The sequence below is a fragment of the Arthrobacter sp. Y3222053 genome (genome assembly GCF_059092805.1).
Window position 1 is genome coordinate 112,229 of sequence record NZ_JBNHIA010000003.1, and the last position, 55,094, is coordinate 167,322.

Below are 55,094 nucleotides of genomic sequence, written 5' to 3' on the forward strand. Positions count from 1 at the left end.
ATCAGCAGGATCGCGGAGCCCAGGCCGCCGTACATGCTCCACACGGCGCCCCTGGTGGTGAACCGCTTCCAGTACAGCGAGTAGAGGATGGTCGGCAGGTTGGCGCTGGCGGCGACCGCGAAGGCCAGCGCCACCAGGAACGCCACGTTCTGCCCCTGGGCGCCGATGCCGCCCAGGATGGAGATGATGCCGATGACGACCACGGTGCGGCGGGCCACCTTCACTTCGCCGGCCGAGTCCAGCTCGCCCTTGCGGACCACGTTGGCGTAGATGTCGTGGGCGAACGACGCGGCGGCGGTGATGGTGAGGCCAGCGACCACCGCGAGGATGGTGGCGAAGGCCACCGCCGCGATGACGCCCAGCAGGATCGGGCCGCCCAGCGCGAAGGCCAGCAGCGGGGCCGCGGAGTTGACGCCGCCCGGGGCGGAGGTGATGGCTTCGCGTTCGATCAGGGCGCCGGCGCCGTAGCCGAGGACCAGGGTGAACAGGTAGAAGAAGCCAATGAGCCAAATCGCCCAGACCACGGAACGACGGGCCTCCTTGGCCGTGGGCACCGTATAGAAGCGCATCAGCACGTGCGGCAGGGCCGCGGTGCCGAGGACCAGAGCCATGCCGAGGGAGACGAAATCGAGCTTGCTCGCCTCGGTCTTGCCGTACTGCAGCCCCGGATCGAGGACCGCGGCGGTGCCGCTGGTCTCCACGGCCGCACCGAGCAGCGAGGAAAGGTTGAATCCGTGCAGCGCCAGGACCCAGATCGTCATGACGAAGGCTCCGGCGATCAGCAGGACGGCCTTGATGATCTGCACCCAGGTGGTGCCCTTCATGCCGCCGACCAGTACGTAGAGGATCATCAGGCCGCCGACGACGGTGATCACCAGCGACTGGCCGATCCGGGAATCAATGCCCAGCAGCAGCGAGACCAGCCCGCCGGCGCCGGCCATCTGGGCCAGCAGGTAGAAGAAGCAGACGGCCAGCGTGGTGATGGCCGCGGCGATCCGCACCGGGCGCTGCTTGAGCCGGAAGGAGAGCACGTCCGCCATGGTGAACTTGCCGGTGTTGCGCAGCATCTCCGCTACCAGCAGCAGGGCCACCAGCCAGGCGACCAGGAAGCCGATGGAGTAGAGGAAGCCGTCATAGCCGTTGATGGCGATGGCGCCCACGATGCCGAGGAACGACGCCGCGGAAAGGTAGTCGCCTGCGATGGCTGTGCCGTTCTGCGGGCCGGTGAAGGACCGCCCGGCGGCGTAGTAGTCCGCCGCGGTCTTGTTGTTCCGGCTGGCGCGCAGGACCACCACCAGGGTGACACCCACGAACAGGCCGAAGATCGCAATGTTGAGCCAGGCGGTGTCCTGGATGGCCTCGGCCGACACCGCTTCGGCGGCGCTGATGGAAACGGTGTTCATCGGGTCTCCTCCGGGCGGCTGACGCCCTGGGCCTCAAGCTCGGTGCGGATTTCACTGGCGATGGGGTCCAGGCGGCGGTTGGCGTAGCTGACGTACCACATGGTGATGCCGAAGGTGCTGACGAACTGCAGCAGCCCCAGGATCAGGCCGACGTTGATGTTGCCGAAGACCGGCGTGGACATGAAGCCGTGTGCGTAGTCGGCCAGCAGCACGTAGGCGAAGTACCAGATGAGGAACGCGGCAGCCATCGGAAAGATGAAGCTGCGCTGGCGTTTGCGCAGCTCCTGCAGCTGCGGCGAGCCCTGGACCTCCTGGAAGTCGACATGGCCGGTGGGGCCCTGCCGGGTTGGCGGCTGTTCTTCAGCCATTGCTTCCTCCTCTGTTGGGCACGTTGCGCGTCGGATGCCTGCGATGCCACCCGCGCACGAATGTGATCAACCTCACTGTCACAGGGTGGGCGGCCGTCCATCCAGCCGAGCCGCGGCTGCGTCGGCAAACGGCGGCTGCGCTGCGGTGAACGGCAGCGGCCGCCGCCCCCTGTCCCGCCTGCGGTTATGGTGGTGGGCATGCTCAGCCCCGCCGTCGACATCGCCGTCATCTGCTCGCTGGCCGTGCTGACGGTCGCCCTGGTGGCGGCCCTGGGCTACCGGCTGACGAGGGCGCAGCGCGAGCTCGGCTCCGACGCCGAGCGGGCAACCTACGCCACGCTGCACACCGCCGCGCTGGCCGCGCGGCACCTGCGCTCAGGGCTGACGGAACACGGCGCCGCGCGCGCCGCGCGGCACCTGCGCGGGCTGCTGGGTTCACCGGTCCTGGTACTGGCGGATGCCACCGGCGTCCTGGCCTGGGAGGGCGGCACCCCGGCCGGCACCGATCGGCAGCGGGCCGGCTTCGCCGCCGTCTCGGCGGGAGTCCTCGCGGGCGGGCGGGCCCGGGTGCTGCGCGCACCGGAGCTGCGCGCCCTGGGGCTGGCCGGCGACGGCGGGGAACTGCTGGTCTGCCCGGTGACCGCCAACGACCGGACGGTGGGCACCGTGGGAGTGTTTGCCCCGGCGATCAGCGCCGGACTGATCCGGGCCGCGGACGAGGTGGCCGGCTGGATCGCGGTGCAGCTCGAACTGGCTGAACTCGACTCCTCGAGGACGCAGCTTGTGGAGGCGCAGATGCGGGCCCTGCGCGCCCAGATCAGCCCGCACTTCATCTACAACTCCCTGAACGCCATCGCCTCCTACATCAACACCGACCCGCAGCGGGCCAGGGAGCTGGTGGTCGAGTTCGCCGATTTCACCCGGTACTCGTTCCGCCGGCACGGTGATTTCACCACCCTGGCCGAGGAGCTGCGCTCGATCGACCGCTACCTGCTGCTGGAGCGGGCCCGATTCGGGGACCGGCTCAAGGTGAGCCTGCAGGTGGCGCCCGAGGTGCTGGGAACGGTGATTCCCTTCCTGTCCCTGCAGCCGCTGGTGGAGAACTCCGTGCGGCACGGCCTGGAAGCCGTGGAGGGGCCCGGGCACATCACCATCTCCGCCACCGACGCCGGGACGCTGGCGGAGATCACCGTGGAGGACAACGGCGTCGGCATGGACCCGGACCGCCTGGCGGCCCTGCTCGCCGGGCACACGGACGACGGCGAGCACGTGGGGCTGCGCAACGTGGACCTGCGGCTGCGGCAGGTCTACGGCCCGGGGCACGGGCTCGTCATCGACACCGCCCCCGGGGCGGGCACCCTGATCACCATGCGGATCCCCAAGTCGCAGCCGGGCCGGCGCGGCTGAGCGTTGTAGTCTGGATCACATGCCTGGACCATCGAAGCCGATCAGCGTGCTCGTCGCAGACGACGAGCAGCCGGCCGTCGAAGAACTGGCGTTCCTGCTGGGCCGCGACGCCCGGGTGGGCGAGATCCACCGCGCCGGCAGCGGCGGCGCGGCAGTCCGGCTGCTCGAGGAAAAGCAGGTCGACGCGGTGTTCCTCGACATTCACATGCCGGCCCTCTCCGGGCTGGACATTGCCCGGGCCTTGTCCCGGCACCGGCAGCCGCCCGCGGTCGTCTTCGTCACCGCCGACGAGGAACACGCGCTGGCCGCCTTCGAGCTGGCTGCGCTGGATTACCTGCTCAAGCCGGTCCGCCCGGAACGGCTGGCGGAATCGGTGCGGCGGATCTGCGACGCCGCGGCCCCCGAGGTCGACGCCGAAACCGTCACCGTGGTCCAGGGGGCCACCACCAAGCTGATCCGCCGAGACACCATCTCCTACGTGCAGGCCCAAGGCGACTACGCCCGGCTGCACACCTCCGAGGGCTCCTATCTGGTGCGGGTTCCCCTCGCGGACCTGGAAAGCCAGTGGTCCGACGCCGGGTTCGTGCGGATCCACCGCTCCTATCTGGTGGCCCGCCCCCGGATCCGACAGATCCGGATCACCGCCGGCCGGGCCTCCGTGCAGCTGGACGGCGTCGAACTTCCGGTCAGCCGGCGGCACCTGCCCGGGGTACGCGCCGCGCTCGGCGCCGGCCGGTCCCGTCAGGTGCCATGAGCGGCTCCCCGGAGACCCCGCCGCGGGTTCGGGTCACCGCGCCGCGGCAGTCCCCCGCGGCCGGCGCGCCGTTCACGGTCTCCCGCGAGCTGGACGAGCAGTCCGAAGTGGGCGATGTCTTTCTCCGCGCCCTGATCCGGTCCCAGCTGCGGCTAGCCCTGGTGGTGGGCGGCGGATTCCTGCTGATCCTGCTGGGCGTGCCCGTGCTCCTTGCCTTCGTGCCTGTGATCGCTTCCACCGCGGTGTTCGGCATTCCCGCGCCGTGGATCCTGCTCGGCGTCAGCGTCTATCCGCTGGTGATCATCTGCGGGGCGCTGTACGTGCGCAGCGCGGCCCGTAATGAACGGCGCTTCCTTGACCTGGTCCACGGCCCGCAGGAGCCCAGGCGGTGACCGCCCTGCCCGGCATGGATCCCGCCGTGGGCTACGCGGCCGTGGCCGCCGTCGTGACCGCGACCCTGCTGATCGGAGCGTTCGGGCTGCGGATCTCCCGCACCACCGGGGACTTCTACGTCGCCTCCCGGACAGTACGGCCCTGGTGGAACGCCTCGGCCATCGGCGGCGAGTACCTGTCCGCCGCCAGCTTCCTGGGCGTCGCCGGCCTGATCCTGGTCTCCGGACTGGACGCGCTGTGGTTTCCCATCGGCTACACGGCCGGCTACCTGATGCTGCTGCTCTTCGTCGCCGCCCCGCTGCGGCGCTCCGGCGCATACACCATCTCCGACTTCGCCGAGGCCCGGCTGGAGTCCCGGACGGCGCGGCGGGTCACAAGCCTGCTCGTGGTCGCGGTGGGCTGGCTGTACATCGTGCCGCAGCTGCACGGGGCGGCACTGGCCATCGCGATCACCACCGGGCTGCCCGGGTGGACGGGCTCGGTGGCGGTGGCTGCGGTGGTGTGCGCCAGCGTCGCGACCGGCGGCATGCGCTCCATCACCTTCGTGCAGGCCTTCCAGTACTGGCTGAAGCTGACGGCGCTGGCCGTGCCGGTGCTGTTCATCCTCTTCCACAGCGGCGGGGCCGGGTGGCAGGGCGGCGGCGCGGCCCTGGCCGACGCCCTGGATCCCGAAGCGCACGCCTCGCTGTACCGCAATATCTCGCTCAGCCTCGCCCTGCTCTGCGGCACGCTTGGACTGCCGCATGTGCTGGTGCGCTTCTACACCAACCCCGACGGGCCCTCGGCCCGGCGGACCACCCTGATCGTGCTGGGCCTGCTGTCCCTCTTCTACGTCTTTCCCATTGCCTACGGGGTCCTGGCCCGGATCTACCTGCCCGACCTCGCCGACCAGGGCAGCGCCGACGCTGCGGTGCTCCTGCTGCCGGGCACGGTGTTCGACGGCGGCCTCGGAGACCTGCTGGCGGCCATGGTGACGGCCGGCGCCTTCGCTGCGTTCCTGTCCACCAGCAGCGGCCTCGTGGTGTCCCTCTCCGGAGTGATGAGCCAGGAGTTCTTCGGCGGCAGCGTGCGCGGCTTCCGGATCTCGGCGGTGGCGGCCGCCGTCGTTCCTCTGGGGATTGCCCTGCTGACCAGCTCCCAGGCCCTGGCCGGAAGCATCGGCATGGTGTTCGCGTTCACCGCTTCGACCCTGTGTCCCCTGCTGGTGCTGGGGATCTGGTGGCGCGGGCTGACAGCTCCGGGCGCCGTGGCGGGCATGCTGACCGGTGCCGCGCTGTGCGGGGGCGCCATGGCGGCGGGCGGAGTGGCCGGCGCCGCCGGAGCAGGCATCCCGGGCTGGGTGGCGCAGCCGGCCGCGTGGACCGTGCCGGCGTCGTTCCTGGTGACCATCCTGGTCTCGCGGGCCCGGCCCGGGCTGGTGCCGGTCGGCGTCGGGCGCTTCATGGCCCGGCTGCATGCCCCGGAAGGTACCGGCGACGGGGGCCGGGGCGGACCCGTGCGCAGCGGGCGCCCGGACCGGCAGCGTTAGTCGATGGCGGCCATCAGCTCGACGACGCGGTCCAGGAACGCGTCGACCTGCGTTTCCTCGTAGCCTTCGTCGCCGCGGGCCTCGCGGAACACCGCTCGGCGCACCACGTCCACGCTCAGCGGCTTGTCATGTTCGAAGTAGCCGAGCAGTTCGTTGCACAGCGCGTCGACGTCCTCAACGTTGTAGCTGGGCACCCGGCGCTTGCCGGGACGGCGGAACCGCTCCCCCGGTTCCCGGTGGAGGCGCCCGCGCAGCACGGCGGACGTGCGGCCGATCAGCATCAGCCAGGCGTCTTCGCCCTTCTCGCGGATCAGTTCGTCCCGCTCACGCTGGGCGAAGACATCCTCGAGCCGGTCCAGCGCCGCGTCGACGGCCTGCGCCTCGTAGCCGCCCTTGGCCGGGTCGAAGGCCATGGCGCGGACCTGACGGCTGGTGATGGGCTTGGTGCCTTTGCCCTGCGAATTGTAGAAGTCCCGGGCCTTGGTGAGGAACTCGTCCACCTGTCGGATGTTGTAGCCGTACTCCCGGCGGCCCACCCGCTGGAAGGGGGCACTGGCCTGGCGCACATCGTCCATGGTTGGGGTAGTCCTCCGTGTCTTGGTGCCCGCTCCGGCGCTGGGCCGGACCGGGGCAGCTGATCCACCTTGCATCTTACTTGGCCCTTCCGCACGTGCCTGCCAGGCGGCCCGGTGTGTGCCTGCTCATTGGGCAAGCAGCAGGGAGACCAGGAAGACCACCGGTGCGGCGAAGACGATCGAATCGAGCCGGTCCATGACACCGCCGTGGCCCGGCAGCAGGTTGGACATGTCCTTCACGCCCAGTTCGCGCTTGATCATCGACTCGGAGAAGTCACCGGCCGTTGCCGCGGCGACGGTGGCCACCGCCAGGACGATCCCGAACCACCAGGGAGCGTCAAGGGCGAACACCGCGGCCAGCACGCCGATCAGTGCGGCGCCGGCTGCTGATCCGGCAAAACCCTCCCACGACTTTTTCGGGCTGATCTTCGGGGCCATCGGGTGCTTGCCGAACAGGGCGCCGATCAGGTAGCCGAAGGTGTCATTGGCGACCACGAGCAGCAGCAGCACCGCCACCCGTATGCGTCCGTCGGGCTCGGCGAGCAGAACCATCGCGAAGCTGAGCAGGAACGGAACCCAGAGCAGCACGAAGATGCCTGCCAGGATGCTGGTCAGCGCCCCTTCGGCCGTGTCCAGGGTGCGCCAGAGCAGGATCGCCACCGAGGTGGCCGTCAGGGCGAACGCAAGGGCCTCGGTGCCGCCGAAGTAGGCGGCCAGCGGCAGGGCCAGGGTCCCGACCAGTACCGGCACCATGGGCACCTTGATGCCGCGCACCTCCAGGGCCCGGCTGACTTCCCAGACGCCGACGACGGCGAATCCGGCGGCGATGATGACGATGGCGACCGGGTAGTACAGCAGCCCGACCAGCAGCGATCCGAGCAGGACGACGCCGACGCCGATCGCGGCCGGCAGGTTACGCCCGGCGCGTGATGGTCGATCCGGGGTACGGGCGGAACCGCGCCGGGAACCGGCTGCGCTCATGGTGGTGGCCTTTGCTGCCGGGGCTTCCTGCGGAGCGGAGGAGGCGCCAGCCTGTGTGGGAGGCTGGTGGGAACTCATCAGACTTCGAGCAGCTCCGCTTCCTTGCGCTTGAGCAGCTCGTCGATGTTCTCGGTGTGGGCCTTCGTCAGGGCGTCGAGTTCCTTTTCCGCACGGGCGCCGTCGTCCTCGCCGATTTCGCCGTCCTTGACCAGCCGGTCCAGAGCGTCCTTGGCCTTGCGGCGGATGTTGCGGACGGACACCTTGGCGTCTTCGCCCTTGCCCCGGACGATCTTGACGTATTCGCGGCGGCGCTCCTCGGTCAGCTCGGGCATGACCACGCGGATGACCTTGCCGTCGTTGGAGGGGTTGGCGCCGACCTCCGAATCGCTGAGGGCCCGCTCAATGGCGCGCAGGGCCGACACGTCATAGGGCGTGATGAGCAGCGTGCGTGCGTCGGGGGTGGCGAACGAGGCCAGCTGCTGGAGCTGGGTCGGGGAACCGTAGTAGTCGACGAGGACCTTGGCGAAGAGAGCGGGAGTCGCCCGGCCGGTGCGGATCGCGGAGAAATCCTCCTTGGCGACCTCCACCGCCTTGTCCATCTTCTCGGTGGCCTCTTGCAGCGTCTCTTCGATCACGGTTTCTCCTTCAGGGAAATTCGACCACGCACCCGTGGCTGGCTCTGCTACTAATCCTAAGCCACCGCCCCGGGTTCCCTGCACGGAGCGCAGCGACGTGCGAGGGGTGGGCGGTGGCGCACCGCCCTTAGGTTCCCTGCACGGAGCGCAGCGAGGTGCGAGGGCTGGGCGGTGGCGCACCGCCCTTAGGTTCCCTGCACGGAGCGCAGCGAGGTGCGAGGGCAGGGCTTAACGGCGGGAGCCCCCGGGAATCTCCCGGGGGCTCCCGCCGTGTGGTCAGTTGGTGACCAGGGTGCCGATCTTTTCGCCGCGGATGGCGCGGGCGACGTTGCCTTCGCCTTCCATCCCGAAGACCACCATCTGCAGGTTGTTGTCCTTGCACATGGTCATGGCGGTCTGGTCCATGACCCGGATGTCCTGGCGGAGGGCATCGTCGTAGGTCAGGTTCTCGAGCTTGCGCGCGTTCGGATCCTTGTTGGGGTCGGCGGTGTACACGCCGTCGACGCCGCTCTTGGCCATGAGAACTTCGTCCGCGTGGACCTCCAGGGCCCGCTGCGCAGCGACCGTGTCCGTGGAGAAGTAGGGCAGGCCCGCCCCGGCGCCGAAGATGACCACGCGCCCCTTCTCGAGGTGCCGGATGGCCCGCCGCGGAATGTAGGCCTCGGCAACCTGTCCCATGGTGATGGCGCTCTGGACGCGGGTCTCCACGCCGGCCTGCTCCAGGAAGTCCTGCAGCGCCAGGCAGTTCATGACCGTGCCGAGCATCCCCATGTAGTCCGCGCGGGAGCGGTCCATGCCGCTGGTGGACAGTTCCGCGCCGCGGAAGAAGTTGCCGCCGCCGACGACGATGGCCACTTCCACCTCGCCGACCGTTGAGGCGATCTGCTTGGCGACGGCGCGGACGGTTTCGGGGTCCACACCCAGCTTGCCGCCGCCGAACACCTCGCCGGAGAGCTTGAGCAGGACACGGCGTCGCGGCGCTGCGGAATCGTTCTGGAGATGGGCCATTGATGCCTCCCGGAAGGTTGGGGATCTGCTGTTAAGACTAATTTGCCGGCAGTGCCAGGCAAGGTGCGGGCAGACAAAGGGGGTGGCCACCGTGTGGTGGCCACCCCCTTTCATTCATCTGCGCGCGTGCGTGGTGCCTTAGGCGCCGACGCGGAAGCGGGCGAAGGCGACGGGGCTGACCCCGGCCTCTTCGAAGACCTTGCCGACGGTCTTCTTCGCATCCTTGGCGAACGGCTGGTCCAGCAGCACGATCTCCTTGAAGAAGCCGGTCAGGCGGCCTTCAACGATCTTCGGCAGGGCAGCTTCGGGCTTGCCTTCGGCGCGGGCGGTCTCGTCGGCGATGCGGCGCTCGTTCTCGACGGTGTCGGTCGGCACCTCGTCCCGGGTGAGGTAGGTGGGTGCGTAGGCCGCGGTGTGGACCGCGACGTCGTGGGCGGCCTCGAAGGCTGCGTCGCCTTCGCCGTCGACGGCGAACAGCACGCCCACCTGGGCGGGCAGGTCCTTGGAGGTCTTGTGCAGGTAGGCGTCGACGGTCTTGCCCTCGACGCGTGCGACGCGGCGGACGACGACCTTCTCGCCCAGCACGGCGCCCTCTTCGACAACGATCTCGGACAGCGGCTTGCCGTCGACCTCGTAGGCGAGCAGCGCCTCGGCGTCGGCTGCGCCGGACTCGATGGCGGCAGCGAGCACGCGGTCAGCCAGTTCGATGAACTTGGCGGACTTGGCCACGAAGTCGGTCTCGCAGTTGAGCTCGATCATGACGCCGACGGTGCCGTCCAGGACCTTGGCGGCCACGAGGCCCTCCGCGGTGGACCGGCCTTCGCGCTTGGTGGCGCCCTTCAGGCCCTTGATGCGGATGAGCTCCATGGCCTTGTCGGCATCGCCGTTGGCCTCGTCCAGAGCCTTCTTCACGTCCATCATGCCGGCGCCGGTGCGCTCGCGCAGGGCCTTGATATCAGCAGCGGTGTAGTTCGCCATTTGGACTCCAGTCCTCCCGTTATAAGTTGTGGTGCGTTTCCGCGAGTGCGGCTGGCCGGTAGCCGGCCAGCCGCACTCTGCAGATCCCCCGTCCGCGGTAATCCACCGCTTTCGGGATGAGGTTTTACTTGTCCGCTGCCTCGGCGCCTTCAGCGGCGGGGGCCTCGGCGGCCGGTGCTTCAGCGGCGGGCGCCTCGGCGGCCGGTGCTTCAGCGGCCTGGCCCTCGAGCAGCTCGCGCTCCCACTCGGCCATCGGCTCGGCGGCGGCCTCGGTGTTGCCGGCAGCCTTGTTGTTGCGGGCGATGAGGCCTTCGGCAACGGCGTCGGCGATGACGCGGGTCAGCAGGTTGACGGAGCGGATGGCGTCGTCGTTGCCCGGGATCGGGTAGTTGACGTCGTCCGGGTCGCAGTTGCTGTCGAGGATCGCGACGACGGGGATGCCCAGCTTCTTGGCCTCGTCAACCGCCAGGTGCTCCTTCTGGGTGTCGACAACCCAGAGGACCGACGGGGTCTTGGACAGGTTGCGGATGCCGCCCAGGTTGCCCTGGAGCTTGGTGAGCTCACGCTTGAGGAGCAGCAGCTCCTTCTTGGTGTGGCCCGAAGCGGCGACGTCCTCGAAGTTGATCTCCTCGAGTTCCTTCATGCGCTGGATGCGCTTGGCAACGGTGGAGAAGTTGGTCAGCATGCCGCCCAGCCAGCGCTGGTTCACGTAGGGCTGGCCGACGCGGGTGGCCTGCTCGGCGATGGCTTCCTGTGCCTGCTTCTTGGTGCCGACGAACAGCACGGTGCCGCCGTGGGCGACGGTGGCCTTGACGAAGTCGTAGGCGCGGTCGATGTAGGACAGCGACTGCTGCAGGTCGATGATGTAGATGCCGTTGCGCTCGGTGAAGATGAAGCGCTTCATCTTCGGGTTCCAGCGGCGGGTCTGGTGTCCAAAGTGGACGCCGCTGTCGAGCAGCTGGCGCATGGTAACGACGGGCATGTCGTCACTCCTTCCGGCAGCGTTCGGCGCGCACGCGCGAATCCGCTGCCAATTGACGGTTATACAGCTGCACGCCCGGCGGGCGGAGCTCCTGGCATCCATCAGCTGGGGTTCAGCGTGGGCCCCCTGCCGGCAAGCCGGACCGCTGGAGGCACACCCGGTGATCGCCCTAAAGGACGGTCACGGATAATTGGGATGCGCGTAGTCAGTCCGCCCTGCTCGCCGCTACACCCCGAGGGGGCACGGGTCAGCGCACGGCAGACTGCTTGGATAAGTGTACTACAGCGCCGGAGCCGCAGCGCACGCGCCCTCGGCCCCTTCGAGCGCACGGGCGGCACCGGGAACGGGCTCCTCCACAGCGCCCTGCCCGGCCGTGCCTGTCCCCCGCCCGCCCCGGACACCTGCCCCGGGGTACCCTCCGGTGCAGGCTGGTCCGGTGATCTCTTCGCTGCCCACGGCTTCCGGCCCTCCGGCCGACCTCCGGAGGCCCTTCGGCCGGCAGGCTCCGGCGCTGCTCGCCGCCCTGCTGCTGGTCTTCATGCCGGGAGCTTCCGTTCGGCCCGGCGACCGCCTTCCGCCCGTCGCGACAGCGGGACAGGCTGTCCCGGCGTCGCTGTGGCAACCCCGGTGGCAGTGGCCGCTGCAACCGCCGCCCCCGGTCCTCAGGGGATTCGACCGGCCGGCGCAGCGCTGGCTGGCAGGCCATAGGGGCGTGGACCTGCCGGCCGCAGCCGGCACCGCCGTGGTGAGTCCCGCCGCCGGGACGGTGCACTTTGCCGGGTGGGTGGTGGACCGGCCGGTGCTGACGATCCGGATCGAGGAGGCGGGGGCGGTGCTGCTGAGCAGCTTCGAGCCCGTGGAGACCGATCTGGCGGCCGGCTCGGCGGTGGCAGCCGGCGAGCAGGTCGGCGCGGTGGCTGCCACGGCCGCCCTGCATTGCCCGCAGCCGTGCCTGCACTGGGGCGTGCGGGAGAACGGGGACTATGTGGACCCGCTGGCGTTCGTCACCGACCGCCGGCCTTCGGTGCTGCTCCCCCTGCCCGCCGGCGGGGCGGCCGCCGCGGCCGTGCAGGGGAAGCGGAGAACTGGGGCTCCCCACGACGGCGACGGCCGGCCGGATCGGTGACTGATCCGACCGGCCGTCGCTGGCGGAGTCGCCTGCCTAGACGAAGGCCGCCACCCCGGTGATTGCCCGGCCGGTGACCAGGGTGTTCACTTCGTAGGTTCCCTCGTAGGAGTAGATCGCCTCCGCGTCTGCGAACACTTTGGCCATTCCGTAGTCGGTGACGATGCCGTTGCCGCCGAGGATGCTGCGGCCCAGGGCCACGGATTCGCGCATGCGGGCGGTGGTGAAGGCCTTGGCCAGGGCTGACTGCTCGTCCTTCGCCCGGCCGAGGTCCTCCAGCTGGGCCAGGCGGACCATCATGCCCATCGAACTGACGGTGTTGCCGAGGATCTTCACCAGCTGTTCCTGGATGAGCTGGAACGAGGCCAGCGGCTTGCCGAACTGGGTCCGCTCCACTGCGTAGCGGCGGGCGATGTCGAAGGCCGCCATCTGCTGGCCCACCGCCTGCCAGGCCACCGCAAGCCGGGTCACCTTCAGGACCTTGTTGACGTCCTTGAAGGTGTTGGCCCCCTTGAGGTGGAAGTCGTCGCTGATTCGGACGTTCTCCAGCTTGATGTCGGCGTTCTGGACGGTCCGCAGCGCGATCTTGTTTTCGATCTTGGTCGCGGTGTAGCCCTCGGTGGCGGTGTCCACAAGGAAGCCCTTGACCTGGTTGGTGTCCACGTCGCGGGCGTAGATGACCACCCAGTCGGACCAGGTCGCGTTGCCGATCCAGCGCTTCTCGCCGTTGAGGATCCAGGAGTCCCCGTCCCGGCGGGCGGTGGTGCGCAGGCCGCCGGCGACGTCGGAACCGCCGAGCGGTTCGGTCAGGCCGAAGGCGCCGATCTTCTTCATGGCGTAAATGTCCGGCAGCCAGGCAGCCTTCTGCTCCTCGGAGGCCAGGGCCTCGATGGAACCGGTGAACAGCCCGTCATGGACACCCATGAAGGTGGCGAAGGAAGTGTCTGCGCGGGTGAACTCCGCATGGCACAGGCCCGCGAAAAGGTTCGAGTAGCCCTGCCGGTACACGGGGCTCACCACGTCCAGTTCAGCCAGCTCGGGGACCATATGGGCGGGGAACTCCGCGTCATTCCACCACTGGGCTGCGTACGGCTTGACATGGGCGCCCAGCCACGCGCGGATTTCGTGCAGCCGGTCCCGCTCCTTGTCGGTAAGCAGGTCCTCGAATGCGTAGAAGTCGCCGTCCGCGTATGGGAGGTTGTCGACGTCGGGAGTTGCCATGGAATGTGCCCTTCGCTGCGGGATCGCCGGTGATCGGGCGGGCGTGGTCGGCCCGCACGAACTATGTTACCCGTGAGTAACATCGAGGGCAACGGCCGGTGCGGGCCGAGGCCGGACTCCGGAGACGATGAAACCCCGGTCCTGGGACCGGGGTTTCACGGGTCAACCTCCGCCGCCGGGAAGCAACGGTGTCGGGGGTAGGGCTGGTGGGGCTTGAACCCACGACCGACGGATTATGAGTCCGCTGCTCTAACCGGCTGAGCTACAGCCCCCCGCTCCCCTGCAGCTGCAGGCGGAACAACTCCACATCCTAGCGGCCCCCAGCCGACGCCAGCCAATTGTCCGGCCGTCGGTGAAGGAGCTACGAGGCCGGCTGCGGCGCCTCTCGTCCGGCGTACAGCGCTTCGAAGGTGGCCAGCGTCTGTTCGATGCCGTGGCGGTCGACGAGTTCGCGGCTCCGGCGTCCCATGTCCAGGCGCTGCTCGGTGGGCAGGCGGAGAATGTCCGTGATCCGGCGTGCCAGCTCGTCGGAATCCCCCGGCTCGAAGAGGTAGCCGTTGCGTCCGCTGTCGACCAGGTGGGGCAGGGCCATGGCATTGGCGAGCAGCACCGGGGTGGAGGCGGACATGGCCTCCAGGGTCACCAGCGACTGCAGCTCTGCGGTGCCGGGCTGGCAGAACAGGTCGGCGCGCAGGTAGGCGAGCCGCAGCTCCTCGTCGGAGACCAGGCCACGGAACACCACCCTGTCCTGCAGGCCGAGCCGGCGGACCTGCTCCTCCAGGGCCGGGCGCACCTCGCCGCCGCCCACGATTTCCGCCCGGGCCGGCACATCCGGCGGCAGCTTGGCGATGGCATCGATCAGCACGTCCACGTGCTTTTCCTCCGCCAGCCGGCCGACGAAGAGCACGGTCGGCTGCTCATGCGGTTCGATCACCTCACCCGGCCGCGGCTCGTAAGCCGCGGCGTCGATCCCGTTGGACAGCGGCAGGACATCGTCCAACTTGGCGTAGTCCTTCATGGCCTTCGCCGCCAGCGGCGTCGGGGTGGTGACCACGGCGGCCCGGCCCATCACCTTGCCCATGTCCCGCCAGGAGTTGCGCGCAACAATCCGCTTGAACCACCGGGGGAACGGCAGGAAGGGGTCCAGGTTTTCGGGCATGAAGTGGTTGGTGGCCACGGTGCGGACTCCGCGCCGGACCGCCTCGTACAGCGTGTACTCACCCACCATGTAGTGGCACTGGATATGCACGACGTCGGGCTGCACCCGGTCCATGAGCAGGCTGATCTCCCGCTTGATTTCCCACGGCAGGCAGATCCGCCAGTACTCATGGGTGGGCACGCCGTGGGAGCGGAGGCGGTGCACGGGCCAGGGACCGTCCAGGTCGCTGTGGGAGGGCCCGGGTCCCGCGGCCGGGGCCAGGACGTGCACATCGTGTCCGCGTGCGTGCAGGCCCTTGGCGAGCCGGTAGCCGAACTGCGCGGCTCCGTTCAGGTGCGGCGGGTAGGTGTCACAGGCAATCAGGATTGTCAGGGGTTGTTCCACCGGTGCGTCGCTCACGGTCTCCTCTAGTGGTCTGTCTGCGGGCGGGCCGCTTCGGCTGCCCGTCGGTGCCGTTCCTCAGCCCTCCGCTGGATGACGTCCGGGTGGTACCGGGAGAGGGCAACGACCCCAACAATAGCAACGAAAGCTGCCAGGCCCATGGCCACGGCGGCCACTGGAGGCACGTCGGGCCGCAGTTCACCCAGGACTCCGATGCCGATGGCGATGCCGACCATGGGGTCGATGACCGTCAGTCCGGCGATGACCAGGTCGGGCGGGCCGGAGGAATAGGCGCTCTGCACGAACCAGGCCCCGAGGGCGCCGGCCACGGCAATGCCGACGATCGTGTACCAGGGGACGTTGAGGAGGAAGCGGCCGTTGGGGTTGAAGAGGTCGCCGATGATGATCTTGGTCAGCACGGCCACGAAGCCGAAGAGGACACCCGCGCCAAAGATGTGGACGATGGCGTTGAGCCGCTTGCCGAACAGCAGGTTCAGGGTTCCAAAGAAGGCCACGACGACCGCCAGGATCAGGACGATCACCACCTCCTGGCGCTGCTCGACGACCTGCTGGGTGCGGGTGACGAAGACGGCCAGGGAGACGAACAGGGCGCTGCCAAGGACGCAGGAGACGATTGCCGCCACGGTGATGCGGTTGAGCCGCAGCCCCTGGTCGCGGGCGTTAACGACGGTGGTAATGACCAGGGCGAGGGAGCCGATGGGCTGCACCACGGTCAGCGGCGCCAGCCCGAGCGCGGTGACGTTCAGCCCCATGCCGACGCCCAGCAGCAGGAGCCCGAAAAGCCAGCGGGGGTTGCGCAGCAGCCGGGTCAGCTGGCTGCCGTTCAACGCCAGTCCGCCGGTGTCGGCGCTGACGGCGCTGCCCTGCCGCTGTGCGCCGAAGGCAAGGAACACGGCACTCGCGAGGGCACAGAGAATGGCGATTCCGGTCACCGGTGCCCCCCGGAGTCCCCTGCCGCTGCGGACACTGTGGGCTCAGCCGGTGCCACGGGCCCGCTCCGTGCGGTACTTCCGCCAGGAAGCGGCCATGTAGGCGGCGAAGGCCGCGACGTGACCGATGCAGCCCAGCACCAGGATCACGTCCGCGAGGATGGTCAGCCACTGCTGGTCAAAACCCTGCACCCTGGTGAGGAGCAGCAGCGGAGCGCCGACCAGCAGCAGCGCGGTCCGGATCTTGCCCAGGTTGCTGACCTGGAGATTGGGGCTGCCGTGGAACAGGATCAGCGAGTTCGCCAGCAGGATCAGGTCGGGGATGACGATCGCGTACACGAGCCAGACGGGCGCCAGGCCGTCCGCCACGAAGGTAACGGCCACGATGATCATGGCCAGCCGGTCGGCAGCGGGATCCAGCCACTTGCCGACCGTCGAGACCTGGTTCAGGCGGCGTGCCAGGTAACCGTCCACCCAGTCGGTGCCGCCGACGAGGACGAGGGTGAGGAACGCCGGACCGTAACTGTCGGTTGCCACGAACCAGACGAACAGCGGGATCCCCAGAAAGCGCAGGACAGTGATCAGGTTCGGAACGGTCCAGAACGTGTTGACCTCTGTCAGGGTCTGCCCCGGCCGGGCTCCCGCCCCGATTATCCTGATCACTGTCCGCTTTCCGTTGGTGCTTTGTGGCTGGTGCTCCTAGCGCCGGGCCAGCCGGCTGATCATGATGGCCATCGCCAGCAGCGAGGCGGCCAGGACGGTCAGCGGCTGCCAGTGCTCGCGGATCATCAGCGTGATGTCGTCCGTCGGCGACTTCGTGCCCTGTCCCTGCCCGGATCGCCGCTGCTGGGCCGCGGCCCTGCGGGCTTCGAATTCCCGCACCTGGCGCCGAACGTCGGCCTTTTCACCGAGGGTGTCGCGGACGTCGGCCAGGTGCTCCCGGCGCTGCCGGGTCCGGGTCCGCAGCTCCTCCTCGCTCGGCTGGGGAGCGTCGTCGGGCTTTGCGGACTTGTCCTTCTTCGGCTTCTCCTGCTTCGGTTCCTTGGGCTTGTCCAGGGTGGCCGGGTCGAAGCGGCGGCCCTCCTTGAGCACCCCGAGGTCGTACCGCAGACCGCGGATGGCCTCCTCCGGCATCAGCGGCAGGGTCTTCTTGAACCGTGACACGCCGACGAGCCCGCCGATGGCCGCGATCACCAGGAACAGCGCAGCCACCAGCAGCGCCGCCAGCCACGGAGGCATGACCGTGCCGAGGCCGAGGATGGCCGCGGCGATCAGGGCGACCGCCAGCGCGGCCAGGAACAGCAGGGCGATGACGAGGAACGCGGCGGCGATGCCGGCGGCCTTGCCCTTCTGCTTCATTTCGGCGGTGGCAAGGCCGATTTCGTCGTTCAGCTGCCTCGGCGTCAAGCGCGCCATGACCTTGGCCAGCCCGACGATCGACGACTTGCCGGTGGCCCTGTTGGCCCGAGTGCTAGCGGAGCGATCCATGCGCCCTGCCTCCGTCCCCTGATTAGTGTTCACCGTAGCCATTACCCAAAATTACCATTGTCCTCATCATTACCACCCGGGCGCAGCCTTCCCGGCGGCCCTCGGGGCTCCTAGGCGGTTTCAAGACCGCGCCGGTCCTCCAGCTCGCGGCCCGACAGCTCCGGGAGCCTGGTCTTGACGAACCAGAAGGACATCAGGGCGAACAGGCTGAAGAGCGCGTACATGATCCAGACCCCGAAGTTCTCGGACACCCAGGGGAAGGACAGGGTGACGATGAAGTTGAAGATCCAGTTGACCATTGCGCCGAGGCCGAGGGCCAGGGAACGGATGTTGTTCGGGAACACCTCGCCGAGGGTGACCCACATGATCGGTCCCCAGGTGGCGGCGAAGAAAACCACGAACAGGTTGGCGCCGATCAGGGCGACGGGACCCCAGATGCCTGGAAGGGTGATCTCGCCGTTGAAGGTCTCCGCCTGCGCAAACGAGACGGTGGCCGCCAGCAGGCCCGCGAACATGCCGGCCGAACCGATCATCAGCAGCAGCCGCCGGCCGACCCGGTCCACGAAGGCGATGGCGACCAGGGTCATCAGGACGTTGACGACGGAGGTGATCACCGACGTCGTGAAGGAATCCTCCTCGCTGAAGCCCACCGACTGCCACAGCGTGGTGGAGTAGTAGAAAATCGCGTTGATGCCGACCAGCTGCTGGAAGGCGGCGATGGCCATGCCTACCCAGAGGATGGGCTGCAGGCCCAGGCTCGGGCCGCGCAGGTCCGCGAACGTGGCCTTCTTCGTGGTGAAGGACTTCCGGAGGTCGGCGATTTTGCGGTCGGTGTCCTGCACCCCGGAGACGTCCCGGAGCACCCTCGCCGCCGCTGCGTCTTCATCACGCCGGACCAGGTACTGGGGCGACTCGGGAATGGTCAGCCCCAGGATGCCGTAGATCACGGCGGGGACGATGCCGACCAGCAGCATCCAGCGCCAGGCCGGCAGCCCCCACCACAGCTCCCCGAGCGCTCCGCCGGCCGCATTCGCCAGCCAGGCATCCGAGAGCAGGGCGGCGAAGATGCCGAGCGTGATGGCCAGCTGCTGCACCGATCCCAGCGCTCCGCGCCACTTGGACGGCGCGATTTCAGCGATGTACCCGGGGGCGATGACGGAGGCGGTGCCGATGGCCAGGCCGCCGACCAGGCGCCACAGCATCAGGTCCCATTCCGAGAAGGCGTAGGCGGAGCCGATCGAGTTGACCGCGAAGAGGACGGCCGCGCCGACCATGACCTTTTTCCGGCCGATCCGATCCGCGAGCTGGCCGGCGAACCAGGCGCCCACGGCGCACCCGAGGAGGGTGATGGCGACGGTAAAACCGAGGACGCCGGGGCTGAGGCTGAATTCCTCCCCGATGGCGTCCACTGCGCCGTTGATGACGGCGGTGTCGAAGCCGAACAGCAGGCCGCCGACGGCTGCTGCGACGGTGACCGCAATGACTTTGGCGGGGTGGGCGACCTTTTGGGGTTCCCCGCGTGCCGGCTCTGGAGTGTGAGCGCCCATCGGCGGTTCCTCGTTTTCAGTTTGTGCTGATAGTGACGCTTAAGCCTACGGGTTACCCTAAGCAGCCTTAGCAGCGGGCGGAAGAACGCCGCCCTGTTTCACCGCCTGCGGTGCCCGGCCGGCACGGCTGCGGAGCAGGACGCCGCCGCCCTGCCCCGCTGCTCTGCGCGCCGCCCCTCGGGGCGCGCCCTCCCTCCGTCAGCCGTCCGCGGCTGCCGCCACCGCAGCGGCGACCGCGGGAGCCACCCGCGGGTCCAGGGGGCTGGGCACGATGTAATCGGCCCGCAGCTGCTCCCCCACCAGCTCAGCGATCGCTCCGGCCGCCGCGACCTTCATGGCGGCGGTGATCCGGCGGGCACCGCTGTCCAGGGCGCCCCGGAAGACCCCGGGAAAGGCCAGGACATTGTTGATTTGGTTGGGAAAATCGCTGCGCCCGGTGGCGACGACGGCGGCATGCCGCGCGGCGACGTCGGGATGCACCTCCGGGTCCGGGTTGGAGAGGGCGAAGATGACGGCGTCGTCGGCCATCGTGGCCAGCAGCTCTTCGGGCACGGTGCCGGAGGAGACGCCGATGAAGACGTCCGCTCCGGCTAGGGCCTCCGCCGGGCCGCCGGTGAGTCCGCGCGGGTTGGTGCGGGCAGCCAGGCCGGCCTTGACCCCGGTGACGCCGTCGCGGCCGGCGGAGACAATCCCCTTCGAATCCAGGACGGTTACATCGGTGATGCCCGCCTCGAGCAGGATGTTGGCGCACGCGACCCCGGCGGCTCCGGCGCCGGAAATGACCACGCGCTGCGCGCCGGCGTCGCGCCCGGTCAGTCTGAAGGCGTTCTGCAGCGCCGCCAGTACCACGATCGCGGTGCCGTGCTGGTCATCGTGCATCACGGGGCAGTCGAGGGCCTCGATCAGCCGCGTTTCGAGCTCGAAGCAGCGCGGGGCGGAGATGTCCTCGAGGTTGACGGCACCGTAGCTGGGGCGCAGCCGGATGAGTGTTTCGATGATCTCGTCCACGTCGGTGGTGTTGAGCACCAGGGGAATCGAATCCAGGCCGCCGAAGGTCTTGAACAGGGCGGCCTTGCCCTCCATGACCGGCAGGGACGCGGCGGGGCCGATATCGCCCAGGCCCAGGACGGCGGTGCCGTCGGAGACCACCACGACCAGCCGGGAGGCCCAGGTGTGGGTGGCGGCCTTTTCCGGCTCAGCGGCAATGGCGCGGGAGACCTGGGCGACGCCCGGGGTATAGGCGATCGACAGGGCACGGGTCGTATCAAGCGGCATCTTCGGCTCGACGCTCAGCTTGCCGCCCTCGTGCGCGGCGAAAATTTCCTGCTCGCCGATGGCAGCGGAGGAGATGGAAGCAGAGGGAATGGAAGTCATTGAATGCTCCTGCTGGATGGTCCAGGGAACCGCCGGCGGGCCGCGGGATTCGCGGGGCGCAGCAGCGGACGTCCGGGAAAAGACCGGACCGGGAAGGCAACAGGATAGGCGTGCCCGGCGGAGGTGCCGGTCGGGCCGCGGGGTTTGGTCGCGGCCGGCCTCGGAGCTCCGCCGCCGCCAGTCTAGGGAATCCGGGGCCCGCGAACAACCGCCCGGACCGGACGCCGTCACGGACAGCGCGCCGCCGGGGCATAAAAAAGACCTCCGTGGGCGTACCCACGGAGGTCCTGTTCGCTCCCCCGACTGGACTCGAACCAGTAACCCTTCGATTAACAGTCGAATGCTCTGCCAATTGAGCTACGGGGGAAAGCAGCGCGCTCTACTTTACCCTAGTTCGGGCCGGCAGGCGAATCGGCTCGATCCCGTTCCGGAGCAGCCTCCGCAGTGCCCGTGCGGCCGCCCGCGGAGCGCCGGAGGGAGTGCCACGAGAGCGCCGCGGACGGATAAAAAGAGGCCCTGATCAGGCATAACGCCTGATCAGGGCCTCTATCCGCTCCCCCGACTGGACTCGAACCAGTAACCCTTCGATTAACAGTCGAATGCTCTGCCAATTGAGCTACGGGGGAAAGCAACGGGCTCTACTCTACAGCAGGTTTCGGGCCGGAACGAAATCGAAACCCGCCGTGCAGGGGTTCCCACGGTGTCGGGTCGGTCACATGTCTCCGCGCAGGGCGCGGCGCTGCATCTCCAGCTCCATCAGTTCGCGGTTGAGCTGCTGGAACAGGGCCGGATCAGCGGCCGGGTCCAGCCGCTGCAGCTGCCCCAGCTTCTCGGCCTTCAGGTGGGTCACCTGCAGTTCGAAGAGGCGGTTGAGGATGTCCCGGCAGTACTGCCACAGCGCCTCGTCGTCGCGGGCCGGAATGGGCGTGACCGCCAGTTCGCTGACCAGGGCGCGCAGGGCGTCAGGCAGCTCCTGGCGCACCTGCTCCACCCACTGCGCCGGCGGCACTCCGGTGTCGCCGGCCGCGCGGACGGCGTTGTGCACGGCCAGGTAGGCCGGAACCGTGAACTTGGCGGCTTTGAACCGTTCCCACTGCCCGGCGTCGAGCAGTCCGGGATGCTGCAGCACCACCTCCAGCGCCTGCCGCTCCATCCTCGCCACCGGGTCCCGTGGATCGGGGCGGGAGAACGCCGGTTCCGGCATCGGCTCGGGAGCAGGCTCAGGCTGGCGGTGTCGGCCGCCGCGGCCCGACGCCGCTCCGCCGGATTCCGCCCCCTGGCCGCCCTCCCGTGCGCGGCGGACGGCGGCGTTGACGGCCCGCATCACGTCGTCGATGTCACTGCCCAGCCAGCCGGCCAGCTCCCGCGCGTAGGCCGGACGCATGGCGGGGTCGCGGATGTCCGCCACCAGCGGCGCGGAGGCGCGCAGAGCCTGCACCCGGCCCTCCACGGTGTTCAGGTCGAAGCGCTTGAGGGTGGAGCGGATGGCGAACTCGAAGAGCGGGCGGCGCGAGGAGATCAGTTCGGCGACGGCCGCGTCGCCGCGCTTGATCCGGATGTCGCATGGGTCCATGCCCTCGGCATCGACCGCCACGTAGGTCTGCGCCACGAACTTCTGGTCCTCGTCAAAGGCCTTGAGCGCGGCCTTCTGGCCCGCGGCGTCGCCGTCGAAGGTAAACACCACCTCTCCCCCGGTGCCGTCGTCGGAGAGCAGCCGGCGCACGATCTTGATGTGGTCCCCGCCGAAGGCGGTGCCGCAGGTGGCGACCGCCGTCTTGATCCCGGCCAGATGGCAGGCCATCACGTCGGTGTAGCCCTCGACGACGACCACCTGCCGCCCGCGGGCGATCTCCCGCTTGGCGAGGTCGATGCCGTAGAGCACCTGGGATTTCTTGTAGAGCGGGGTCTCCGGGGTGTTCAGGTACTTCGGACCCTGGTCGTCCTCGAACAGTTTTCGGGCGCCGAAGCCGATCACCGAGCCGGTGATGTCCCGGATGGGCCAGATCAGCCGGCCGCGGAACCGGTCATAGAACCGCGATTCGTCGGAGCCGGTGGAGAACATGCCGGTGAGCTTCAGCTCATCCCGGGTGAAGCCCTTGCCGGAGAGGTGCTTGAGCAGCGAGTCCCAGCCCTGCGGGGCGTAGCCGACACCGAAGTGTGCTGCGGCGGCGGGGCTGAACCCGCGTTCCTGGAGGAAGTTCTGCGCCGTGGCGGCGGCCGGGGTGCGCAGCTGCGCGGCGAAGAACTCGGCCGCCACCTTGTGCGCATCCAGCAACCGCTGCCGGCGGCCGGTCTCCTCGCGGCGCGGGCCCGTGCCGCCGTCCTCGTAGCGCAGCTCGAAGCCGATCCGGGAAGCCAGTTTCTCCACCGTCTCGGCGAACGAGGTGTGGTCCATCTTCTGGACAAAGGAGATGACGTCGCCGCTCTCCCCGCAGCCGAAGCAGTGGTACGTCCCCACCTGGGGCCGCACGTGGAACGAGGGCGAGCGTTCGTCGTGGAAGGGGCAGAGCCCCTTGAAGGAACCGATGCCGGCCGACTTCAGGGTCACGTAGCCGTCCACCACGGCCTTGATGTCGGTGCGGGCCCGGACCTCATCGATGTCTTCGCGTTTGATCAGTCCGGCCATGCCTACTACCTTATGCCCGCAGCGCGCAGTCCCGCTGCCGGCGCGACGGCGGTCACCACAGCGAGGGCACCGGGCCCACAAGACGCTCGTGCAGGGCCAGCGCCGAGGCGTCGGTCAGCGACGCCACCTGGTCGATGACCACGCGCAGCCGCTGGTCGTCGTCGCCCGCCGCCCGCCAGTCCGCGGCGAACATCGGATCCAGGTGCCGGTCGCCGGTCGCCGCCAGCTGCGCCACCAGGGCCGCGAGGACCTCCCGCTGGCGCTCGTACAGCGGCTGGCGCTGGCCGGTGGTGATCACGAAGGTCGTGGCCAGGCCCTTCATGACGGCGATCTCCAGCGCCGTCTCCTCCGGGACCACGATTTCAGCGGCGTAGCGGGTGAGCCGCTGCGGGCCGTACACGGCGCGTGTGGCGGTGAGCGCACTGTTGCAGAACCGGCCGATCAGCTGGCTGGTCATGTCCTTCAGCGCGGCCATCGCCCGGCGGCTGCCGTCGGATTCCCGCACCCAGACGGGCGTGGCCTCCAGCCGGGCCAGGGCGGCGTCTATGGCCGCGGCGTCGGTGCCGGGCAGGTACCACTGCTGCGTGTAGCCGACGACGCGGGCGCGCTGGTCGGGGTTGTCCAGCCACTTCAGCTGCACGTGCCCGGCCACGATCGCGTCTTCGACGTCGTGCACCGAGTAGGAAATGTCGTCTGAGAGGTCCATCACCTGGGCCTCGATGCACGAGCGGCCGTCGGGGGCCCCGTCGCGCAGCCAGCGGAAGACCGGCAGGTCGTCCTCGTAGGCACCGAACTTGGTGGTCCGGCGGCCGTTGACCAGGGGCGCGTCGGCCATCGACCACGGATACTTGCAGGCTGCGTCGAGGCTGGCGCGGGTGAGGTTCAGCCCGGCGGGAGTGCCGTCCGGGGCCACGATCTTGGGTTCGAGCCGGGTGAGCAGGCGCAGCGTCTGGGCGTTGCCTTCGAACCCGCCGATGGCGTGGGCGATGTCGTTCAGCGCCGTCTCGCCGTTGTGCCCGAAGGGCGGGTGCCCGAGGTCGTGCGAGAGGCAGGCGGCGTCGACGACGTCGGGGTCGCAGCCGAGCGCGTTGCCCAGCTCGCGGCCCACCTGCGCCACCTCCAGGCTGTGCGTCAGCCGGGTGCGGACGAAGTCGTCCGTGTCGGGGGCGACGACCTGCGTCTTGGCTCCGAGCCGGCGCAGGGCGGAGGAATGCAGCACCCGGGCGCGGTCACGCCCGAACTGCGTCCGGTTGGTGTTCTTGGCCGGTTCCTGGACCCAGCGTTCGAGGTCCACGTCCTGGTAGCCGTCGGTCTGCACAGCCTGCGGAAGTGTCATCTGCTCTTTAGCCGCCTGATACGTCGAGTTCGGCCGCCGAGATCATGGCCTTCTGGGCGCCGTTCAGCTCGCGTCCGTCCAGCCAGCCCTCGGGCAGCGCTGTCTTCTTGGGGGTTCCGGCCCGGCCGCGGGGGCCTTCGGCGTCCGCCCCGGGGTAGGGCGCCTGCGCGTCGAGCTGGTCGAGCAGCTCGCGCAGGACGGCCAGGGTGGGCACGGTTGCCAGCTTAGCCCGCAGGTCCCCGCCCACCACGTAGCCCTTGAAGTACCAGGCCATGTGCTTGCGGATGTCGCGCAGGGCCACGACCTCGTCGCCGAAGGTCTCCACCAGCAGCTCGGCGTGCCGGTAGACGCTTTCGGCGACCTCGCCCAGTCCGGGCCGGTGCCGGTCGGAGCGGCCCTCGAAGGCGGCCTGCAGGTCGCCGAACAGCCACGGCCGGCCCTGGCAGCCGCGGCCGATGACGACGCCGTCGACGCCGGTCTGCTCCACCATGCGTACGGCGTCCTCGGCGGACCAGATATCGCCGTTGCCCAGCACCGGGATGTCGGGCAGGGCCTCACGCAGCTCGGCGATGGCGTTCCAGTCGGCCTTGCCGGAGTAGAACTGCGAGGCGGTGCGGCCGTGGAGGGCGACGGCGGCCACGCCGGCGTCTCGGGCGATCTTTCCGGCCTCGCGGAAGGTCAGGTGCTCGTCGTCGATGCCCTTGCGCATCTTGATGGTCAGCGGCACGTTGCCCTTGGATGCCTCGCGGACCGCGGTCTGCACGATGGCGCTGAACAGGTCCAGCTTCCACGGCAGCGCGGAGCCGCCGCCCTTGCGGGTGACCTTGGGCACCGGGCAGCCGAAGTTCAGGTCGATGTGATCGGCCCGGTCCTCTTCGACCAGCAGCCGCACGGCTGCGCCGACCGTCACGGGGTCCACGCCGTAGAGCTGCACCGAGCGGATGGACTCGTCGTCGTCGTGCTCGATGATCCGCATGGATTCCGGGGAACGTTCCACCAGGGCGCGGGAGGTCACCATCTCGGTGACGTACAGCCCGCCGCCGTATTCGCGGCACAGCCGCCGGAAGGCCTTGTTGGTGATGCCGGCCATGGGTGCCAGGATCACCGGCGTGTCCACGGTGAGCGGGCCCAGCGTCAGCGGGGGCAGCTCAAGCTTGAGATCAGGGGTTGAAACGCTCACCCGTCCATTCTCGCAAGCCGGTGCAAATCCGCGCCACGCCTGTGGACGCGGCCGCCCGGGACGCGTCGATGCGGGCCGGGGGCGCGGCGCCGGGCCCGGCCCGGATCCCGCTGCCGGTTTGGGCGCGTGCTGCCGGAACGCAGTGGCAGCCGGTGCACAAAATGGCAGCCGGCGCGCAGGGTGGCAGCGACCTCGGAGGGCGGGGACACGACGCCGGCCGGTCCCTCCGGCATGGCGGCACCTGCATAGGAGGGCTATTCGGGCGGGGCGGGTGGCCGTCCGGCAGCGCGGCGGCCGGACGCGCGGCGCCCCCGGGCCGGGGCTGTGTCAGGGGCCGGCGCGGCGCCGGAAGTGTGCACCCGCGATGTCTGCGGTGCGGGTACCTCCGCGGTGAGGGAGACAGCGGGAGTGTCGGCGCCGGTGCCGGTGCCGGCGCCGCCGTCGTGCGTGTGGCCCGTCAGTGGCCCGTGCTCCCCCGGCTCGCCCGCCTCGGTGGCGACCGCGGGGCCGCCGCGCAGGCCGACGGCCTTGACCACAAGGACGGCAATGGCGGTGGTCACCGGAATCGCCAGGACCAGGCCAATGGAGCCGACCAGGGTGCGGATCACTTCCTCGGCCAGCTCCCCGCCGGTGAGGGTCTGCAGGAACGGCCGGTCATAGAGCGAGACCAGGATCAGCACAGGCAGCGCGGCTCCGGCGTAAGCAAAGGCGATGGTGTAGACGGTGGAGGCGATGTGGTCCCGGCCAAGCCGCATGGCCCCGCTGAAGAGCCGCCGCGCGCTGGCCCGCGGCGCCAGCTCGTACATCTCCCACACCGCCGAGGACTGGGTGATGGTGACGTCGTTGAGCACGCCCAGGCCGGAGATGATCAGTCCGCAGAGGATGATGCCCGAGATGGAGAGGCTGTCGGAGGCATTGATCAGCGTGTACGCGTTCTCGTTATCCACGCCCACCAGGTTCGACGCGTCGGTGGCCCAGGCTGCGAGCAGCGCCGTCGTGCCCAGCCCGAACAGCGTGCCGAGCAGGGCCGTGGAGGTCCGCGCGGAGAAGCCGTGGGCGAAGTACAGCACGCCGATCATGATCACCGAGGAGCCCACCAGGCCCAGCAGCAGCGGCGGCTTGCCCTCCACCAGTCCAGGCAGGATGAACCAGGCCATGACCGCGTAGGCGCCGCCCAGGCCCAGCAGGGCGCGGAACCCGCGCCAGCGTGCGACGGCGATCACCACCAGCGCGTAGACGGCGGCCAGCAGGGCGATCGGCATGGTGCGGACGAAGTCCACGAAGATGTAGGGCGGCGCGCCGCCGGTTTCGGTCAGGCCGGCGAGGTTCAGGTAGCGGATCTTGTCGCCCGCATCCAGGGCGCCGGTCTTGGCGACCTCGGGCGGCATCTCCACGGCCACCTGTTCCCCGCCCAGATCCGGCTGCACGTAGGCGACCTGGCATTCCTGCGCCGTGCCGCCGGCGTCGACCAGCGCCTGGGAGGACGGGCAGGCTTCACGCACCGCCCGCTGGACAGTGCCGGTGTCGAACGTGACTCCCGCCGCGGTGGCGTAGGGATCGCTGATGCTCACGTTGCTGCGGTCCCCGGAGGGCCAAAGCAGCAGCATCCCGACGGCGGCCAGCACGCCCAGCGGCACCAGGATCCAGGCCAGCAGCAGGTTGGCGCGGCGTCGGGCCGCGGCGGCCTGGGCGGTGGGCGGGGCGTGGTTGCCGTGCGAGTGTCCCATCAGGTCCCTTCAGGGAGGGGGTCCGTGCACATGCCTGCGCACGGACCCGTTTCCGTTGCTGCCGGCCGGTCGGCCGGGTTACTGCCTAGTCGCTGAGGATCAGCGTCGCTTCTCCGGCCTGGCGGGCGGCCCCGAACTGTTCGAGGCGCTCCACCAGCCCGGCCAGGGCGGTCATCGACCCGTCGACCTCGAGCTGCACCGGGTACTGGTGGGCCAGCATGGCCAGCAGCGATTCCAGTGCGGCCTCGGCCTCGGACGGCGGCAGCGTCGTGTCGTAGCCGACCAGCACGTCCGCCGGATCGTCCGTGCGCTCGTGCGTGTAGCTGATGGCGAACGCGGCGATCTTCCCGCCCTCCCGGCCCGGCCGGTCCCGCAGGACCACCGCGCCGGAGGCGCCCGCGGCGTCGCCGAGCAGCATCTGCTGCGCCCGGCCCACGCTCATCTCCGCCCGGTCCCAGCCGTGGACGGCGTTGTAGAAGTCGGCCACGGCGCGGGTCAGCTCCACCGATCCGGTGGCGGCCTCCTCCAGCTGCGGGCCGGCGTCGTCCTGGAAGACCGGCAGCTTGATTCGCCCTGCCTCCAGCACCACCACGCGGGAGCGCTGGATCTCGGCCAGCCCGGCGGCGCGGGCGAAGGCCTCGGCGGCGGAGCCGGGCTCCACTTTGGCCCGCAGCTTCCGGGCGCCCGACGGCGCGCCCTCGGCCTCGCGGCGCAGCATCGCCAGCAGGGTGGAGCCGAGGCCGGCACGCCGGTTGTCCCGGGCGACCTCCACATAGGCCCAGAGCCGGTCCGGATGCAGGCTGGTTTCGTAGACGACGCCGGCCGCCACCGGCACGCCGTCGTCCTCAGCCACGATGCAGCGGCTCCAGGGCTCGTTCGAGGACGGCCGCAGCATGGCCCGGAACTGGGCTGCCTGCGGCGTCTCCGGGTCGCCCCAGAGCTGCAGCAGCGCCAGGTCGTCGTCTTCGCGCCATTCGCGGTACTGCAGGGACATCAGGCGCCGATCAGCCGTGCGGCCAGGTAGCCCTCGACCTTGTCCAGGCTGACCCGCTCCTGCGACATGGTGTCGCGTTCGCGGACGGTGACGGCCTGGTCCTCGAGCGTGTCGAAGTCCACGGTGATGCAGAACGGGGTGCCGATCTCGTCCTGGCGGCGGTAGCGGCGGCCGATGGCCCCGGCGTCGTCGAAGTCGATGTTCCAGGTGCGGCGCAGGCGGGCGGCCAGCTCCTTGGCCTTGGGCGAGAGGTCCTCGTTGCGGGACAGCGGCAGCACGGCGGCCTTGACCGGGGCCAGGCGCGGATCCAGGCGCAGCACGGTGCGCTTGTCGACGCCGCCCTTGGCGTTGGGCGCCTCGTCCTCGGTGTACGCGTCCACCAGGAACGCCATGAAGGAGCGGGTCAGGCCGGCGGCGGGCTCGATCACGTACGGGGTGAACCGCTCGTTGGTGGCCTGGTTGAAGTAGCTCAGGTCGGTGCCGGAGTGCTTGGAGTGCGTGCCCAGGTCGAAGTCGGTGCGGTTGGCGATGCCTTCCAGCTCGCCCCACTCGGAGCCCTGGAAACCGAAGCGGTACTCGACGTCGGTGGTGCCCTTGGAGTAGTGGCTCAGCTTCTCCAGCGGGTGCTCGAACAGGCGCAGGTTATCCGGGTTGATGCCCAGGTCCACGTACCAGTTGAACCGGTTCTCGATCCAGTACTTGTGCCATTCCTCATCGGTCCCCGGCTCGACGAAGAACTCCATTTCCATCTGCTCGAACTCGCGGGTGCGGAAGATGAAGTTGCCCGGCGTGATCTCGTTGCGGAAGCTCTTGCCGATCTGGCCGATGCCGAACGGCGGCTTCTTGCGCGATGTGGTGAGCACGTTGTTGAAGTTCACGAAGATGCCCTGCGCGGTTTCGGGGCGCAGGTAGTGCAGGCCCTCCTCGTTGGCCACCGGGCCGAGGAAGGTCTTGAGCAGGCCCGAGAACTCCTGCGGCTCGGTCCACTGGCCCTTGGTGCCGCAGTTGGCGCAGGCGATGTCGGCCAGGCCGTTCTCGGGCGCATGGCCCTTCTTCTCCTCGTAGGCCTCTTCGAGGTGGTCGGCGCGGTAGCGCTTGTGGCAGCTCAGGCACTCCACCAGCGGGTCGGAGAAGACCTCGACGTGGCCGGAGGCCTCCCAGACCTGCCGGGGCAGGATCACCGAGGAGTCCAGGCCGACGACGTCCTCGCGGCCGCGGACCATGTGCTGCCACCACTGCTTCTTGATGTTTTCCTTCAGCTCCACGCCGAGGGGACCGTAGTCCCACGCGGACCGCGACCCGCCGTAAATCTCACCCGACTGGAAAACAAACCCGCGGCGCTTGGCCAAGGAAATGATGGAATCGAGTTTGGACTTGGTCGAAGCCATGAAGTGGTACCCGTTCTTTCGTGTCTGTGCAGGCCGCTGGGTGCGGTCCGCGCGTGGGCCCGCCGCGCCGTCGCACCGCAACCGGATCGGGTGCAGCGCCAGGCGTTCAGCGGGCAAAGCTCTATTGGTACCAGCTTACGGTCCGCGCCGCGAAAGCCGGTTACCGGCGCTGTCCGGTGCCGGCGTCGGCGCCGGCGCCGGCCCGCTTCAGGCCGGGCGTGTTCCAGGGCAGCGTGGCCACGACGATGGCCACGAGGGTCAAGGCGGTCCCGAGTACGGTCGCCGCAACCACGGTGGACCCCGGTGCCGGCAGGACGAGGTCCAGCAGCAGGGAGCCGATCAGCTGCCCGGCGATCATCGCCAGGCCGGTCAGCAGGACACCGAGCGGGCGCACCAGCACGGCGGCCATGCCCACGTAGATGACGCCCAGCGGGCCGCCGATGTACAGGTACCACTCCCCCGGCAGCGGGCCGGCCGTCCCAGCCACTGCCGCCTTGACCAGCCAGGCCAGCAGCAGGACGGTGGTGCCGGCCACCAGGTTGACCAGGGTGGCCGCGAGCGGCGTGCCGTAGTGCAGGGTGGAGGTGCCGTTCATGGCCTGCTGGAAGCTGATGAGCATCCCGGCTGTGAGCGGCAGCAGCACCGGCAGCAGCAGGGACCAGCCGGCGGCGGCGTCGAACCCGGGGCTGACCGCCCAGGCCACGGCGGCAAGGGTGAGCAGCGCGGCGGCGGTGCGCAGGACAGTGATCCGGCGCCGCCCGCCCGGTCCCATGCCGAGCCGGTCCACCAGCAGGCCGGTGAGGGTCTGCCCGGCCACGGCGGCGACGGTGAAGACCGCCACGCCCAGGGTGGCGACGGTCAGGGACTGCGAAAGCACGAACAGGCCGCCGACGGTGCCGGCCAGCACGTACCAGCGCGGAAACCGTCCCTCCCGCAGGGCGGGCAGGATCCGCGCCGCCCCGGCCCGGCCCGCCGGCAGCACCAGGCACACCGCAACGATGCAGGCCAGGCCCACCAGGATGCTTGCCAGGGCCGCGCCGACGCTGTCCCCCATCCGGCCGGCGAGCGCCCCGTTGGCGCGCGCCTGGGCCGGCATGGCCATGCCGGCCAGCACCGCCAGCACCAGCCAGATTCCCGTGGGCACCCTCGTCTTCACCGCCCCAGCCTAGGTGACCGGCGCCGGTCCGTGCAGACAGGGCGGCACCGGTCCGCGCCGGCAGGCGGGCGGGTGCGGCAGAATGGTTCCATGCCTACCCCTGAACCGATCGACCTGCCCATCCGTGATGACATGATCCGCCTGGGCCAGCTGCTCAAGCTCGCCAACCTCGCCGAGGACGGCACCCAGGCGAAGGAGTTCATCGACAACGGGCTGGTTCAGGTCAACGGCGTCATCGAGGAGCGTCGCGGGCGGCAGCTGCACCCGGGCGACGTCGTCAGCGCCAACGGCGAGTCCGTGCGGATCGTCGCCGACGGCGTGTCCTAGGAGTCCGCGCCTTCCCTGGTACCGGCGCCGCGCAGCACCGTGTGGGTGAGGAACTCCCGCACGTGCCCGAGTTCCTGCATGTTGATCGAGTGGCCCATGTTCGCGTAGAGGACCTTGGTCAGCGCAGTGTGGCCGTTCAGCCACTCGTTCGTGAATTCGATGCGCGGCTGGTCGATCACGGGATCCGCCTGGTCCCGCCCCCAGAAGAACGGCACCCCGCGGGAGGCGAGCTCGGCGTCGTGGAAGAACGGGTCTTCCCCGGCCGGCAGCACGAAGCCGGAGAGCCCGACGACGGCGGCGTAGTCCGCGGGCCGGTGCCGCAGCAGCGTGCTGGCCACCGCCATGCCCATGGAGAAGCCGAGCAGGCTCACGCTCGGGTGCTGCCCGCGCACCTGCTGGAGCCAGCCGTCGACGTCGGACACGGCGTCGACCACCCGCTGCAGGGAAAAGTCCGGCTCATGCATCAGCGGGAACCAGGTGTAGCCCGGTCCCAGCGCCTGCGGAGCGCGGACGGAGGCAATCGTGAAGTCGCCCGGCAGGTAATCCGCCAGGCCCATCAGGTCCTCCTCGTTGGCCAGGTAGCCGTGGAACAGCACCAGCAGCGGGGTGCCGGCACGCTCGCTTTCAGGCTTCGACCAGAGCACGACGGGATTCCAGGGAGCACGTTCAGTCATGATCGCATTCTGGCAGGAGACGGGCGCGGAGAATAAACCGGCATTAGCGGAACCGTTGCCGGCTTGGCAGGATGGGCCCCGTGACTGAACATCCCGATCTGCCCGCAGAAGAGACCCCCGCCGCCTCCGAGCCGTCCGCCGGCGGCGCCGTCGCCCATCCGTGGCACCGGTATGTCGCCCTGGGTGACTCCTTCACCGAAGGTATCGGGGACCCCAGTCCGGAGAGCCCCGGCGGCCACCGCGGCTGGGCGGACCGCGTCGCGGAGGAACTGGCGGCTGACCATCCGGACTTCGCCTATGCCAACCTGGCCATCCGCGGGCGGCTGCTGGCCCAGATCGTCGCCGAGCAGCTGCAGCCGGCGCTCGACCTGAAACCGGACCTCGTGAGCATCTGCGCCGGAGGCAACGACGTCATCCGCCCCGGCGGTGATCCCGATCGGCTCGCCGAGCGCATGGACGAGACCGTGGCCGCCCTGCGCGGATCCGGCGCGACGGTGCTGCTCTTCACCGGGCCGGACATCGGCAACACTCCGGTCCTGGGCAGCGTTCGCGGCCGGGTGGCCATCTACAACGAGAACCTGCGCACGGTCGCAGCCCGCCACGACGCGGTGATCGCTGACATGTGGGCTCTGCAGGCCCTCGCCGATCCCCGCATGTGGGCCCCGGACCGGCTGCACTTCTCACCGCTGGGCCACCACACCATTGCCGCCATGGCACTGGAGTCCCTCGGCGTTCCGCACCATCTGGAGCCCCTGGAGACCAAGCCCCTGCCGCCGAAGAACTGGCGCACGGCGCGCACCGAAGACCTGGTCTGGGCGCGCGAGCATCTGATGCCGTGGGTGGTACGGCGGGTCCGGGGCCGCTCCTCCGGCGACGGCATTGCCGCCAAACGACCCGACGCCGGACCCATCTTCGGCGAAGGAACGCCCCCCGGCTCCGGCGAGGCGGCAGGGCCCCTCGGCGGCTGAGCCGGGGCCCGGTCAGCGCGGACCTCAGGCGAAGAAGGTTCCGCGCAGCGTCCCGGCGACCTGGTGCACATCGGTGAGGAACCCGTCGTGGCCGATCGGCGCGCTGATCAGGTGCACCGGCGGCGATCCCGGCAGGGCCTCGGCCAGGCGCTGCGACTGCTCCGGAAAGTACAGCCGGTCCGAATCAACGGCGGCAATGAAGAACTCCGCTGTGCACCCGGCCACCGCCTCGGCCAGGCTGCCCCGCCCCCGGGTGACGTCGTGGCTCATCAGCGCCTCGGTCAGCACCAGGTAGCTGTTGGCGTCAAAGCGGTCCACGAGCTTGCGGGCCTGGTGGTCAAGGTAGCTCTCCACCTGGTAGCGCCCGCGGTCGGCGGGCCGGGGCCCGCCCAGCGGCTCCTCCCCCGGCTGCGGCGCCCTCCCGAACCGGTACTCCAGCTCGGCCTCGGACCGGTAGGTGATGTGCGCGATCCGCCGGGCCAGGCCCAGGCCCGCCGTCGGCGGCGCGCCGTCGTAGTAGTCGCCGTCGTTGAACAGCGGGTCCAGGCGGATGGCCTGCACCTGCGCCTGCGCGAACGCGATCTGCTCAGCGGTGCTGGCGGCGGTGGCGGCGATGACGGCGCAGCGGGCCACCCGCTCAGGTTCCGTCACCGCCCACTCCAGGGCACGGGCACCGCCCAGGGATCCGCCGAGCACCGCGTGCCAGCGTCCGATGCCGAGCAGGTCCGCCAGCCGCGCCTCCGCCCGCACTGCGTCGCGGATCGTGACGAACGGGAACCGTGAGCCCCAGGGCCGGCCGTCCGGCGCCGCGCTGGCCGGGCCGGTGGAGCCGTAGCAGCCGCCCACCATGTTCACCGAGACCACGAAGAACCGGTCGGTGTCCACGGTGCGGCCGGGACCCACCAGCGGGTCCCACCAGCCCGGTTCGTCGCTGTCGCCCTGTGCGACGTGCGTGCTGCCGGTGAGCGCGTGCGGCACCAGGACGGCGTTGGAGGCGTCCGCATTGAGGGTGCCCCAGGTCTCGTACCCGAGGACGACGTCGGGCAGGTACCCGCCGGTTTCCAGATCCAGGGAGCCGATCGAAACCTGCTGCAGCACGCCGTCGCCCGGGGGCAGGTCCCGGGACGGGGCCTGGGGCCAGGAGGTCGTGGCCGTCACCGGGCCGCCTTCGCGGCACGGAAGCCGGCGTCGAGGTCCGCGAGGATGTCGTCGATGTGTTCCAGCCCGACGGCGAGCCGCACCAGCCCGGGGCTCACCCCGGCTGCCAGCTGCGCCTCGGCGCCGAGCTGGCTGTGCGTGGTCGACGCGGGATGGATCACCAGCGAGCGCACGTCCCCGACGTTGGCCACATGCGAGTGCAGCTCCAAGGCGTCAACGAACCGCTTCCCGGCCTCCACTCCCCCGGCGATTTCGAAGGACACGATGGCGCCGGTGCCCCGCGGGCCGTACTTCAGGCCGCGCTCATACCAGGGGCTGGATTCCAGGCCCGCATAGGCCACCGACTCGACGTCGTCGTGCCCTTCCAGCCAGCGGGAGACGGCGGCGGCGTTCTGCACGTGCCGTTCCATGCGCAGGCTGAGGGTCTCCAGGCCCTGCGAGATGAGGAAGGCGTTGAACGGCGAGACGGCGGAGCCAAGGTCGCGCAGCAGCTGGACGCGGGCCTTGAGGATGTAGGCGAGGTTCGCGCCGAGCGGACTGCCCACCCCCAGGTCCCGGGCGTACACCAGCCCGTTGTAGCTTTCGTCCGGGGTGTTGAATCCGGGGAACTTCTCCGGATCGGCGGCGAAGTCGAAGTTGCCCGAGTCCACGATGGCGCCCGCGATCGCGGTGCCGTGGCCCCCGAGGTACTTGGTGGCCGAGTGCACCACGATGTCGGCGCCCCATTCGATCGGGCGGATCAGGTACGGCGTCGAGAGCGTGTTGTCCACGATCAGCGGCACTCCGGCCTCGTGGGCCACCGCGCTGATGCCCTCCAGGTCCAGCACGTCCTGGCGCGGATTGGAGACCACCTCGCCGAAGAAGGCCTTGGTGTTCGGACGGACGGCAGCCCGCCACTGCTCCAGGTCGTCGGGGTTGGCGACGAACGTGGTGTCGATGCCGAACTTCTTCAGCGTGTGCTTGAAGAGGTTGTAGGTGCCGCCGTACAGGCTGGGGCTTGCCACGATGTGGTCGCCGGCCTGCGCCAGGTTGAGGATCGCGAAGGTTTCGGCCGCCTGGCCGGAGGCGAGCAGCAGCGCGCCGACGCCGCCCTCGAGCGAGGCGATCCGGTTCTCGACCGCTTCCTGGGTGGGATTGCCGATGCGGGTATAGATCGGTTCCAGCTCCGCGAGCGCGAACCGGTTCGCAGCCGACTCCGCGCTTGGGAAGACGAACGAGGTGGTCTGGTAGATGGGCAGGGCACGCGCCCCCGTGGCGGCGTCGGCCGTCTGCCCGGCATGGATCTGACGTGTTTCGAAGGACCAGTCGCTGGACACTGTCACTCCCTAGGTTCCAGGGGGCCCGCCCGCTGACGCCCCGTGCCGGCGTACGCCGAAGGAGGCGACGGGAACGGGACCCGCGCTTGCCGGACGCCTTGTGGCGCCGGGCCTGGTCTTCACCCGGGGCACCCCACCGCGGTTGGAGGGTTGCCGGCCAGCAAGCCGGGGCTTCGTGCTGGCACTCATGACCTGCCCACTATGAAAACAGGGCTGCCGGGCCGGTGCAACCATGTGTCCTTCGGTGACCGGCAGGGCACGCCGGTCTCCCTGCACCGGGAGGAGGCTCCGCCGTCGTTCTTCCGGCCGCTCCCGCCCGTGCCGGGCGGAGACTACACAACCCATCGACATTAGGAAGCCTGCGTACTATTTTCGGGCCCTCCTGGTCCGAAATTCGGGTAAGGCGAGCCTTATTCGTGGTATGGAACACAACGTGCCACAATGACGCCATGCGTTTGGATCATGTCTCTTATGCCTGTGAATCCGACGGCCTGCTGGCCACCACGGAGAGGATCGCCGAGGCGCTGGGCGCCGACTTTGTGAAGGGCGGAATCCATCCCCGCTTTGGCACACGGAACATGATCCTCCCCCTCGCCAACCACCAGTACGTGGAGGTTGTTGAGGTCCTCAACCACCCCGCTTCGGACAAGGCGCCTTTCGGCCAGGCCGTGCGGGCCCGCTCCGAGAACGGCGGCGGGTGGATGGGCTGGTGCGTGGGGGTCGAAGATCTCGCCCCCTTCGAGGAGCGGCTGGGCCGGGCGTCCGTTCCGGGCAACCGCAAGTTCCCTGACGGGCGGGAGCTCACCTGGCGGCAGATCGGCATCAACGGGCTGATCGCCGACCCCCAGGTGCCCTACATGCTCCGCTGGGACGACGGCACCGAGGACCTGCACCCCTCCAACGCCATTCCCGGCATGCCGGGCAAGGTGAAGCTGAACTCCCTGACCATCGCCGGTTCCGCTGCCCGGGTTACCGAGTGGCTGGGCAGCCCGGTGGGCGAACCGCTGGAAAACGTCGATGTCACCTGGATCGCGCCCGCCGGCACCCCTGGCATCATGTCCGTGACCTTCGAAACCGGCCACGGTTCCGTCACCATCTAGCGCTTCCACTGGGGCTGCCCGGTGCCGGATCGCTGCCGGTTTGGGTTTCCGCTGCCACTGCGCCGTGGCAGAGGGCGCCCAAACCGGCAGCGGCTCGGAAGCGCCCGGCAGGGCATCAGTTGTCCACACCGCCCGCCGGCCCGCCTGACGGATCGGTTCCCGTCCGGCAGCCTTGGCCGATGGACTACGGATTCATCTACTCGGCGGAGGCGGAGCTGCTGGGCTCCAATCGGCGATCCCTCGCCCTTCGGTGCCGGTCCGGCGAACTGGTGCGCCTGCGGCCCGGCGTTTATATGGATTCACGCGCATGGCAGGGACTTGCGCCTTGGGAAAGGCAGGCTGCCCGGGTCCGCGCCGCTGCGTCGCAGCTGTCCACCGACCGGGTCGTGGTTCAGCAATCAGCCGCCGTGCTCTGGGGCATCCCCGTCCTCCGCTGCCCGCCGGAGGTGATGCTGCTGGTCGTCCCGCCGTCCCACGGTCGACGGCGCGGTGATCTGCACTGGGTCCAGCGGGCCCTGCTCGAACCGCCTGCCATGCTCGATGCCCTTCGCGTGACCAGCCGTGCCCAAACAGTCCTGGATATGGCCGCTTATCTCCCCTTCGAGAGTGCGGTTCCCGCGATGGACCATGTCCTTCGCCCGGACCGCAGCCGCGGGCTTCCTGCACTGCACAAAGCCGATCTGGAATGCCTCGCACAGGGCCTGCCGGCACACGTGCGACGAACTCGGGCCCTGACGGTGCTTGACTTTGCCAATCCCCGCGGCGAGTCCCCCGGGGAATCCCTCTCCCGCGCGGTCATGCACCGAATGGGGTTTCCTCCGCCCGAACTGCAGCGGGTCTTCAACACGTCTGAGGGGCAGTTCCGCACCGACTTCTTCTGGGAAGAAGAGAACGTGGTGGGCGAGTTTGACGGCGCGGTGAAGTACTCCGGGCGTGCGGCCGGTTCCGTGATTCCATCGCGGATATCCGCGACAAACGGGGCGGGCTCCGGTCCAGAGAATGCTCATGATGCCTGGCGTGTCGTGCTCGAGGAGAAGCGTCGGGAGGACGCCATCCGCGCCTCGGGGGTGAGGTTCGTGCGCTGGTCCTGGAACGACGTCGACCGCTCCCCTACCGATCCCCGCAGCCTGGTCCAGCGCCTCATCCGAGCAGGTCTCCCACGGACAGGTCGGCCTATCCGCCCGCGCTGATGCTGCCGCTGCGGGAAATCCCTCCGATACGCAGCGGCAGCGGATTCCCAAACCGGCAGCGACAGCGGACCTCGGGACTCAGGACTCCTCCGCAGCCCGCCGCAGCGCCGCCGTCACTTCCCGCACCGCGCCCGCTTCGATCTTCAGCACCTTCCGGTCGTAGGTCAGCAGCCCGTTCACCTCGTCCTCGACGTCGGTCAGCTGCGTGTACACCGTGGCGGCCAGCCCCTGCCGCACCGCCGGCACGATCTGTTCCTCATGCAGCCGGACGAAGGCCTCCGTCAGCTTGTCGGACGTGCGCAGGATCTTCCCGTAGCCGAAGGTTTCGGCGTTGAAGACGTGTCCGGGCACCGGGAGGCTGATGCCGCCGTACTCGCTGAGCACGACGGCGCGCCGGGACCACCGCCAGCGCCGCCGCACCCGGAACGGCCGGTCGTAGACGTGCAGGCTCTTCATGTCCCCGGCGCCCTGGTCGTGCCAGCCGCTGGCGTGGTCAACGCTGCGGGTGGGGTCCAGGCGCCGCAGCTGTGCGGCCGCGTCGGCGGCGTCGAACTGCCCCCATCCCTCATTGAACGGAACCCACACCGCCACGCTCGGCACGCTCCGCAGCAGCCGGACCGTGGCCTGCAGCTCCGCGCGGTATGCCTCGCGCCCGGCAGCGTCCTGGCGCCCGAACTTCCGATAGCGGCGGTCACTGCGGCTTCCCCGGCCCGGCAGGGGCAGCCGCTCGGGGGCACGGCCGTCCCCGACGCCGCCGTTGACCATGTCCTGCCAGACCAGCATGCCCAGCCGGTCGCAGTGGTGGTACCAGCGCATCGGCTCGATCTTGATGTGCTTGCGCAGCATGGTGAAGCCCAGCTCCCGGGCGGTGCGGATGTCGAAGGCCAGCGCCTCGTCCGACGGCGCCGTGTACAGCCCGTCCGGCCAGTAGCCCTGGTCCAGCAGCCCGATGTGCGGGTAGGGCTGCCCGTTCAGCAGCAGCCGGCGCCACCCCGCGCCGTCCTTTCCCATGCCGAACGTGCGCAGGCCGAAGTAGCTGTGCACCGTGTCCTCGCCCAGGCTGACCTCGACGTCGTAGAGGAACGGATGCTCCGGGCTCCACAGCCGGGCACCGGGGAGCTGAAGCCGCAGCGGTTCACCCGGGCGGGCGGTGCCGCGCGCCACCTCGGTGCCGTCAGCGCGTACGACGACGGCGGCCTCCTCGCCCGGCGGCGTGCCGCCATCCGCCTGCACCGTGACGGTGACGGCGTCCAGGGTCTGGGCGGGGGTGAGCACCACCTCCTGGATCCAGCTCCGGGGAACGGTCTCCAGCCATACGGTCTGCCAGATGCCGGACTGGGCGGTGTACCAGATTCCGCCGCGCTCGAGCTTCTGCTTGCCCCGGGAGGCGCTGCCCGTATCGCTGATGTCGCGGACCCGGATCACCAGTTCATGACCGGGTCCGGCGGCCGGCTCCCCGTCGGCGCCGCCCGGCATGGTGTCCAGCCCGGCGTCCAGCCCGGCGTCCAGCCCGGCGTCCAGCCCGGCGTCCAGCGCGGCGGTGATGTCGAGGGTGAACGGCAGGTAACCGCCGTCGTGCCCGCCGACCACCACCCCGTTCACCCAGACCGTGCAGCTCTGGTCCACGGCGCCGAAGTGCAGCAGGATCCTGTCCCGGCTGAAACCCTCCGGCAGGGACACAAACCGCCGATACCAGAGTGCCTCGTCCGGCTGCAGCTGGCGGCCGACGCCGGACAGCGGAGCCTCCGGTGAAAAGGGCACCAGGATCTGTCCGTCCCAGCCGTGCGGCTGTTCGTCGTCGGCCGCGGTCACCGCGTACTGCCATGGTCCGTTGAGGTTCAGCCAGCCCTCCCGCACCAGCTGCGGCCGGGGATGTTCCGGCAGCACCGCATCCGGGTCCAGGGCTTCACCCCACGGCGTGGACAGGGGCGGGTGGGTTGGCTTCGGCTGTACGTGGTCCATCAGTCTCCGATTCCGATTGCGGGGCCGAACAGGGCGAAGCCGACAAAGCCGGCAGTGTCCAAGATGGCGTGGGCGGCAACCAGCGGCATGATCCGCCGGGTTTTCCAGTACACCGCACCGAAGAGCAGCCCCATCAGGAAGTTGCCGATCCCCGGCCCGATGCCCTGGTACAGGTGGTAGCTGCCCCGGATGAGCGCACTGGTGACGATGATCGCCGGAGCGGACCAACCCAGCTGCCGCAGCCGGGTGAAGAGGTAACCCACGATGATCACTTCCTCCACCACGCCATGCCGGATGGCCGAAAGGACCAGCACCGGAATCGTCCACCAGTAGCTGTCCAGCGCGGCAGGGACAACGGCGGTGGTCACCCCGAGGGCGCGGCCGGCGGCATACACACCCAGGGTGCCGACGCCGATGACCGCGGCCAGGCCCAGCCCGAGCAGCAGGTCCCGTCCCGGGCGGGAGAACGTGAAGCCGATCCGGCGGAACGGGCTGCGGCCGGGCTCGGCGAGCAGGTAGAGCACCAGGGCCACCGGCATCAGCGCGAAGAAGATGTTCAGCAGCTGATAGGTCAGGTCGAAGTAGGGGCTCTCGTCCAGCGGCGGGTTGAGAGTGGTCACCTGCCCGTCCAGCGGCCCCCGGGACAGCTTCTCCAGCAGGTTGACGAGAGCGTAAACCCCGGACTGGCCGAGCGAGAGGCCAAGGACGATCAGCACTTCTAACCGCAGCCGACGCCGGACGGCCATGGACGGGGGAAGCCCGCTGACCGGCGGGGAGGGTGTGGAAGGCATGCCCCCATTCTGCCGGAGGAGCGCCGCAGCGGTGCAGCCGCCGGATCTGGCCGGGCACGACCGTCGGCGCTAGGGTGTCCGCCATGGACAACCAGCACTCAGGAGCCGCCCGCCTGTCCGCACGGGTGCGGGGCGAGGTGCAGGGCGTGGGCTTCCGCTACTGGACATTGCGCAGGGCCCAGGCGCTGGGGCTCGTGGGGGAAGTCCGCAACCAGCCGGACGGTTCGGTGACGGTCCTGGCGGAGGGGCCCCGGCCGGCTCTCGACGGACTGCTCGAATGGCTGCAGGGACCGGAGACGCCGGGAGCGGTCCAAAGCGTCGATTACGGCTTCGGCGCCGGGGACGGATCCTTCGGGGAGTTCCGGACGGGATAGCCGCAGTCAACGGAGGCACCCCGTATTGCATCCTCGGCGCAGGTCGCTAGCGGGTTAAATGAGAAAGCGCCGGCAGATTCGGGGTTGGTTGGGGGGATCAACCCTAATCTGCCGGCGCCTGGATGGGTCACTACTCCATCCATTCATCACTCGCACCCTTATGAGGTACTAACTACGTTAATGGCCGTTGCTGAAGGGGTACTGTCAGCAGGCTGGAGATTCCCTGAGAGCTTTTCCTCCACCTCAAAGCAGCAGCCGGAGCAAGGCGGGGACCTGTCCCCGGCCTTCCGCAGACGCTAGGAGGCCTTGCGCTCCGAGTCACGCCGGACGGCGTCGTCCCGATGGGGAGCGCGCGGGCTCGGCGAAGTCGGCCCGCTGCCCACAGGCGGGGTCAGGGACAGGTGTCCACGGCCGTTGCCCGTGAGCAGTTCGCGGGTCCGAAGGGTGGCCTCCGGACGTCCGTGGCCGGAGTCCCTGGAGCTGGAGGAGGCCTTGCCCGGACCTGTTGCGGCGGAACCGGACTTCGCGACGGGCCGGCTCCCGGACCCGGGCTTCGTCTGCACAGGTCGGCCGGACGCTTTCCCCGACGCCTGCTTGGCTGCAGCGGGACGCTGGGCACCGCCTCCGGCGTCCGACGCCTGCTTGGCTGCAGCGGGACGCTGGGCACCGCCTCCGGCGTCCGACGCCTGGCGCTTGCCGTCCCCGGCTCCAGTGGCCGTTGCCGGGCGCTTGCGGGCCGTTTTCTTTCCCGACTTCTTAACGGCCTTCTTGCTGACGGCCGATTTCATCGGACGCGTCCCCGAGACCTCGGCATTCGAGGCCTCCGCGGCAGGCCGGCCCGCCGGGGCGGCCTGGGGCGGGACAGCGGCGGACGTCGCAGCCGGAGCGACGGCGGCCTCGGGCTCCACCGCGCTGCGCGGCGCTGCCGCTGCCGACTTCCGTGCCGTGGCCAGGGCGCGGCGGGCCTCCTCGGTGGTGACCGCCGTGCGGACGCCGGGCAGTCCGACGGGCCTGGGCGGCAGCAGGGCCGCCCACAGTTCCTCCTGCGCCGAACGGGTCGCATCGACGAAGACCGCGGCAGCGGCGTCGTCGGGAACCGCTGCGTTGCGGCGGCGGGCGGAGCCGCTCAGCCAGCGGTACAGCGCGACGAGGACCACCACCAGCGCCATGCCGGTGCCGTAGAGCAGAGCCAGGGACAGAGCCAGGTTGGTGGTGCCGCCGGAAAAGAACCCGATGCCCAGCACGGCCGCGGCCAGCCAGATCACGGAAATCCATGTCAGGGCGGTGCGCGCCCGGTGGTAGAACGGACGCTGCTGCACGCCTACGAACTGTGGCGGCAAAAGATCTGGCACTGCGGGGACCTTTCGGAAACGCAAAGGCGGAAGAGAGGAATCGAGGGGTTTGCCGGAACCGGCCTGACACGACAACTCTATGCACAGCCGCCTCGTGAGTTGACCAAACCCGCAGGTGTTGCTCGATTCGTTACGCCCAACAGATGAGACGTTGCTCACACGTTCGCGATGCCGCTCTCCCGGGGCTTTGCCCCGCCTCTTCCGCGCTCCTTCAGACCCCCAGCGGGGGTGTTCGCGGCGGGGCCGTTCGACGCCGCCCGGTGGCCTCGAAAGCGGCCGCCAGCCGCAGCAGGGCGGTGTCATCCCAGGCTTTGCCGGCGAAGGTGAGGCCCACCGGCATGCCGGTGTCCGGCATGGTTCCCATCGGTACGGTCACCGTGGGGATGCCCAAGTGCCGGGGAACAAGGTTGCCGTTGGCCACCCACACGCCGTTGCGCCAGGCCAGCTCCGCGGAGGCGGGGTTGACGTCCGCATCGGCCGGCCCGACGTCGGCCGCTGCGGGGAAGATGACGGCGTCCAGCCCCAGTCCGTGCATCCACTGCTCCAGGTCCAGCCGCCGCGTTTCCTCCAGCCCGCGCAGGCCCTCGGCCAGGTGCGGGATCTGCTCCACCGAGTCGACGGCGTGCTCACGCACGTGCTGCGGATACGCGGCGATGTCGTCCTCGAACCCGTCATAGCGGTCAGGCAGCGCTCCCTCCGGATGCGGAAAGATCCTCCTGCCGTCGACGTCGGCCAGCCGGTTCAGGGCCGGGTCCCCGTTGGCCCGCAGGAAGTCGTCCCAGGACCAGGCCGCCAGGTCCAGCAGCTCGCGGCGCAGGTATTCGGGGCTGACCAGGCCCCGGGTGGCGATGGTGGGCGCGCCGGGGCGGTCGCCCTCGTAGTTGCTCACGGCCGGGAAGTCGACCTCGATGACCTGCGCGCCGGCCGCTTCCAGGTCTGCCCGGGCCGCGTGCCAGAGGTCCATCACACTGTCCCGCGTGTGGATGCGCTGTCCGGTCGGCCCGCCGATCCCGGGGTTGGCGGCGGTGCCGGCATCGGGGTCTGCGTTGATATACATGCGCGGCACGCCGAGGCGGACGCCGGCCAGGGCCTGCCGGGCGTCCGCGGGCGACGCCGGTGCCAGTGAGCGGTAGGAGGCGGGGCGGACGGCCGAGGCAGCGGGGATGGGAATCCACGGCTGGACGCGCCAGAAGTTCCCGCGGGTCTCGTGGTCGTCGGCGACCACCACCTCCAGCACTTCCAGCAGGTCCGCCATGGTGCGGGCGTGCGGAACCACCACGTCCATGGTGGGGACCAGGGGCCAGTTGCCGCGCACCGAGATCACCCCGCGTGAGGGCGTGTAGGCGCAGAGGGCATTGTTCGACGCCGGTGCCCGCCCGGAGGACCAGGTCTCCTCACCCAGGCCGAATGCCGCGAAGCTCGCGGCGGTCGCGGTGCCGGAGCCGTTGGAGGAACCGGACGCAAACGCCGAGGTGAGGTAGGCAGGGTTATAGGGGCTCTCGGCGCGGCCGTACAGCCCGCGCTGCATGCCGCCGTTGGCCATCGGCGGCATGTTGGTCAGCCCGATAAGCACCGCGCCGGCGGCCCGCAGCCGCTCGATCGTGAACGCGTCATCCTGTGCGATCAGGTGTTCAAAGGCGGGCGAGCCCGCCGCCACGGTGAGCCCGCGCACCCGGAAGCTGTCCTTCGCGGTGTAGGGAATGCCGTCCAGCGGCCCCAGCACCTCGTTCCGCCGCCGCCGCTCGTCGGCGGCGCGGGCCTCGGCGAGTGCATCGTGGTTCATCACCACCATCGCGTTCAGCGCTGGACCGGCAGCGTCATATGCCGCGATGCGGGCCAGATAGGCGGCCGTCAGTTCCTCGCTGGTGGTCCTCCCCTGCTCCATCGCGGCACGCAGCTCGGCAATGGACGCCTCGACGACGTCGATTTCGGCGCCGCTCACCGAGCCGCCTCCGCGGTGCGCTCCGCGGACGCAGACGCGGTTCCCGTCCCGCCCGCCGCGGAGCTGGGGGAAGGTTGCGCCGTGGGCTGCTGCTGGGTGATGCAGTGGATGCCGCCGCCGAAGGCGAAGATGTCCCTGGCTTCGACCAGCTCGACCGTGCGGCCCGGGTAGGCACGGGCCAGGATGTCGGCGGCGACGGCGTCGTTCGGGTCGTCGAAGGCGCACAGGATCACCGCCCCGTTGGCGACGTAGTGGTTGATGTACGAGTAGTCGACGAACCCGTCGCCCGCGTCAAGCACGGTGGGCGCCGGAACCTCGATGATGTCCAGCTTCCGGCCGCGGGCGTCGACGGCCTCGGCCAGGACGGCGCGGATCTGCCGGGTCACCTCGAAGTCCGGGTGGGCCGGATTGTCCTGGCGGTGCACCAGCACCGTGCCCGGCCCGGCGAACGCGGCCACGATGTCCACGTGCCCCCGGGTGCCGAACTCGTCGTAGTCCCTGGTCAGGCCGCGGGGCAGCCAGATCGCCGTGTCGGTGCCCAGCCGGGCATGGATCTCCGCTTCCACCTGCTCCCGCGTGGCGCCGGGGTTCCGGCCGGGATCCAGCTGGACGGTCTCGGTGAGCAGCACGGTGCCTGCCCCGTCCACGTGGAAGCCGCCGCCCTCGTTGACCAGACCGCTGGCGTATACTGGCGCACCCGCCTGCCCGGCGACAACGCGTCCCAGGTGCCGGTCGTTCTCCCACGCCGCCCATGCCTGGGCGCCCCACCCGTTGAACACCCAGTCCACGGCCGCCAGCGAACCGTCCGCCGCGTGCACGAAGGTGGGCCCGGAGTCGCGCAGCCAGGCGTCGTCGAGTGGTGCGGTGACCACGGTGATGTCGGGCTGCCCCGCGTCGTCGCCGCTGCCGTCTCCCCCGATGCCAAGCGCCGCGCGGGCGGCTGCGGCGTCGTCGGGAGCGGCGACGACGGTCACCGGCTCGTACCGGGCAATGGTCCGGGCCACGGCCGCCCAGGCCCGCCGGGCCCGGGCCAGCGTGTCCGAACCGTCCGCGCCGAAGGTGTCGTTCGGCGGCGGGAAAGCCATCCAGGTGCGTTCGTGGCGGTGCCACTCCCCCGGCATGCGCAGCGCCGGGACGTCCGGATCAGCGGCCGCTCCGGCCGGCATGGCGGCTGCCGGAGCTGCCGGCATGCCGGGAGTGCGGGGACCAGTGAAGTGCATCGGGAGCGGTTCCTTCGGTGTGGTGTTTGGGGCGGTGGTGAAGCGGAGTGACGCGGCCTGCCGGCTCAGTCGACCGGCAGTTCGGTGGTCTCGAAGCGGTTCCAGAAGAAGTCGGGGCTGCGCCGGTACTGGATCAGCATCGCGACGACGCCGAGCACCAGGATCCCGATGCCAAGGATAAAGACCAGCCCGACGCCGCCGATCTCGGATCCGGACCCGTACTCCGGGTCCATCGAGTCGTAGGAGGTCTGCACGAAGAACACCAGCAGCAGAATTCCGCCGATCAGGGGGGCGAGGATCTTGGCCAGGAAGCCCTTCACGCTGCGGAAGGCATCGCCGCGGAAGTACCAGACGCAGGCCAAGGCGGTGACCCCGTAATAGAAGCAGACCATCATGCCCAGCGTGGTGATGGTATCCCAGAGAACGTTCTCCGAGACCACGCGCATCACGGCGTAGAAGACCGAGGCGATGACGGCGGAGGCCACGGTGGCGTAGCCCGGCGAGCGGAAGCGCTCGGTGACGTGCGCGTACTTGCCCGGCAGTGCGCCGTAGTGCCCCATGGCCAGCATGGTGCGGGCCGGCGAGATCATCGTGGACTGCAGCGAGGCGGCGGAGGATGAGAGCACGGCCAGGGACATCAGGATGGCGAACGGGCCCATGATGGGGCCGGCCAGCGCGGCGAAGATGTTCTCCTGGATGTCCGGGTTGCCCATGCCGAATCCTTCGTCCGAGACGCCGGAGAAGGACAGGACGCCCAGGGACACGGTCATGTAGAGGGCGACGATCACCAGGATGGTGACGATCGCCGACTTGCCGGGAGTGGTTGCCGCGCCGCGGCTTTCCTCGTTCATGGTCAGCACGACGTCCCAGCCCCAGTAAATGAACACGGACAGCGAGATTCCCGCGGCGAAGGCGGAGAAGGATTCCACGCCGAGCGGGTTGAACCACTCGGGCCGGATGCTCAGCCCGTCGAAGGCCGTTCCGCCGGCGACGTGTCCGAAGGCGGCAACGGAGAACCAGATCAGCACGATCAGCTGGAACGCCACCAGCACGTACTGCACGGCCTTGGTCGCTTCCATGCCCCGGTAGGAGACCCAGGTGGCGGCGGCGACGAAGGCCAGGCAGGTGGCGATGTTGACCGGCACGTTGCGGGTCAGTTCGGCGAGGCCGTCATTGCCGGTGATCTGGGCCAGGGCCAGGTAGAAGAAGTCCACGGCGATGCCGGCCAGGTTGGAGAGCACCAGGATGGTCGCGGCCAGCAGGCCCCAGCTGCCCATCCAGCCCAGCCAGGGGCCGAAGGCCTTGGAGACCCAGGTGAAGGTGGTGCCGGAGTCGGGCATGGCCCGGTTCAGCTGCCGGTAGCCGATGGCGACCAGCAGCATGGGAACGAAGCCGACCAGCAGGATGGCCGGCAGGTACACGCCGACTTCCGCCGCCGTCGGGCCCAGCGCCCCGGAGAGGGTGTAGGCGGGGGCGATGGTGGAGACGCCGATGACCAGGGAGCCGAGCAGGCCCACCGAACCGGCGCTGAGGCCCTTGGCATGTCCGCCCAGGGCAGGGTCGCCGTTGCGGGCGGCGGGAAGGCGGGTTTTCATGCGACGGTCTCCTTGCTGGTGACGGGAACGGCTTCCGGGGCGTCGGTGCCGAGGATTTCAAGGGCGGCCTGCCGGCCCTGGCGCAGCGCGCCGTCGACGTGCTGGTAGCCTTCGGCGGCCAGATCGGAGCAGGCCCAGCGGATGGGCCCGACGGGGGTGCGCTGGTGGGCGCCGTACCGGTGCAGTCCGCCGAGGTCGTAGCTGGCGGCGTAGGCGCCGCGGGTCCATTCCTCCGAACCGAAGTCGGACTCGTAGTAGACCACCGGTTCCAGCGCCTCGTCACCGAGGTACCGGGCCAGGGACGCCAGGATCGCCTGGCGGCGCTCCTCCGCCGGGAGGGCGAACACGGCGTCGGCCTTTTCATCGGAGACGAAGCCCACCAGCGTGCCGCGCGGGTCCCCGTGGTTGGTGTTGTCGTAGACCTCCTGGACCAGTTCGCCGGCGCCGAAGCCGGTGCCGGAGAGGCCGGCGTCCCGCCAGAACGGGGTCTCGTAGACGGCGTGGACCTTGATCACGAGGCCCAGCGACTGGTGCTGGTGCATCTGGTGCTGCAGGCGCGGCAGCGGCGGTTCAAAGGAGATGCGGGAGTACAGGTTCGGCGGGACGGCGACGACGACGTCGCGCGCCGTGACGGTGAGCCGGTCGCTCCACACGGTGACCGGCGTGCCGGGCGCATGCTCGGCGTAGGTGTCCTCCGGGCCGCCCCACCGGATGGCGCGCACCGGAGTCTCCAGGAACACCACGTCCTCCCCCAGTTCGGCGGCCATGGCCTCGGACACGGACTGCATGCCGCCGACGACGCGGCGGTCCAGGATGAAGCCGTCGTCCACCAGATTGGAGAAGGAACCGGCCGAGGCAGCCATAAGCACGGCCTGCAGCGCGGAGAAGGAGTGCGCGGGCTTGGTCAGCATGCCGCCGGCCACGAACAGCCCGATGTTGTTGCAGGCCGCTTCGTCGGAGGACTGCGAGCGCAGCCAGTGGTGGAAGGAGATGGTGTCCAGCTCGCGGGCGCGCGGATGGGCCCACGGCTCGTGCGGCCCGATCTCAGCCGCCAGGGCGTCCAGCTCGGCGGTGAGCCGGTCCATTTCGGCGATGGTCTGCTCACCGGCGGGGAAGGTGGTGCCGGTGTAGGTGTGGCGGGTGCCGTCCACGCCCAGGTAGACGGCGGCGCCGTCACGGTAGCGCGGGAAGGTCTGCTTGCCGAGTTCCTCCAGCAGGCCCAGCAGCTCCGTCTGGTCGGGCGAAACCCACTGTCCGCCGATCTCCAGGAAGGCACCGTCGATGGTGCGGGACCAGGTACGTCCGCCGACCCGGTCGCGGGCCTCCAGCACTGCCACGGATTTGCCGGCCGCGGCGAGCGTGCGCGCGGCCATCAGGCCCGCCGGGCCCGCCCCGACGACGACGACGTCCCGCTCGATGGCCTTGATGCTGCCCAGTGTCCTCTGATCCGACACGGTGTGTTCTCCCTCACGACAAGAAATGAATTAGATTCATTAAGTGGCTCGGGGAGGACCCGCGTCAAGGTCCGAAACATGGAATTAACACAGGCTCCGTAATGCACCGGCCTAGACTGGTTCCAGCCTCCCTGCCGTCCTGCGCCGCCCGTCCGTTCCGAGGAGCTCCATGGCCATCGCCCGCACCGCCCGACGACGCGGCCGCCCCACCGAGCCCCTGCTCTCCACTGAAGGAATCACCGACGCCGCGATCCGGATCGTGAGCGACCGGGGCTACCGGCACCTGACCATGACGGAGCTGGCCCGGGAACTGAAGGTCTCCACGTCGGCGCTGTACAACCACACACCTTCCAAAAGGGATGTGCTGGTCCGGGTCCAGGACAGGATCAACCGGGGCATCGACCGCTCCGGCTTCGGCGTGCTGGCCTGGGACGCCGCCCTGGAGCGGTGGGCCCGGTCCTACCGGGACTGCTACGCACAACACACCGCGATGATTCCGGTCATGGCCGTGCTGCCGGTGGGCGATTCCCCGCACACCCTCGAGATGTATGAGGCTGTCGCCCGCGGGCTGATGGATGCCGGGTGGCCGGGCGCAGAGGCCGTCGATGTCATCGTGGCTGTGGAGTCGCTGGTCTTCGGCGCCGCATACGATGCCACGGCCCCGGCCGACATCTTCGATCCGGGCGAGCTCGCCGACCTGGCGCCCCGGTTCACCGCCGCCGCCCGCGACCGTCCCCGGGATCCGGGCGAGGCCGCCGACCGGGCCTTCGACCTGGCGCTCTCGGCCATGCTGGAGGGCTTCCGCTCGCGGCTGTCCGCGCTCCGCACCTGACCCGCGGCCAAGGTGCCGACGGCGCGGTTCAGCCGCCCAGGCCGGCCCGGGTGGGCGCCAGGGCCGCTGCGGTCACGGGATCAATCTCATCGCCCATCAGCAGGTGGGCGGCGAATTCCGCCAGCGCGGATGAGGTCTGGAATCCGTAGCCGCCCTGCCCGGCCATCCAGAAGAAGCCCGGCACGTCGGCGTCGTAGCCCGCCACCGGCACGCCGTCGGGCGCCTCGGTCCGCAGCCCCGTCCAGGCGTGCTCCACCCCCGCAATGTCCAGGGTGGTCACCGAGTCGATCAGGTCAATCAGGGCGCTCACGTCCGAGGACCTTGGCTGGGCATCCATTGGAATGCTCGGTTCGCTCTCTGCCGGTGAGATCAGGACCCGCCCGTCGAGGGGACGGTAGTAGAACTTGTCCCCGGCGTCGGCCACCATGGGCCCGTCCGGTGCCGGCGGATTGCGGACGTCCACGAGCGCGGCGGTGCGGCGGTAAGCCTGGAGCCCCAGCCGACGGGCGCCGAAGAGCCGGCCGACGTCGTCCGCCCACGCTCCCGCCGCGTTGACCACCTTCCCCGCGGTGACGGTACCCGAAGGGGTCTGCACCACCCACCTCGTGCCGTCGACGCTGGCTCCCGATCCGGGGCCCGCCGCCGCGTTCCGGGAGGCAAAGCCCGCCCTGGCTCCGGTACGGATCCGTCCGCCGTGGTCCCGGATCCTGGCGATGTGCCAGTCCAGCAGGCCCCTGGTGTCGCAGGCCACCGAGGTGGTGTCCAGGCCGGCGGCGGTGACCGCTCCCTCACGCAGCTCCGGCGCCAGGGCGTAAGCCTCGGCGGCGGTGATGGGGTGCATGTGCCCGCTGGCCCGGTCCCGGACGTCTTCCTCGTCGCCGATGAGCATGAAGCTGCGGGGCGTCAGCAGGGGTTGCGGCAGGTCCGCCTCGAGGGCGCGGATCAGGGCAAGCGTGCGGATGGTCAGCGCCTGCACGATGGCGGGCCCGTAGCTGGGAATCAGCTGCCGGGCCGACCGGGAGGAGGTGTGATAGCCCAGGGTCGGTTCCGCTTCGATGACCACCACGTCGGCCCGCTCGGCCAGTTCGGAGGCCAGGGACAGACCCGCGATGCCGCCGCCGATGACCAGGATGTCGCAGCTGGTGTCCATCCGATGTGCTTCCCTTCAGCGACGGCGGTGCGGGCCCGGGTGCGCCCTGATCGCTCATTCTGGCATGCGGTGGCCACGGGCCGGCCCCTGCGGGCGCGGAAACCGCTGTTTTTCCTCAATAGAAAGTCTTCACTTTCCGTAACGGAAAGCCTACGCTCGGGCGATGGATGACAACCGGGCCTCCCGCCCTTCTCCCGAAGATGCCAGGCTGGCCCTGGACTCCGTCGCGCAGTCACGCCGGGCCTTGGCTTCCCATGTGCGCTCCCCTGCCTGGCTGTACCCCGCCCAGGGCGTGGGCATCGCCCTTTTCATCATTGGCTTGACGCTTTCCAAGCACCACAGCTGGGCGACGGCGCTGCTGGCCGTTTCAGCGGTCATCTTCTGCGCCCTGCCGCTGCTCCAGTCCCGCGGACGGGTGGTGCTGGACGTTTACACGCATCCGGGCAGTCGAGCACTCGCCTGGGGATATGCGTTGCTGTTCGGGCTCCTGACCGCCGCCTGTCTGATCGTGTATGCCCTCCATCCCTCGCTGTGGCTGCCCGTCGCGGGCGGCATGCTGGCGCTGCTCCTGACCCTGGTCATGGGTCCGCTGATGGATTCGCGTCTGGAGAACGCCCTCCGCCATGGATGAGGGCTTCAGCGAGGTCATCCATGTGCCGACCCGCCTGCGGATCTGCTCCATTTTGGCGGAAGTCGGCGAGGCGGAGTTCTCCGTGCTTCGCGAGGCCCTCTCGCTCAGCGACTCGGTGCTCAGCAAGCACCTCAAGGTCCTTGAGCAGGCAGGATTCGTCACGCTTCGCAAGGGCGCAGTAGCCGGCAGGACGCGAACCTGGGCGGCCATGAGCAAGGCGGGACAATCCGCCTTCAAAGCCCACGTCGCCGAGCTGCGCCGGCTGGCGGCAGCCGCCGACCGCCTCGCGGAGTGAGCCCGCCGGAACGGCCGGAATCCCTCATTCCGCCCATACGTCTTCGGTCAGCAGTTCCATCAGCGCCTCGGATCCGATCAGGTGCAGCCCGGGGAGGTCGGCCCCGCCGGCCAGCAGGTCGGTGGCCAGCAGCAGCGCCCAGCCGCGGGCGCGGAGCCAGACGTCGGGGTCGGCGTCGTACTGGCCGCCCAGGCCGGCCTGGAAGGTCCGCCGTCCGGCGGCGTCGAACACCAGCCACGCCGCTGCCAGATCGGTGGCCGGATCCCCTGCAGTCAGTTCGCCGAAATCCACCACCGCCTCCAGCGCCGCACCGCGCACCAGCAGGTTCCCCGGATGCAGGTCCCCGTGCAGCCACAAGGCCGGCCCGGGCCACGCCGACGCGTCCAGCGCCGCGGCCCAGAGTTCCTCCACCCGGACGGCATGCGGCACCATGCCGCTGTGCAGCCGGGCCTGCACCGCGGCGTCGCCCGCAGCCAAGGCCCGACCACGTACCGCGTTCGGCGGATGACCGTCCGGCGCCGGCCGGTGCAGGGCATTGAGGAAACCGGCCAGAGGGGCGGCGACGACGGCGTTGTGCCCGCGGGCCCGGCCGGCCGCCTGCGTTCCCGCGAACCAGGCGGTGATGCACCACGGCCAGGGGAAATCCGGGGTGGGGGCGCCGCTGTGCACCGGGACCGGCACCGCCACGGGAAGATCCGGGGCCAGGGCCGCGAGCCACCGCTGCTCATGGCGCATCCGCGCCGCGGACCCCGCATGGCGGGGCAGCCGGACTGCGTGGCGGTCCCCCAGCCGGAAGACATGGTTGTCGGAGCCGACGGCAGCGTACACCACCGGCTGCCCGGACAGCGGCGGATGCTGCTCGTCGACCAGACGCCGGACCAGCCCTGCGTCCACCGCGTGTTCGGGCGGGGAGTGTGCCATGGCGACAGGCTACGCGGCCCGGCCCCGGGGCGGAGGACCTGTGGGCGCCTTCGCGGTTGGAAACGGGCAATGGGTCTGCTCGGCCGGGTTAACTGCGTGCTTCCCAACATGCGTAGAGACCAGGTGGTTCCCTGGGTGTTGCCGAAGGTACCCTGCCACACATCCTTACCCAGCGGATGCCAAACCGGCAGGAGGAACAATGGAGTTATCGTGGCCCGGCCTGGTAATTGGACCCATCCTGTTTATCGCGTGCCTGATCGGATTTCGAAAGATCGGTTCCGTCGGGAAGTTCGCCGGGCGGGCCACCGAGATGGTGGTCGGGAAGAAAACCATGGACAGGCTCCCCGGCGGGGATGAGTTTCAGAAAACTGCCATGGTGATTCCGCTCCTGGGAGGAATGGGATTGGGTCTGGGGATCACGTTCTTCTCATTGTTCCCCACCGGCGGCCGGTAGCGAGCGACCATGCCTATCGGCGCGATCATTCTGAGCCTGGCAGGCTTGTCCTTCGGCCTCTTGGCCTTCATCAGGGCTGTAAAGTCCGCCGAAGACAGGCCCACCCCAAGGATCAAGGAACTTGGCATTGCCGCCATGGGCATGCTGTTCATAATATGCGCCGGCGTCGTCATATATTTCGAGAACCGGTAGTTCTCGCACACAGACAGGAGCAGGCCCCGGGATTTCCCGGAGCCTGCTCCTGCATGCGGCTATGGCGGCAGCGCCAGGAAATCAGCCCTGCACGCCGAGGCGTTCGAGGATCAGCTCGCGCACGCGGCCGGCGTCGGCCTGCCCGCGGGTGGCCTTCATGACCCCGCCCACGATGGCGCCGACGGCCTGGACCTTCCCGCCGCGGATCTTGTCCGCGACGTCCGGCTGGGCCGCGAGGGCGGCGTCGATCGCCTCGAGCAGCGCGCCGTCGTCGGAGACCACGGCCAGGCCGCGCTTTTCGATGACTTCCTCCGGGGTGCCCTCGCCGGCGAGCACGCCGTCGAGCACCTGGCGGGCCAGCTTGTCGTTGATCTTCCCGGCCCGGACCAGGCGGTCCAGTTCCACGATGAGCTCGGGGGTCACCCCCACGTCCACCGGATCGACTTCGGCTTCCTTGGCGCGCCGGGCCACTTCGCCCATCCACCACTTGCGGGCGACGGCGGCGGAGGCGCCGGCGGCGACGGTCTCCTCGATCGCGTCCATCACGCCCGCGTTGACGACGTCACGGAACTCGGCGTCGGCGTAGCCCCAGTCCGCCTTCAGCCGCTTGCGGCGCTCGGCCGGCGGCTCGGGCAGGCGGGAGCGCAGCTCCTCGATCCACTCCGGGGTGGTCACCACCGGCAGCAGGTCCGGCTCCGGGAAATACCGGTAGTCGTCGGCGTCGGACTTGGGCCGGCCCGAGGTGGTGGAACGGGTGTCCTCGTGCCAGTGCCGGGTCTCCTGGACGATCGCGTTGCCCGATTCGAGCACAGCGGCGTGCCGCTGGATCTCGTAGCGGACCGCGCGTTCGACGGCGCGCAGCGAGTTCACGTTCTTCGTCTCGGAACGGGTGCCGAACTTCTCCTGGCCGTGCGGGCGCAGGGAGACGTTGGCGTCGCAGCGCACGTTGCCGCGCTCCATCTTCGCGTCGGAGACACCGAGGTTCTTCACGATTTCCCGGATGGCGGCGACGTACGCCTTCGCCAGCTCGGGAGCCCGGGAACCGGCGCCCTCGATCGGCTTGGTAACGATCTCCACCAGCGGCACGCCGGCCCGGTTGTAGTCCACCAGGGAGAAGTCGGCGCCCTGGATGCGGCCTGCGGCGCCGCCCATGTGGGTCAGCTTGCCGGCGTCCTCCTCCATGTGCGCGCGCTCGATCTCCACGCGGAAGACCTCGCCGTCCTCCAGTTCGATGTCGAGGTACCCGTCATAGGCGATCGGGTCCTCGTACTGGGAGGTCTGGAAGTTCTTGGGCGTGTCCGGGTAGAAGTACTGCTTGCGGGCGAAGGTGCAGGATTCGGCGATCTTGCAGTTCAGCGCCAGCCCGATGAGGATCGAGTACTCCACCGCCGTCTTGTTCACCACCGGGAGCACGCCGGGCATGCCCAGGTCCACCGGGGTGACGTTGGTGTTGGGCTCGTCGCCGAACACGTTCGGGGCGTCGGAGAACATCTTGGTCTTCGTGTTCAGCTCGACGTGGACCTCGAACCCGAGCACCGGGTCGTACTTCTCCATTGCCTCGTCGAAGGACAGGACCTCGTCCTGGGTGTGCACGGACATTACTTCACTCCTCCGAGTACCGGGGCCTTGGCCAGCAGCGGGCCGCCCCACTTCTGCTCAAGCAGCCCTTCGAGCGCGGCGCCGGCGCGGTACAGGCGGGCGTCCTCGCGGGCGGGGGCCAGGAACTGGATGCCCACCGGCAGCCCGTCGGCCAGGCCGCCGGGCACCGAGATGCCGGGCACCCCGGCCATGTTCGCCGGAATGGTGGCGATGTCGTTCAGGTACATGGCCAGCGGATCGTCCAGCTTCTCCCCCAGCTTGAACGCGGTGTTCGGGGAGGTCGGGGAAATCAGCACGTCGGCCTGCGCGAACGCGGCGTCGAAGTCGCGCTGGATCAGGGTCCGCACCTTCTGGGCCGAGCCGTAGTAGGCGTCGTAGTAGCCGGCGGAGAGGGCGTAGGTGCCCAAGATGATTCGGCGCTTGACCTCGTCGCCGAAGCCGGCGGCGCGGGTGGCGCCCATGACCCGCTCAATGGTCAGCGGCGGATCGGTGGGCAGGCGGCGCAGGCCGTACCGGACGCCGTCATACTTGGCCAGGTTGGAGGAAGCCTCCGACGGCATGATCAGGTAATAGGCGCCCAGCGCGTACTTGAAGTTCGGGCAGGAGACCTCGACGATCTCGGCGCCGGCGTCCTTCAGCAGCTGAAGCGACTCGTCGAAGCGGGCCTGGACGCCGGCTTCGTAGCCTTCGCCCTGCAGTTCGCGGACGACACCGATGCGCATGCCTGCGACGTTGCCGTTGCGGGCCGCCTCGGCCAGGTTGCCGACCGGGTCGGTCAGCGAGGTGGAATCGCGCGGATCGTGGCCGCCGATCAGCTCCTGCAGCAGCGCGGCGTCGAGCACGGTGCGGGAGACCGGGCCGATCTGGTCCAGGGAGGAGGCCATGGCGATCGCGCCGTAGCGGGAGACGCCGCCGTAGGTGGGCTTCACCCC

General features: G+C 69.7%; 51 protein-coding genes, 3 tRNA genes and 1 riboswitch (2 of these 55 running past the window's edge). Of the genes, 15 read left to right on the plus strand and 39 right to left on the minus strand.

All coding sequences use genetic code 11. The annotated features are described in order from the left end of the window. Positions 1–1,403: the 5' portion of a monocarboxylic acid transporter gene (locus AC5RUW_RS08610; RefSeq protein WP_494160318.1), read on the minus strand. It extends 226 nt beyond the left edge of the window; the window shows 1,403 of its 1,629 coding nt (coding positions 1–1,403); it begins with the start codon at positions 1,401–1,403; its stop codon lies beyond the left edge, outside the window. Further along, positions 1,400–1,771 carry a DUF485 domain-containing protein gene (locus AC5RUW_RS08615; protein WP_494007522.1) on the minus strand — a complete coding sequence of 124 codons (372 nt, stop codon included), beginning with the start codon at positions 1,769–1,771 and terminating at the stop codon, positions 1,400–1,402. Before AC5RUW_RS08615 ends, AC5RUW_RS08610 begins: the two co-directional genes overlap by 4 nt. A gap of 198 nt (positions 1,772–1,969) precedes the next feature. Between AC5RUW_RS08615 and AC5RUW_RS08620 the strand changes: the two genes are divergently transcribed. Genes AC5RUW_RS08620 through AC5RUW_RS08635 form a run of 4 tightly spaced genes read left to right on the plus strand, consistent with a single transcriptional unit; the run spans position 1,970 to position 5,853 of the window. Next, positions 1,970–3,178 (plus strand): sensor histidine kinase, encoded by a 1,209-nt coding sequence (locus tag AC5RUW_RS08620; RefSeq protein ID WP_494160319.1) that lies wholly within the window; start codon positions 1,970–1,972, stop codon positions 3,176–3,178. Positions 3,179–3,197: 19 nt separating this feature from the next. Further along, positions 3,198–3,932: a LytR/AlgR family response regulator transcription factor gene (locus tag AC5RUW_RS08625; protein WP_494160320.1), complete on the plus strand. Its 735-nt coding sequence runs from the start codon at positions 3,198–3,200 to the stop codon at positions 3,930–3,932. Continuing rightward, positions 3,929–4,324: a hypothetical protein gene (locus tag AC5RUW_RS08630; RefSeq protein WP_494007525.1), complete on the plus strand. Its 396-nt coding sequence runs from the start codon at positions 3,929–3,931 to the stop codon at positions 4,322–4,324. Before AC5RUW_RS08625 ends, AC5RUW_RS08630 begins: the two co-directional genes overlap by 4 nt. A 14-nt stretch (positions 4,325–4,338) precedes the next feature. After that, positions 4,339–5,853: a sodium/solute symporter gene (locus tag AC5RUW_RS08635; RefSeq protein WP_494160792.1), complete on the plus strand. Its 1,515-nt coding sequence runs from the start codon at positions 4,339–4,341 to the stop codon at positions 5,851–5,853. Here the strand turns inward: AC5RUW_RS08635 and AC5RUW_RS08640 are convergent. The 6 genes from AC5RUW_RS08640 to rpsB all read right to left on the minus strand — a co-directional run bounded on the left by AC5RUW_RS08640 (position 5,850) and on the right by rpsB (position 11,012). Beyond that, on the minus strand, positions 5,850–6,428 hold the full coding sequence (locus AC5RUW_RS08640) for a DivIVA domain-containing protein (RefSeq protein ID WP_494160321.1): 579 nt from the start codon (positions 6,426–6,428) through the stop codon (positions 5,850–5,852). The genes AC5RUW_RS08635 and AC5RUW_RS08640 overlap by 4 nt on opposite strands. A gap of 126 nt (positions 6,429–6,554) precedes the next feature. Next, positions 6,555–7,409 carry a phosphatidate cytidylyltransferase gene (locus AC5RUW_RS08645; protein ID WP_494160322.1) on the minus strand — a complete coding sequence of 285 codons (855 nt, stop codon included), beginning with the start codon at positions 7,407–7,409 and terminating at the stop codon, positions 6,555–6,557. A gap of 77 nt (positions 7,410–7,486) precedes the next feature. Further along, complete coding sequence (frr, locus tag AC5RUW_RS08650) at positions 7,487–8,044, minus strand: ribosome recycling factor (protein ID WP_494007528.1); 558 nt, start codon at positions 8,042–8,044, stop codon at positions 7,487–7,489. Between the two features lie 276 nt (positions 8,045–8,320). Continuing rightward, the gene (pyrH, locus tag AC5RUW_RS08655; RefSeq protein WP_494007529.1) at positions 8,321–9,052 is read right to left on the minus strand and encodes a UMP kinase; all 732 of its coding nucleotides are present in this window, start codon (positions 9,050–9,052) and stop codon (positions 8,321–8,323) included. Between the two features lie 138 nt (positions 9,053–9,190). After that, a complete protein-coding gene (tsf, locus tag AC5RUW_RS08660) occupies positions 9,191–10,030 on the minus strand; it encodes a translation elongation factor Ts (protein WP_494160323.1) in 840 nt (279 codons plus the stop codon). A gap of 124 nt (positions 10,031–10,154) precedes the next feature. Further along, on the minus strand, positions 10,155–11,012 hold the full coding sequence (gene rpsB, locus AC5RUW_RS08665) for a 30S ribosomal protein S2 (protein WP_494007531.1): 858 nt from the start codon (positions 11,010–11,012) through the stop codon (positions 10,155–10,157). A gap of 712 nt (positions 11,013–11,724) precedes the next feature. On the opposite strand from rpsB, the gene AC5RUW_RS08670 reads away from it, so the two are divergent. Then, positions 11,725–12,138 carry a M23 family metallopeptidase gene (locus tag AC5RUW_RS08670; RefSeq protein WP_494160324.1) on the plus strand — a complete coding sequence of 138 codons (414 nt, stop codon included), beginning with the start codon at positions 11,725–11,727 and terminating at the stop codon, positions 12,136–12,138. Between the two features lie 36 nt (positions 12,139–12,174). Here the strand turns inward: AC5RUW_RS08670 and AC5RUW_RS08675 are convergent, their stop codons facing one another. From AC5RUW_RS08675 to AC5RUW_RS08755, 17 genes are all read right to left on the minus strand, one after another. Further along, the gene (locus AC5RUW_RS08675; RefSeq protein ID WP_494160325.1) at positions 12,175–13,359 is read right to left on the minus strand and encodes an acyl-CoA dehydrogenase family protein; all 1,185 of its coding nucleotides are present in this window, start codon (positions 13,357–13,359) and stop codon (positions 12,175–12,177) included. Positions 13,360–13,557: 198 nt separating this feature from the next. Then, positions 13,558–13,631: transfer RNA gene (locus AC5RUW_RS08680), tRNA-Ile, on the minus strand. Between the two features lie 89 nt (positions 13,632–13,720). After that, positions 13,721–14,917 (minus strand): glycosyltransferase, encoded by a 1,197-nt coding sequence (locus AC5RUW_RS08685; protein WP_494160326.1) that lies wholly within the window; start codon positions 14,915–14,917, stop codon positions 13,721–13,723. Between the two features lie 8 nt (positions 14,918–14,925). Then, a complete protein-coding gene (locus AC5RUW_RS08690; protein WP_494160327.1) occupies positions 14,926–15,852 on the minus strand; it encodes a DMT family transporter in 927 nt (308 codons plus the stop codon). A 42-nt stretch (positions 15,853–15,894) separates the two neighbouring features. Next, positions 15,895–16,512 carry a CDP-alcohol phosphatidyltransferase family protein gene (locus AC5RUW_RS08695; RefSeq protein WP_494160328.1) on the minus strand — a complete coding sequence of 206 codons (618 nt, stop codon included), beginning with the start codon at positions 16,510–16,512 and terminating at the stop codon, positions 15,895–15,897. A gap of 36 nt (positions 16,513–16,548) precedes the next feature. Beyond that, a complete protein-coding gene (locus tag AC5RUW_RS08700) occupies positions 16,549–17,337 on the minus strand; it encodes a phage holin family protein (protein WP_494160329.1) in 789 nt (262 codons plus the stop codon). A 110-nt stretch (positions 17,338–17,447) separates the two neighbouring features. Then, the gene (locus AC5RUW_RS08705) at positions 17,448–18,884 is read right to left on the minus strand and encodes a sugar porter family MFS transporter (protein ID WP_494160330.1); all 1,437 of its coding nucleotides are present in this window, start codon (positions 18,882–18,884) and stop codon (positions 17,448–17,450) included. 198 nt (positions 18,885–19,082) lie between these two features. Next, on the minus strand, positions 19,083–20,258 hold the full coding sequence (locus AC5RUW_RS08710; protein ID WP_494160331.1) for an NAD(P)-dependent malic enzyme: 1,176 nt from the start codon (positions 20,256–20,258) through the stop codon (positions 19,083–19,085). 294 nt (positions 20,259–20,552) lie between these two features. Beyond that, positions 20,553–20,625, minus strand: a tRNA-Asn gene (locus AC5RUW_RS08715). Between the two features lie 186 nt (positions 20,626–20,811). Continuing rightward, positions 20,812–20,884, minus strand: a tRNA-Asn gene (locus AC5RUW_RS08720). An 86-nt stretch (positions 20,885–20,970) separates the two neighbouring features. After that, entirely contained in the window at positions 20,971–22,884 is a 1,914-nt protein-coding gene (gene dnaG / locus AC5RUW_RS08725; protein WP_494160332.1) for a DNA primase, read from the minus strand. Between the two features lie 52 nt (positions 22,885–22,936). Further along, positions 22,937–24,220 carry a deoxyguanosinetriphosphate triphosphohydrolase gene (locus tag AC5RUW_RS08730; RefSeq protein WP_494160333.1) on the minus strand — a complete coding sequence of 428 codons (1,284 nt, stop codon included), beginning with the start codon at positions 24,218–24,220 and terminating at the stop codon, positions 22,937–22,939. A 7-nt stretch (positions 24,221–24,227) separates the two neighbouring features. Beyond that, positions 24,228–25,400, minus strand: coding sequence for a tRNA dihydrouridine synthase DusB (gene dusB / locus AC5RUW_RS08735; protein ID WP_494160334.1), 1,173 nt, complete (start codon positions 25,398–25,400; stop codon positions 24,228–24,230). Between the two features lie 254 nt (positions 25,401–25,654). After that, entirely contained in the window at positions 25,655–27,127 is a 1,473-nt protein-coding gene (locus tag AC5RUW_RS08740) for a YibE/F family protein (RefSeq protein ID WP_494160335.1), read from the minus strand. A gap of 85 nt (positions 27,128–27,212) precedes the next feature. Further along, positions 27,213–28,121, minus strand: a complete 909-nt coding sequence (locus AC5RUW_RS08745; protein ID WP_494160336.1) for a GNAT family N-acetyltransferase — start codon at positions 28,119–28,121, stop codon at positions 27,213–27,215. Next, positions 28,121–29,509 (minus strand): glycine--tRNA ligase, encoded by a 1,389-nt coding sequence (locus AC5RUW_RS08750; RefSeq protein ID WP_494007544.1) that lies wholly within the window; start codon positions 29,507–29,509, stop codon positions 28,121–28,123. The genes AC5RUW_RS08745 and AC5RUW_RS08750 overlap by 1 nt, the downstream gene beginning before the upstream one ends. 160 nt (positions 29,510–29,669) lie before the next feature. Further along, positions 29,670–30,665 (minus strand): DMT family transporter, encoded by a 996-nt coding sequence (locus AC5RUW_RS08755; protein ID WP_494160337.1) that lies wholly within the window; start codon positions 30,663–30,665, stop codon positions 29,670–29,672. Between the two features lie 90 nt (positions 30,666–30,755). Between AC5RUW_RS08755 and AC5RUW_RS08760 the strand changes: the two genes are divergently transcribed. Continuing rightward, complete coding sequence (locus AC5RUW_RS08760; RefSeq protein ID WP_494007546.1) at positions 30,756–30,992, plus strand: RNA-binding S4 domain-containing protein; 237 nt, start codon at positions 30,756–30,758, stop codon at positions 30,990–30,992. On the opposite strand, the gene AC5RUW_RS08765 is transcribed toward AC5RUW_RS08760, so the two are convergent. Continuing rightward, positions 30,989–31,666 (minus strand): alpha/beta hydrolase, encoded by a 678-nt coding sequence (locus tag AC5RUW_RS08765; RefSeq protein WP_494160338.1) that lies wholly within the window; start codon positions 31,664–31,666, stop codon positions 30,989–30,991. The genes AC5RUW_RS08760 and AC5RUW_RS08765 overlap by 4 nt on opposite strands. A 71-nt stretch (positions 31,667–31,737) precedes the next feature. Here AC5RUW_RS08765 and AC5RUW_RS08770 point away from each other — a divergent pair, with 71 nt between their 5' ends. Continuing rightward, entirely contained in the window at positions 31,738–32,634 is an 897-nt protein-coding gene (locus AC5RUW_RS08770) for an SGNH/GDSL hydrolase family protein (RefSeq protein ID WP_494160339.1), read from the plus strand. 24 nt (positions 32,635–32,658) lie between these two features. Here AC5RUW_RS08770 and metX read toward each other — a convergent pair whose 3' ends face one another. After that, positions 32,659–33,792, minus strand: coding sequence for a homoserine O-acetyltransferase MetX (metX, locus tag AC5RUW_RS08775; RefSeq protein WP_494160340.1), 1,134 nt, complete (start codon positions 33,790–33,792; stop codon positions 32,659–32,661). After that, the gene (locus AC5RUW_RS08780; RefSeq protein ID WP_494160341.1) at positions 33,789–35,108 is read right to left on the minus strand and encodes a bifunctional o-acetylhomoserine/o-acetylserine sulfhydrylase; all 1,320 of its coding nucleotides are present in this window, start codon (positions 35,106–35,108) and stop codon (positions 33,789–33,791) included. Before AC5RUW_RS08780 ends, metX begins: the two co-directional genes overlap by 4 nt. Before the next feature lie 77 nt (positions 35,109–35,185). Then, positions 35,186–35,301, minus strand: a riboswitch (SAM riboswitch). A 256-nt stretch (positions 35,302–35,557) separates the two neighbouring features. On the opposite strand from AC5RUW_RS08780, the gene AC5RUW_RS08785 reads away from it, so the two are divergent. Together AC5RUW_RS08785 and AC5RUW_RS08790 are read left to right on the plus strand one after the other, a co-directional pair. Beyond that, positions 35,558–36,208, plus strand: a complete 651-nt coding sequence (locus AC5RUW_RS08785; RefSeq protein ID WP_494160342.1) for a VOC family protein — start codon at positions 35,558–35,560, stop codon at positions 36,206–36,208. Positions 36,209–36,387: 179 nt separating this feature from the next. Then, positions 36,388–37,398, plus strand: coding sequence for a type IV toxin-antitoxin system AbiEi family antitoxin domain-containing protein (locus AC5RUW_RS08790; protein WP_494160343.1), 1,011 nt, complete (start codon positions 36,388–36,390; stop codon positions 37,396–37,398). Positions 37,399–37,476: 78 nt separating this feature from the next. Here AC5RUW_RS08790 and AC5RUW_RS08795 read toward each other — a convergent pair whose 3' ends face one another. Continuing rightward, positions 37,477–39,360: a glycoside hydrolase family 2 protein gene (locus AC5RUW_RS08795; protein WP_494160344.1), complete on the minus strand. Its 1,884-nt coding sequence runs from the start codon at positions 39,358–39,360 to the stop codon at positions 37,477–37,479. Next, entirely contained in the window at positions 39,360–40,151 is a 792-nt protein-coding gene (locus tag AC5RUW_RS08800; RefSeq protein WP_494160345.1) for a CPBP family intramembrane glutamic endopeptidase, read from the minus strand. The genes AC5RUW_RS08795 and AC5RUW_RS08800 overlap by 1 nt, the downstream gene beginning before the upstream one ends. An 83-nt stretch (positions 40,152–40,234) precedes the next feature. Here AC5RUW_RS08800 and AC5RUW_RS08805 point away from each other — a divergent pair, with 83 nt between their 5' ends. Next, on the plus strand, positions 40,235–40,525 hold the full coding sequence (locus tag AC5RUW_RS08805; RefSeq protein WP_494160346.1) for an acylphosphatase: 291 nt from the start codon (positions 40,235–40,237) through the stop codon (positions 40,523–40,525). A gap of 296 nt (positions 40,526–40,821) precedes the next feature. On the opposite strand, the gene AC5RUW_RS08810 is transcribed toward AC5RUW_RS08805, so the two are convergent. From AC5RUW_RS08810 to AC5RUW_RS08830, 5 genes are all read right to left on the minus strand, one after another. Next, positions 40,822–41,877: a hypothetical protein gene (locus AC5RUW_RS08810; protein ID WP_494160347.1), complete on the minus strand. Its 1,056-nt coding sequence runs from the start codon at positions 41,875–41,877 to the stop codon at positions 40,822–40,824. A 211-nt stretch (positions 41,878–42,088) separates the two neighbouring features. Then, a complete protein-coding gene (locus AC5RUW_RS08815) occupies positions 42,089–43,819 on the minus strand; it encodes an amidase (protein WP_494160348.1) in 1,731 nt (576 codons plus the stop codon). Then, on the minus strand, positions 43,816–45,039 hold the full coding sequence (locus AC5RUW_RS08820) for an agmatine deiminase family protein (protein ID WP_494160349.1): 1,224 nt from the start codon (positions 45,037–45,039) through the stop codon (positions 43,816–43,818). Before AC5RUW_RS08820 ends, AC5RUW_RS08815 begins: the two co-directional genes overlap by 4 nt. A 65-nt stretch (positions 45,040–45,104) precedes the next feature. Further along, entirely contained in the window at positions 45,105–46,634 is a 1,530-nt protein-coding gene (locus AC5RUW_RS08825) for an APC family permease (RefSeq protein ID WP_494160350.1), read from the minus strand. Then, positions 46,631–48,088 carry a flavin monoamine oxidase family protein gene (locus AC5RUW_RS08830; protein WP_494160351.1) on the minus strand — a complete coding sequence of 486 codons (1,458 nt, stop codon included), beginning with the start codon at positions 48,086–48,088 and terminating at the stop codon, positions 46,631–46,633. The genes AC5RUW_RS08825 and AC5RUW_RS08830 overlap by 4 nt, the downstream gene beginning before the upstream one ends. Positions 48,089–48,257: 169 nt before the next feature. Between AC5RUW_RS08830 and AC5RUW_RS08835 the strand changes: the two genes are divergently transcribed. Then, on the plus strand, positions 48,258–48,920 hold the full coding sequence (locus AC5RUW_RS08835; RefSeq protein ID WP_494160352.1) for a TetR/AcrR family transcriptional regulator: 663 nt from the start codon (positions 48,258–48,260) through the stop codon (positions 48,918–48,920). A 28-nt stretch (positions 48,921–48,948) separates the two neighbouring features. On the opposite strand, the gene AC5RUW_RS08840 is transcribed toward AC5RUW_RS08835, so the two are convergent. Then, positions 48,949–50,070 carry an NAD(P)/FAD-dependent oxidoreductase gene (locus AC5RUW_RS08840; protein ID WP_494160353.1) on the minus strand — a complete coding sequence of 374 codons (1,122 nt, stop codon included), beginning with the start codon at positions 50,068–50,070 and terminating at the stop codon, positions 48,949–48,951. 163 nt (positions 50,071–50,233) lie between these two features. Between AC5RUW_RS08840 and AC5RUW_RS08845 the strand changes: the two genes are divergently transcribed. Together AC5RUW_RS08845 and AC5RUW_RS08850 are read left to right on the plus strand one after the other, a co-directional pair. After that, entirely contained in the window at positions 50,234–50,701 is a 468-nt protein-coding gene (locus AC5RUW_RS08845) for a hypothetical protein (protein WP_494160354.1), read from the plus strand. Next, on the plus strand, positions 50,694–50,996 hold the full coding sequence (locus AC5RUW_RS08850; protein WP_494160355.1) for a transcriptional regulator: 303 nt from the start codon (positions 50,694–50,696) through the stop codon (positions 50,994–50,996). The genes AC5RUW_RS08845 and AC5RUW_RS08850 overlap by 8 nt, the downstream gene beginning before the upstream one ends. Positions 50,997–51,020: 24 nt before the next feature. Here AC5RUW_RS08850 and AC5RUW_RS08855 read toward each other — a convergent pair whose 3' ends face one another. Further along, positions 51,021–51,917, minus strand: a complete 897-nt coding sequence (locus AC5RUW_RS08855; protein ID WP_494160356.1) for an aminoglycoside phosphotransferase family protein — start codon at positions 51,915–51,917, stop codon at positions 51,021–51,023. Between the two features lie 199 nt (positions 51,918–52,116). Between AC5RUW_RS08855 and AC5RUW_RS08860 the strand changes: the two genes are divergently transcribed. Continuing rightward, the gene (locus AC5RUW_RS08860) at positions 52,117–52,371 is read left to right on the plus strand and encodes a hypothetical protein (protein WP_494160357.1); all 255 of its coding nucleotides are present in this window, start codon (positions 52,117–52,119) and stop codon (positions 52,369–52,371) included. Between the two features lie 9 nt (positions 52,372–52,380). After that, entirely contained in the window at positions 52,381–52,563 is a 183-nt protein-coding gene (locus AC5RUW_RS08865) for a hypothetical protein (RefSeq protein WP_494160358.1), read from the plus strand. 81 nt (positions 52,564–52,644) lie between these two features. On the opposite strand, the gene gatB is transcribed toward AC5RUW_RS08865, so the two are convergent. After that, the gene (gatB, locus tag AC5RUW_RS08870) at positions 52,645–54,162 is read right to left on the minus strand and encodes an Asp-tRNA(Asn)/Glu-tRNA(Gln) amidotransferase subunit GatB (protein ID WP_494160359.1); all 1,518 of its coding nucleotides are present in this window, start codon (positions 54,160–54,162) and stop codon (positions 52,645–52,647) included. After that, a protein-coding gene (gene gatA, locus AC5RUW_RS08875; protein WP_494160360.1) for an Asp-tRNA(Asn)/Glu-tRNA(Gln) amidotransferase subunit GatA crosses the window boundary here: on the minus strand, positions 54,162–55,094 show its 3' portion. It continues 570 nt past the right edge of the window; 933 of the gene's 1,503 nt are visible here — the last part of the coding sequence; the start codon falls outside the window, past its right edge — the gene reads right to left on this strand; the stop codon is at positions 54,162–54,164. The genes gatB and gatA overlap by 1 nt, the downstream gene beginning before the upstream one ends.

Coding starts and splice junctions, on each gene's coding strand:
- AC5RUW_RS08850 (WP_494160355.1), top strand. CDS start 50,694: ATGGATGAGGGCTTCAGCGAGGTCATCCATGTGCCGACCCGCCTGCGG.
- AC5RUW_RS08825 (WP_494160350.1), bottom strand. CDS start 46,634: ATGAAAACCCGCCTTCCCGCCGCCCGCAACGGCGACCCTGCCCTGGGC.
- AC5RUW_RS08640 (WP_494160321.1), bottom strand. CDS start 6,428: ATGGACGATGTGCGCCAGGCCAGTGCCCCCTTCCAGCGGGTGGGCCGC.
- AC5RUW_RS08820 (WP_494160349.1), bottom strand. CDS start 45,039: ATGCACTTCACTGGTCCCCGCACTCCCGGCATGCCGGCAGCTCCGGCA.
- AC5RUW_RS08750 (WP_494007544.1), bottom strand. CDS start 29,509: ATGGCTTCGACCAAGTCCAAACTCGATTCCATCATTTCCTTGGCCAAG.
- AC5RUW_RS08840 (WP_494160353.1), bottom strand. CDS start 50,070: ATGGACACCAGCTGCGACATCCTGGTCATCGGCGGCGGCATCGCGGGT.
- AC5RUW_RS08800 (WP_494160345.1), bottom strand. CDS start 40,151: ATGCCTTCCACACCCTCCCCGCCGGTCAGCGGGCTTCCCCCGTCCATG.
- AC5RUW_RS08625 (WP_494160320.1), top strand. CDS start 3,198: ATGCCTGGACCATCGAAGCCGATCAGCGTGCTCGTCGCAGACGACGAG.
- AC5RUW_RS08630 (WP_494007525.1), top strand. CDS start 3,929: ATGAGCGGCTCCCCGGAGACCCCGCCGCGGGTTCGGGTCACCGCGCCG.
- dnaG (WP_494160332.1), bottom strand. CDS start 22,884: ATGGCCGGACTGATCAAACGCGAAGACATCGATGAGGTCCGGGCCCGC.
- AC5RUW_RS08760 (WP_494007546.1), top strand. CDS start 30,756: ATGCCTACCCCTGAACCGATCGACCTGCCCATCCGTGATGACATGATC.
- rpsB (WP_494007531.1), bottom strand. CDS start 11,012: ATGCCCGTCGTTACCATGCGCCAGCTGCTCGACAGCGGCGTCCACTTT.
- AC5RUW_RS08745 (WP_494160336.1), bottom strand. CDS start 28,121: ATGTCCCTGCAGTACCGCGAATGGCGCGAAGACGACGACCTGGCGCTG.
- AC5RUW_RS08855 (WP_494160356.1), bottom strand. CDS start 51,917: ATGGCACACTCCCCGCCCGAACACGCGGTGGACGCAGGGCTGGTCCGG.
- AC5RUW_RS08770 (WP_494160339.1), top strand. CDS start 31,738: ATGGGCCCCGTGACTGAACATCCCGATCTGCCCGCAGAAGAGACCCCC.
- AC5RUW_RS08700 (WP_494160329.1), bottom strand. CDS start 17,337: ATGGATCGCTCCGCTAGCACTCGGGCCAACAGGGCCACCGGCAAGTCG.
- AC5RUW_RS08785 (WP_494160342.1), top strand. CDS start 35,558: ATGCGTTTGGATCATGTCTCTTATGCCTGTGAATCCGACGGCCTGCTG.
- gatB (WP_494160359.1), bottom strand. CDS start 54,162: ATGTCCGTGCACACCCAGGACGAGGTCCTGTCCTTCGACGAGGCAATG.
- AC5RUW_RS08845 (WP_494160354.1), top strand. CDS start 50,234: ATGGATGACAACCGGGCCTCCCGCCCTTCTCCCGAAGATGCCAGGCTG.
- AC5RUW_RS08730 (WP_494160333.1), bottom strand. CDS start 24,220: ATGACACTTCCGCAGGCTGTGCAGACCGACGGCTACCAGGACGTGGAC.
- AC5RUW_RS08620 (WP_494160319.1), top strand. CDS start 1,970: ATGCTCAGCCCCGCCGTCGACATCGCCGTCATCTGCTCGCTGGCCGTG.
- AC5RUW_RS08675 (WP_494160325.1), bottom strand. CDS start 13,359: ATGGCAACTCCCGACGTCGACAACCTCCCATACGCGGACGGCGACTTC.
- AC5RUW_RS08860 (WP_494160357.1), top strand. CDS start 52,117: ATGGAGTTATCGTGGCCCGGCCTGGTAATTGGACCCATCCTGTTTATC.
- AC5RUW_RS08635 (WP_494160792.1), top strand. CDS start 4,339: ATGGATCCCGCCGTGGGCTACGCGGCCGTGGCCGCCGTCGTGACCGCG.
- AC5RUW_RS08615 (WP_494007522.1), bottom strand. CDS start 1,771: ATGGCTGAAGAACAGCCGCCAACCCGGCAGGGCCCCACCGGCCATGTC.
- AC5RUW_RS08865 (WP_494160358.1), top strand. CDS start 52,381: ATGCCTATCGGCGCGATCATTCTGAGCCTGGCAGGCTTGTCCTTCGGC.
- tsf (WP_494160323.1), bottom strand. CDS start 10,030: ATGGCGAACTACACCGCTGCTGATATCAAGGCCCTGCGCGAGCGCACC.
- AC5RUW_RS08790 (WP_494160343.1), top strand. CDS start 36,388: ATGGACTACGGATTCATCTACTCGGCGGAGGCGGAGCTGCTGGGCTCC.
- AC5RUW_RS08835 (WP_494160352.1), top strand. CDS start 48,258: ATGGCCATCGCCCGCACCGCCCGACGACGCGGCCGCCCCACCGAGCCC.
- AC5RUW_RS08795 (WP_494160344.1), bottom strand. CDS start 39,360: ATGGACCACGTACAGCCGAAGCCAACCCACCCGCCCCTGTCCACGCCG.
- AC5RUW_RS08805 (WP_494160346.1), top strand. CDS start 40,235: ATGGACAACCAGCACTCAGGAGCCGCCCGCCTGTCCGCACGGGTGCGG.
- pyrH (WP_494007529.1), bottom strand. CDS start 9,052: ATGGCCCATCTCCAGAACGATTCCGCAGCGCCGCGACGCCGTGTCCTG.
- AC5RUW_RS08740 (WP_494160335.1), bottom strand. CDS start 27,127: ATGGGACACTCGCACGGCAACCACGCCCCGCCCACCGCCCAGGCCGCC.
- AC5RUW_RS08710 (WP_494160331.1), bottom strand. CDS start 20,258: ATGACTTCCATTCCCTCTGCTTCCATCTCCTCCGCTGCCATCGGCGAG.
- AC5RUW_RS08645 (WP_494160322.1), bottom strand. CDS start 7,409: ATGAGCGCAGCCGGTTCCCGGCGCGGTTCCGCCCGTACCCCGGATCGA.
- AC5RUW_RS08705 (WP_494160330.1), bottom strand. CDS start 18,884: ATGGGCGCTCACACTCCAGAGCCGGCACGCGGGGAACCCCAAAAGGTC.
- AC5RUW_RS08765 (WP_494160338.1), bottom strand. CDS start 31,666: ATGACTGAACGTGCTCCCTGGAATCCCGTCGTGCTCTGGTCGAAGCCT.